Genomic DNA, 57,671 nt, shown 5'->3' with positions numbered 1-57,671 from the left:
TGGTTGTTTTTGTACATTGTTACTACATTTATAATTATGGAATTCTTTCTGATATAGAAACAGTTGATCTAACAATCTTGCGAATTATTAATCTAGATATACTAGGACGTTTTAGAATGCCTATGTTTATTTTTATTTCGGGATTTTTGTTCTCTTTTTTGCATTATGAAAAACATAAATATCCCAAATTTACAGATCTGTTATCAAACAAATTTAAGAGATTACTAATTCCCTACTGTGTTTTCTTTCCTGTAACTGCTTGGAGTCTGGGTTTATTTGAGCAAGATAGTCATATAAATATTTTGTATCCAATTGGTCATTTATGGTTTCTATTAATGCTATTTTGGTGTTTCATTTTTACTAAAATGATTGTAGCTTATAAAGTAGATAATACATATTCTATTGGAATAATAATTTTTTTAGCTTATATATTTGCTTTTATTTCTCATCTTTTTCCAGATATCTTAGGGCTAAATGACTTTGCCAATAAATATATTTACTTTTTTTGTCGGATTTATTTGTTACAAATATGATAATATATTAAAATTGAGGAATACTTCTAAGCTGAGAATATGTTTTTTGATGTTAGTTACTATTGTTTTTCAATTATGTTGTATAATCTTATATTCTTCATCACATACAACATGGATGCGATGAATTTCGCCTGCAACGAGTCTTTTGATTGTTTTGTCTTGTTATGCATTGGTAAATAGGTTGCTAAACAGTAGAATAATAGCAAATAAACCTATATTTGAGAAGATTAATAAGTGTAGCTATGGAATATATGTTTCGCATCCTTGGATTATTGATTGTAAGCAGTCAAAAATTGGCTCATAATTGAAATCTCTATCTTCGCTGCGAACAAAAATTTTAGAATTTATGTATAGCAGTGAAGATCTTGAAAGGTTTTACTTTCAGTACCAGACCGAGGCTTTGCCTCATGGAGAATCTCTCCAATCGTTTTGTGTTAAGAACAAAGTTCCTTATAACATCTTTCAGAAATGGTACAGGGATACCCGTAGAAAAGTAGTTGAAGTCCAGGTTGATGGTGCTCCTGCAATTGGTCATGAGGAAAAATCCAGTGACATTGATCAATCTCAACCGGTATCACCAGGCAGAAATGATCACCCGGTTCGTATTTGGGTTGAGATTCGTATCAGCAATGGCTTGCATTTGTCCCAAAAGAATTTAAGCTACCCGGATTTGGTTCGTATGGTAGAGAAACTGGAGGGGTTATGTTGAGTGTTACCGGTCTGAATCATTTTTATTATGTCCGTGACTTTACCGATATGCGTTGTAAGCACAGCCGTGTGCTGTCTGTCATTCGTGAACGGCTTCACCGTGAGCCCAATGATGGAGACGTCTTTATAGTCATGTCTCGCAATCGCAGGATAGTCCGTATGTTTTCATTTGATAATCGTTCATATAGTCTGTTCGAAAAGAAGTTTGTGGCAGGCTATCAGTTCATGAAGGTGGAGCGGAACGGGGCAGATATTGTTTATCGGATTGCCTGGAAGGACGTGGTTTTGATTCTTGAGAATCCTATAGTTAAAACATTAAAAATCAGATAATCAATCTATTTATCCACTTGCGGTTTTGTGATTATTTTATTACCTTTAATGCTGTAAATCAAAGGTTTAAGTATGATCGATCTGCAAGATATAATTACAACAAAACGAGAGTTGTTGAGTAGGGAAACCTACTCACGCAACCCTATAAATTATAGTGCAGGTATGGCAGAGGATCAGAAAGAGCGGTACATACAATACCTTGCCGAACAGAATCAGGATCTTCGGTTGACAAGTGATGCCATGAAGCTTGTTTTGGAGGATTTTATGGCTCAGATGAAGGATCTGAAGGCTCAGGTGTCCTCTATGGAATCGAAACATGCTGACCTTGAAAATCGGTTATCGGAAGAGCATAAACTTCGCAAATCGGCTGAGCGTAAGATAAAATCACTTCAAGAAAAACTTGATTATGCCCATCAGGAACGTTTTGGTGATAGACGTCAAAAGATACAATCTAAAGCTAAAACAAGTGATTCAGACCGCCGGAAGGAGAAAGATGATTATGATGGAACCGATGATACGCTTCGTACGGATTCGGTTGATCATGCTCCATCTCAAGAGGTAAAAGAGTCTTCCAGGAAAGAGCGTGATTTATCCAATCGCCCTGACGGTTATAAAAGGATGGGAGTAGTTGGAGAGGCGACAGAGCATCCTTCCGATTTGACAAAGGTTCCCGGTCGCATCATTGAAAGGAGAATGGTACGGGTGTTCAGTTTCCGTACTTTCCTTACGGAAGAATGTTTTGAGATGGTTCATTATGCAGAGCCTGGTAAAAAGCCCAGGTGGGGTTATTTCCCTTCTGAAGGCCATCCGGAGGTGGTGACCAGATTCGAGGGTACTAAAGCTACTCCTGAATTTCTGCAGGCTATCGCCTATGAAGTTTATGTGAAGAATGTGACTTTCGGTCTTCTTCACCAATGGCTGACAGATATGGGCATGACCGTTTCTAAAAACACATTGCGCAACTGGCTTAAGAAAGGTAAGACATACCTGGATGAATTGGTCTGTGTATTGAAGTCCATAGCTTTGGAAAAAGACTCGATAGTGAACTGCGATGAGACCTGGTGTAAGGTGCGTAAATACGATCACTATAAGAAGTGCTATATTTGGGTTCTGGTCAACAAGGCTCAGAAAACAGCCATTTTCTTCTATGAGAATGGCTCGCGCGGTCGTGATGTACTTACAGACTTTTTGGGCGATGCAGAGTTGAAGAGTATTATGTCCGACGGATACAATGCTTATGTATTTATCGGCAATGAGCTGAAATCAGCCCGGTTTAAAGATACTGTACACCAGGTTTGTATGTCACATGCCAAGAACAAGTTTGTCAAGGCTTCCAATCAGGGTGGTGAACCGACTGCAGAACGCTTTTCCGAAATTTTAAAGGAGTTCTTTATGAGGGAGCGTAAATACGATGATGCCGGATTAACTCCCAAGGAAAGGTTCCGAGAAAGGCAAAGCCTGGCAACGAAGGAACTTCTGATAGAGTTACGCAGCTTGTTGGACAGTGAACTGACAAAGGATTCAGAATTTAGAAGCCGGTATTATAAAGAAGCTCTCAATTATCTGAACCGGTTCTGGAAAGAGCTCTTTGCTTACTTGGATGATGGTGAATTACCGATAGACAACAACCTGGCTGAGCGAACCATTCGAAAGCTGACTACCCAACGCAATAATTCACTTCATTATGGTAGTGATGCCGGTGCAGAGATGGCAGCAACTTATCACAGTGTGATTGGAACGGTAAAGCTTCATGGCAGTTCTGTCTGGAACTTCATCGGAACTTTTTTCAAAAATATCTTTAACGGATGCAGGGATTATGTTAACATGGTTCCTGACAAAATCACTTTGGCTACCAGCCAATGTTAAATTCAAGACTAATTAATTAACAAAACTCGGTTTAGGGCACTGAAAAGTGCCCTTTCAAAGGGGGATGCCCTAAATTGAGTGCTTACTTATTGATTTTATAACATCAAAAAGTGAAATCATATTAGTTGCCAAAGTTTATACTATGATTTTTCCTTTACTGTTGTTTGCCGTAGTATTAGTGCTGTCAGTCACTTTTACAAGATTATTATTAACTTGCAAAGTTGGTCGTTTTTTAATAGGATAAATCTAGCATATGAAAAGGTTATTATTCTATTATCCAACTCCATTCGATACACTTAGAGGAGGTATCGAAAGAGTTACTAATAAGTTAGCAAAAGAACTTAATAAATATGGATACGATGTATTTTATTTGCATTTGAAAAATGAAACAACTTTGGGGTTAAAAGGTAAACTGGATTATTCTGTTCAGACCTTCTTCTTACCTGAATCTCAATTGGAGCATCCTGATAATATTAAATATTATCAGAGCCTTCTCCAAGAAAAGAAAATTGATGTAGTTATTAATCAACAAGGCTTATACGAAGGTACTTATTTCGTCAGCAAAGTCGGTTATTCTAATGTTAAAATAATTTCAGTACTTCATAGTGACCCTATTTGTGGATACAGATACTTATGGCATGATTTGAAAACCTTACGAGAAATTGGATATGTAGAATGGATAAAAAGGATATTAAGATGCTGTTTATATTTCAAAATAAAAAAGGAAAGATGGAGAGATATTCAAGTGCATTATAACTTTCTTTTATATAGCAAACAAGTAATATGCGTACTATCTGAAAGTTATCTGACAACATTACAAGAAATTAATCCGTTTTTACTAAATCGTGCAGTATCCATCTCTAATCCCAATACATATGATGATGTTATATCAATACCACGAAAAGAAAAAATAATATTATTTGTGGGAAGATTAGATAATCGCTCCAAAAAACTAAGAACATTGATAACGATTTGGAAAGAAATATACAAAGAATATAAGGATTGGAAGTTGATTATTATAGGGGATGGAGAAGATAAAAAAAATCTGACCAATTTGGCTAATGGAATAAAAAATATAGAATTCACAGGATTCTTAGAACCATATGAATATTATCAACGTGCTTCTATTTTTTGTATGACATCCATTTTTGAGGGATTTCCAATGTGTTTAACGGAAGCGATGCAATTTGGATGCGTTCCTATCGCCTTTGATAGTTTTCCTGCAATTCATGACATTATACTACCTCAACAAACAGGAGAACTTGTTTGCCCTTTTAGCAAAAGAGAGTACATACAAAAAATAACTTACTTAATGCAGAATGATTCATACAGAAATGAACTGTCAAGAAAGGCATTTAATCACGTGAAGAAATATGATATTAAGAAAATTGTAGAGTGCTGGATTAATCTGATTGAAAAATGAAAAATATTTTATTAGTTCTTAGGGAACCGTTTTTGGATAGAATCCCTAGTCTGAAAAGTCTTCTTTGGTTTTTAGCAAATAAAGGATACAAAATAACTATTATTACTTCTGAATCGAAAAATTTTACTCTTATGTCGTTCAATCACGATAAAATTCGTGTGTTGAAAGTCAAACAACGCAGGCATATGTTGGAATTACCAACATCGGTTAAAATTGTTTTAAGGTCAATTCTATATATTGCATTTAATCGAATAGATTTTATTATTGGAGGAGATATGATTGGGAACATAATTTCCACTAAAATAGCTAGCTTATTCAATTGTAAACATGTATTTTTTATGCTTGAATATCCGCAAATTCCTACAAATAAACATCCTCAATTAAATAGGCTACAGAAATATGAAAATGTGGTCATTTGCAAGGCTGACTGTATTATAACTCACGATAAATGGCACAAACAATTTCTAGTAGATAACTATAAACTACCCCACGATAAAATATTCTTATTGCCTAATGCTTCTTTTACTCCAGAGTTTACCTTTAAAAGTAATTTTTTGCAAGAACGTTTGAAATTATCAAATAAAATAATTGTATTGCATTCTGGAGGATTTGGCAGGTGGTTTAAATGTAAGGAATTAGCCGATTCTGCAATTAATTGGAGTGATCATGTGAAACTAATATTTCATATGAGTCATAGGCTTGATGGGGATTTGTATTTTGAAAATATTTATACCCATCATAGTGATAATGTATGTTTTTCTTTGGATCCGGTATTAACACACGAGTTGGATATGCTTGTTGCTTCGGCTGATATCGGGATTGCATTATATTCTGTTGATGAATTGGAATATAGAGCTACTTTAATAGGACTGGCTGCAGGAAAGATAGGTAATTATTTAAAGTGTGGAGTTCCTGTTATTGCTACTAGATTACAATCTCTTTCTTATATTGAGGAATATGGTTGTGGGATATTAGTGGATGATGAAAAAGATATTATAAATGCAATTGAGTGTATTATGTCAAATCGAGCATTATATTCTCAGAATGCTTATCAATGTTATCGTACATTATGGCATCCTGAAAAGTATTTAAATTCTATTTTGACGTTTTTTTCATGACTATTCTAATTGCAATGCCATGCCTTCTTACTGGAGGCACTGAAATACAAACATTGAGCCTTGTTCGGGCATTAGTACAAGACGGACATCAAGTTACGGTGGTGTGTTATTTTGAGTATGCACCAATAATGATAGAACATTATCAAAATGAAGGCAGTAAGGTAATTTGTTTAAATCCGGCAGGTACACGAATAAGCGGATGGAATGGTATACGCTTTCTATTTAAGGGAATAAGAAAGATATTAAAAGAAAAACGGCCCGACATTGTTCATGTACAATATATGGCTCCAGGAGCCATTCCAATTCTTCTTTTACGAATGTTGGGTATGAAAAATATTATTGTTACTGTACATACGGCAGCAGATATTTATTCTAGTCTTTATTTGATACATTTTATTCAGAAACATTGTGTACGTGTGTTCACCTGTATTACTATGCGTGCGGAAAAGTCTTTTTTCGGAAGTGCAGAACTCTATAACTCAAGCACAATATTGAAAAAACGAAATCATTTCACCATTTACAATGCCTTGCCACCTTATATTCATATTCGCGAGGAACAGAAACCTTTTTCTGACGGACAAATTACATTAGGAGTAGTTAGTCGTTTGGAACGAATTAAAGGGATGGATTTGGTTATTCCTGCATTTGCCAAATTGAAAAAACAATATACGGACATTCGGCTATTAGTGGTGGGGGACGGTTCGCAAAGGAGTATAATGCAAGAACAGGCGATAGAACTGGGAGTGAATAATAGTGTTGAATGGATGGGGCGGCAGGAACAATCTCACCTCCAATCGTTATATGATCGAATTGATATTCTATTAATGCCATCACGTAGTGAGGGATTCGGTCTGACAGCAATTGAAGGGATGGCTCGCGGTTGCGTGGTAGTGGCTTCAGATACCGGAGGATTGCCGGAAGTTGTAAAAGATGGAGAAACAGGACTTTTGCATCAGGTAGAAGATGTCGAAGATATGACTGCCAAAATACAACCCTTATTGGAGAGCAGGATGAGGATTATCCAGCTTTCCCGAAATTCAGTTTCGTATGTATCACAATTCAGTTTTGCAAAATATGCTGCGGCATTTTGTAACTTATACGAACGTATAAATTGATTTATCCGGATGAATCTATTGAATTATCTTTATTTCATTATTATCACAGGCTTTGGCATTAAGTTTCTGTTTCAGCGTGCAGGAAAAGTGTGCCACCCTTTGAATAAGGAACTGATGCTTAGTTTCGACGGTCCGGAGTTGTTTTGGACGTTAACTTTCTCTACCGGCTTGTTAGCGCTTTCTGCTCCGGGAGCACTCGACTTGATGGCTATCCGGCTTTTAGTACTTGAAAGCCTTTGTTTGATAGGCTTGTTTGTGGTGAAACGGAAACCGGTATGGAGTGCGGTGAGTATTTTCTATTTGCTTTATATTGCTTGGTTACTGATAGGACTTTCCTATTCTCCTGCTCCTGCCTATGGCTTCCGGGTTATTCTGAAATATTTGTATCCATTATGTATTATGCTGTTTGCTTCGGCTGTGGTACGTGACGGGGGAGTGTTTCTAAAAGCGGGATTGTGTGCTCGATGGGTAGCGGTAGTTTGCCTCATTTTTTCTTTTGTACCGGGAATAAGTATTCTTGTACCCGGAGTGTTCTGGTATGGTACTGCTCGTGCCATTCATTTCATTCCTATCTGCATATTTTCATTGGCACTTTATTTTTATGGAAGAAAGAATAAAAAAGACTTATTGTATGCTGTTATATTCGCTATGCCTTGTTTCCTATGGGTATTTCGTACTAGTATAATGGGAACTATATTAGCCGCAATGACATTTTTTTATTTTCGATACCGGATGAAATCTTTACCTATAATAATAGGAATCATGCTATTGTCGGTCATTGCAGTCTTCACTATTCCTAGCTTGAAAGAGAAAATGTTTAAGAATGGTGATGTGACAATAGAACAATTGCAAGAAGGGAAGATTAGTAAAGATAATATTAATAGTAATGCCCGATTTGCAATGTGGGAACATTTGCAAAATCGTTTTTATACAAATAAACAATTACAAGGGTCGGGTACGGGAAGTGTGCAGAATTATATGTACACTCATCGTATTTTTGGAGGCTTGAAAGTTCCACATAGTGATTATATACAAATGCTTTGTGACAATGGAATTATTGCTGTGGTCATTTATATATTAATCGGCATTACTCTGATAATTCATACATTATCGGTTTATAACCATACTTATTCATCTGTCGTTCGACTTTGTGCTATCACTGCGGGTAGTTCTATGGCAGGCTTATTACTAACATTATATTCAGATAATGTGGTGAATTATTCGATGGCAACCCTTTCTATGCCTTTTGGATTTTATGGAATGATGTTAGGACTAAACAAACAAGATAAATGATTTCAGTAGTAATACCTCTTTATAATAAAGCACATCAGATAGCCAATACATTATATTCTGTTTTGAAACAAACTTTCCGGAATTTTGAAATAGTAGTGGTAGATGATGGAAGCACAGATAACAGTGTACAGGAAGTAGAGAAAGTGAATGACATTCGTATTCGAATTATCCATCAAAAGAATGCGGGAGTATCTGCTGCACGCAACAAAGGTATTGAAGAAGCACGTTATAATTTAATAGCTTTCCTTGATGCAGATGATGAATGGAAACCTGAATATTTGGAAACCCAATACAATTTATTTTTGAAATATCCACAGTGTAATGTGTATGCTTGTGGATATGAATTTTGTAATTCTAATGGAACTGTATCTAATACAATTATTCGTAAACTTCCGTTTCATGAGGAAGACGGAGTGTTGACTAATTATTTTGAAGTGGCAAGTTGTTCGCACCCACCAATTTGCTCTATTTCAATAATGGTCAAAAAAGAAGCAATTCAAGCTATTGGTGGTTTCCCGGTGGGTATTAAATCTGGAGAAGATTTATTGACTTGGGCACGATTAGCTGTTCATAATGAAATAGCATATTCCAGAAAAATAATGGCTATATTCCACGTAGAGGGGTATAATGTTTCGGAAAAGCCAAAGCGGATACCGGCAGAACAAGATTTGGTGGGAAATGAGTTATCCGCCTTGTGGTACCTTTATCATCCGTCTTATATGAAACAATATATTTCTCATTGGCACAAAATGCGTAGTTCCATTTATATGCGGCTCAATATGAGAAGAAAGAGTATGAATGAGGCTCTGAAAGGATTGAAATACTCTCCCTTGAATTATAAACTTTATCTATATATATTGTTGGATTTATTGCCAACTAAAATTAGACCTTTTTAAAAATGCCTGCACCTATTGTAATTTTTGCCTTTAACCGTCCCGAAGCTTTATTAAAACTTAAAGAAACATTAGAAAGAAATACGCTTTATGAAGAATCGGAAAAGTATGTTTTTGTAGATGGAGCACGTAATGAAGGAGAATGTGCCAAAGTGGAGGAAGTTGTCTCTATAGCTCGGAAAATAACTTCAAATGTCACAGTGGCAGAAAAAAATAAAGGACTGGGAAGTTCTATTATCGAAGGAGTAACCACAGTAATTAATCAATATCATAAAGTGATTGTTCTTGAAGATGATCTGATATGTTCTGAAAATTTTCTGTCATATATGAATCAGGCACTTGATTTTTATCAGAATAATTCACGGATTTTCTCTATTTGCGGGTATGGGTTGAAGATAAAACGTCCAATGGGATATATTGGAGACGTTTATTTGTCCGGTCGCTCTTCTTCGTGGGGATGGGGCACTTGGAAAGACCGATGGGAACAAGTGGATTGGGAAATAAGGGACTGGAAAGAATTGAGCTCAAACAGGAAAATGCAGAAAGCATTCAATAAAAATGGCAGTGATATGTTTATCATGTTGAAAGGATATATGGAAGGAAGAAACCGTTCATGGGCAATACGTTTCTGTTATAGTCAATTTAAGTTGGGTAAATATTCTGTTCATCCTTTTCTTTCTAAAATAGACAATAAAGGTTTTGGAGAGGATGCAACAAATTGCAGACAGAATTATTCGCGATTTAAGGTAAATATAGATAAAGAACTTAGTAATAATTTTTCTTTTGATAAGAATATTGTACCGAATAGTGATATTGAGCGACAATGTCGTAAGTATCATTCCATATTGATAAGACTATATAGTAAAATACGGAGAATATTACATGTATAAATAAATGGAAACAAATAAATGTCAGTTGTCAATTGTGATTCCCGTCTTTAATGGAAGTAACGAGATAAATATTTGTCTTGACAGTATTTATTCGCAAGGAATGTCACCGGAACAATTTGAGGTAATATGCGTGGACGATTGTTCTACTGATTCCACTGTTGAAGTAATTGAAGACTATGCAAATCGGATGCAGCCTGGAAATCTGAAAATTATCCGTCATAATGTTAATAAACGTCAAAGGGGGGGGGAAATACAGGTATTGAAAAAGCAATTGGTACATATATCTTATTTCTTGATCATGATGATTACTTTAAAGTTGGTAGTTTGTTGCAATTAGTGAGAATAGCGGAAATAAATACGGGAGTCGATATTGTGATGTTTGATTTTGAAGCCTTCACTAATGGTATAATAAGTCAGAAAAGCCACTACCTGCACAATGATACAAAGGAGATGAAAGGACGGGAGTTTTTGCAATCTCAAGAAATTCCGTGGGTACCGTGGTGTTATTTGTATCGGAGGGATTTCCTAAACGAACATTGTTTACGTTTTGAAGAGAATATTCGTTTTGAAGATGCAGATTTTGTAATGAAGTGCACAATTCTTGCCCAACGTATGTTTTTTGTTCCTTTAATAGTAGTAGGGCATACTTATTCTGATAGTCAAACTACGGCAGTAGGAAACAACGTTGGGAAAATTATTGATTTATTCCGTTTGTCAGATAGGATAAAAAAGATTGCAATGGAAGAAATGCTAGTCGACAAAGAATGCTCTAATGCAATTTTGGCACATCATCTTTTTAGGCATAAATATGATATTATGAGATATTTATGGCGGATTCCGTTCTCTCAAATGGTTTATATTCTCCGTCATTACAGAGCGTATGTACCCAATAATAATAAATGGCTGACTTTTAGTGCCCGCTATCCGTTGATATTTGCTATTGTTCTGCAATTGTTGAAACCACTCTTTCCGTTAATGAGAAAAATATATCTATCGTCTAAATAAATAAAAACATGAATATAGCAATCGTAGGAACCGGTTATGTCGGTTTGGTTTCCGGCACGTGCTTTGCCGAGATGGGAGTGAATGTGACGTGCGTTGATGTTAATAATGAAAAAATAGAAAAGCTGAAGAAAGGGGAGATTCCCATCTATGAATCCGGATTGGAAGAAATGGTATTGCGTAACCATCGGGAAGGCAGGCTGAAGTTTACAACAGACATTACTACGTGTCTGGATGATGTAGAACTTGTATTTAGTGCCGTAGGAACTCCACCGGATGAGGATGGCAGTGCAGATTTGACGTATGTACTCGAAGTAGCCCGGACTGTGGGACGCAACATGAACAAATACCTGGTATTGGTAACAAAATCTACCGTTCCGGTAGGAACGGCACAGAAAGTAAGAGCGGCCATTCAAGAAGAACTGGATAAACGGGGAGTGCAGATTCCATTTGATGTGGCTTCCAACCCCGAGTTTCTGAAAGAGGGAGCAGCTATCAAAGATTTTATGAGTCCCGATCGTGTAGTGGTAGGGGTCGATTCTGAACGTTCGAAGGAGCTGATGACTAAATTGTACCGTCCATTCTTGTTGAATAATTTTCGGGTTATTTTTACGGATATTCCATCGGCGGAAATGATAAAGTATGCGGCTAATTCAATGCTTGCCACTCGTATCAGTTTTATGAATGATATTGCTAATCTTTGCGAATTGGTAGGTGCGGATGTCAACATGGTACGAAAGGGCATTGGAAGCGATAGCCGTATAGGAAGCAAGTTTCTTTATCCAGGTTGTGGCTATGGCGGTTCATGTTTCCCGAAAGATGTGAAAGCGTTGGTGAGAACAGCAGAAAAGAAAGGCTATGTAATGAAGGTGCTGAAAGCTGTGGAAGAAGTGAATGAGCACCAGAAAGAACTTCTTTTTTATAAGCTTGAGAAATATTATGGAGGTGCGTTGAAAGGAAAGACGATTGCTATCTGGGGATTAGCCTTTAAACCCGAAACGGATGATATGCGGGAAGCTACCTCTTTAGTAATTATCCGACTGTTGAAAGATGCAGGTTGCAAAATACGTGTGTATGATCCGGTAGCAATGGATGAATGTCATCGGCGTATAGGGAATGATGTGGAGTATGCTGTCGATATGTACGATGCGGTGTTGAATGCTGACGCTTTACTACTGTTGACGGAATGGAAACCTTTCCGTTTACCGAGCTGGGGAGTGTTACAAAAGTCCATGAACCGGTCTGTTATTATAGATGGACGAAACATTTATGATGGCAAAGAATTGAGGCAATTAGGCTTTGATTATTACTGTATTGGTCAATAGAGATGAAAATTCTTCTCGTCCACAACAACTACGGTAAATATAGTGGTGAAGAGGCTGTGGTTGATAAAATGGCTTCAATGTTCCGTGAGCATGGACACGAGGTGTGTTTCTATCGCTTAACCACAGAAAGGAGTCGTGAGAGCTTATCCGGAAAGATAAAAGGTTTCCTTTGTGGCATTTATTCCCCATCAGGGGTGAAGGGCTTGCGGGAGATATTGGAACGGGAAAAGCCGGATGTTGTGAATGTACACAATCTCTACCCTTTCATTAGCCCTGCCGCTTTATTTGAATGTAAGAAGACGAAAGTACCGGTAGTAATGACGGTTCACAATTTCCGTTTAATTTGTCCGACGGGGTTATTTATGCGTAATGGCAAGCCTTGTGAGGTTTGTCTACAAAAGAGAAATGAGTGGGGTTGTATCCAATATAATTGTGAGCATTCATATTTTAAATCTGTGGGATATACATTACGAAATGTATACGCTCGTTGGACAGGAGCATATAAGAACAATGTGAGAACATTTGCTTGTATTACGGAATTTCAAAGAAAGAAGCTGATAGAGGCTGGATTTGATAAAAATAAAATAGTTGTTATTCCCAATTCGATAGATATTCCATTGAAATATAAAACAACATTTGGAAGTTATGTAGCATATATTGGTAGACTAAGTTATGAAAAAGGGTATGATTTGTTGGTGGAAATAGCCCGTAAATATCCTGAAATTCAATTCTGTTTTGCAGGTGCCAAAAGAGAAGATACTAATATTGCTTTTCCTAAAAATGTGCAATTAATGGGGTATTTGAAGGGGAAGGAGTTAGAGTATTTTATAAAAAATGCTCGTCTGGTGGTGATACCAAGTAGATGTTATGAGGGCTTTCCTATGGCTATTTTGGAAGCTGCACAGTTTGGTAAACCTTGTGTTTGTCCTGATCATGGTGGATTTACTGAAATTATAGGCAAAGGAGAGAATACGATTGGACGATTGTTTGAACCGAATAATTTGAATGATTTGGAAAAACAAATTCTAGCTTTATGGAATCAGCCTGTATTAGTAGAGGAACTAGGGCAAAAAGCCTATGAAAAGCTACAAAAAGAATACTCATCGGAAGTCGTTTATAATAAATGGAATGAATTGTTTACTAAGATACTTTATGGATAATATGCCCTTAGATTTAGATATTAGTGAGCTTTTGCCAATGGATATACACGAATGGGATAATTTGTGTAATACTCCATTGCCTTATTGTTTTTCTGACGAAGAATTTGAAAAAGAAATTGAAGAATCAGAAAAGAGTGGATGGGCAGAAGACAATGATGTGAATACATTTATAATTAAGTGGAAGAATTTAAAATAAAATCACTGATAATCAATGAATAATGAAAATGAAAACACAAACCTCTGTAACTTTGAGGGGGGGGACAAAAAGCGTGCCAAACACGTATTCTTGGCCTTGATGTTATTAGAAGTCTAGCAATCTTATTTGTAATAGCGGGACACTTTTTTGTCTTACATACTCCGTTTGGTTCTACTAATTTTGAGGGTTTATCTTTGTTTCTACAAGCAGGAATCCTCCCTTTATTTTATACGGGAGTTCCATTATTTATCATGCTGACCGGATACTTGAATATAAATAAAGTATCAAGTAAAAAATACTATCGAGGAATATGGAAGGTACTAATTGCTTATATTTTCTTTTCAATATTAACCATTATCTTTAGAAAATATTATTTGCATGAGGAACTTTCATTATTCAAATTAGGACTCAAAATTTTTGATTTCTCAGCTATTCCCTACGCATGGTATATTGAGATGTGGATTGGCTTATTTCTTTTCACTCCATTTTTGAATCTTTTATATAAGGCTATTCCCACTCAACAACAGAAAATTGTGTGGATAGGGATATTATTTACAATGACAGCCATTCCTGATTTGTTTAATCGTTATGGTTTCCATCTGGTTCCCGGATTCTGGCAAATTTGTTTCCCTTTGATGTTTTTCTTTATAGGGAGTTATATAAAAGAGTACCAACCTAAAATCAGACTATTATATGGGTGGGGAATAATTATGATATGTTGTTTGATTAATCCTATCTTCAATATATTGTTTATACATAATCATTCGTTAATTCAAATAGCGGGAGGATCTTCCGGTGTGTTTGGGACCATAATAGCCGTTATCTTCTTTTTGTTAGTTTATCAACGAGATATTCATGTTCCGCTAATAAGGAAAGTATTTACTAAAGTTTCTTTGTTATCACTAGATATTTATTTGTGTTGTTATATATTTGATGCAATTTATTATCCGTGGTTTAAGGAACATTATTTTATTAATCAGTCTCAATTCGGCATATTCTTTTTTGTAATAATTCCTTTGGTATTTATCTCATCGTTGATATTAGCACAGGTAAAGGAATGGTTATTTAAAATATTCAAAGTGAATCATCTTTGGATCTAAATTTTTTATGGAACAATACTTCAACATCAACTACGAGTTCGATAAACAAAGTGTTTTCTCTTCCATCGACCGCCAACTACAAACTGCTCTTCCCGGTTATATCTGTGTGGCGGACGGGGTTATACTGAACACGGCCAACAGGAAGCCGGACTATCTGGAAGTGGTGAACGGCAGTATGTTCTCTATTTGCGACAGCAGTTATGTGCCGCTTTATCTGCGATGGCTCTATGGAATTGAGCGGAAACAGTATTGTGGAAGTGAAATCTTTATGGACATCATCCGACAGAAAAAGTACCGGATGTTTTTTATGGGGACTTCGCAAGGTATTTTGCAAGGACTTAGCCATCATCTTTCACAGATTGACGAGCGTATCAATGGGATGACTTTCTATGAGCTTCCGTTTTGTAATGTAGAAGACTTCGATTATCCCGGAATTGCACAGATGATCGATGAAGATGGTGCAGAGATCATTTGGGTAGCTTTAGGAGCCCCGAAGCAGGAAATATTTATGAGCCGTCTGAAACCTCATCTGAAAAGGGGAGTGATGATTGCCGTTGGAGCTGCTTTTAAGTTTTATAGCGGGACAGACGTGAAGCGTGCTCCCCATTGGATGGTTAAGATGCATCTTGAATTTGTCTATCGTATCTTTAGTGAACCTAAGAAACAGTTGAAACGTTGCGCTTGGATTGTGTATACGCTTCCCGGATTGTTGTATCGGGAATGGAGAAAAAAGTAAAATAAAAAGGCGGTTCATCCATCCGAACCGCCTTTATTATCCACATACCTCTTATTTTAAGAGGAACCACTATTCCTACAAATCCTCATACTCTTTCCTCGCATCGAAGCATGGGCACGCTTTATGAACATTCGCGCTCAACTGATAATGCCCTACAATCTTAGCTTCGGGATACAGTCCTTTCAACTCACCCAATACCCGGCGGAGCGTTTCTTTTTGCGAAGCGGTTCTGGTATCCGCCGGCTTACCCAATTCATCCAGTCCACCTTCATAGCAAATCGCTAAACTGTGCAGGTTGAATCCGAGCGCGTGTGCGCCAATCTCACTCATCGGGCGGGTGTGGTGCAGCACGCCATCCTTCGTCACATAAAAATGATACCCGATACATTTGAAGCCACGTTTCAGATGGCATTGGAGCAACTGCTCCTCCGTGAAGGGAATATTCGCACGGGTAGCACTGCAATGCACAACGATATACAAAATGCTGCGCGGCACATATTCCTCCTTCAACGAGAACTCTTTCAACTCTTTCATTCGATCCGGCCGTTTAGATATGTCCCATACAAGACGTTACACCCAGAGCAGATACGATTGAAGTAGCTACTGTAATAATGATCTGTAAAATTTGTTTCCAAATAGACTTTTTCATAATTCTTGAATTTTTAAATTAATACCACCAGACATCCTAGATTTTATTCTGCCGGATCCGGAGCTTCCCCATTATTGCCGTCATCCGGATTTCCACCGCCGCCGTTTCCATTATCCGGCTTCTCGTCCGGATCGGGAACAACCGCTTCATCGCTTTCCCCTTTCTTGACCAGCGTATACTTCATCGCCTTACACATATCCAGCAGCATATTGCCCGGACGGAAGCGGACACGCGAGGTCTTGATACAGGTGGCCGCCTTAAATTTCTCTGCCGTTTCCGTAGCATTGCCGGTGGCAATCGTTACACGGAAACTGCCCATATCGCCTAGAAGGACAATATTACCCAACGCCAACTGATTCTTCATCTCCAACAAAAACTCCGTGATGCAACCCTTCAGCTCACCGATAGAATAGGAGGAACGCTCCGACACACGGCTGATTACCTCGTCCGTATCCACTCTGCGGTTACTGCGTGCCATTGCATAAAACTTAGCTGCTTCTTGTGGTTTCAACGGATTCTTACGCTCTACCACTACATACTTTTGTGCCATAAATTTAATTTTTTAATTGATGATTTTAATTGTTCTGTAATCGATTACACTGCAAAGATACCACATCCGAAAGGGGGAGTGGACGACACCGAACGACACTGAACGATGGTTATTGTTTTTGACTAAACATTTGCTTCATTGCATAAAAAAGAGTACCTTTATAGCATTAACCAAAGAATAACTCAATAGAAAATGGAAGAAGAAAAATTTCGTGTGAGATGTTACGATAAGAATGAGTTGGCGAAGATGTATTTCCCCAAGCTGAGCGATCATGTGTCTGTGGCGAAACTCCGCCGCTGGATGCGCAACTGTACCCCTCTGATGGAGGAGCTCGCAACAGGAGATTTTCATCCCAAACTGAAAATGTTCAGCGCACGGGAAGTACGTCTGATCGCGCGCTATCTGGGAGAGCCGGATGGATATGTACCGGCACAGGAACATCCGGACATCAATTGACCGTATTTTCAGAATAAAACGACTGCTTCTTCCGGACAAGACAACGGTACTTCCCGGATGATACGACCGCTCTTTTCACTTGAAAGGAGCGGTCGATTTGTTAGATAAATACGGTTGATTTCATGCAGGCAACCGCTCGATCAGACACAAAGATACGGTCGTTTGCGCATAGTTGATTTCCCGGCTGGCTGATACCTAACGGGTGGTATTTTTCTTCATCCATTCCAAATCGGGCTCGTAATCCACCAGCTTCGTCATACTCTTGTCGTGGCGGAAGTATATCTCACCGGTAGGTCCGTTACGATGTTTGGCAATATCGATTACTCCCAATCCTTCGGTCGGGTAACCGCTTCTACGGTCTGTCTCACGACCGGACAGGCTGGGACGGGAAAGCATCAGTACGAGGTCGGCGTCCTGTTCGATAGCCCCGCTCTCACGAAGGTCGCTCAGAGCGGGACGACCGTCGGGATGTCCCTCCACGTTACGGTTCAACTGGCTGAGAAGTATCACGGGGATATGCAACTCCTTAGCTATCATTTTCGCTTTCCGGCTCGCTTGAGCCACCTCCTGTTCGCGGTTACGGTTGTGCTGGTCGCTCTTCATGTCGCAGAGTTGCAGATAGTCGATGAAAAGACAATCGCAATCCCCTTTACTTTGCAGCAGTTTGGCGGACGTGCGGACATAATCCATGCTCACCGACGGATTATCGTCGATGTAAATAGGGAGGCGCGACAGCTCCGTCGATGCCTCATGGACCTCCCGGAGTTCGGACGGAGTAAGCGCCCCGCTCAGCAAGTGGGCGGGAGAAACCTCCTTCGTTGCCGCCAGCAGCCAGCGGTCTCCCAAGCGTTCCCCTTGCATTTCGAGACTGTACACGGCAATGTGATAACCGGCGGAAGCGGCGGCACGTGCCAGATGCAGCGCAAAAGCCGTCTTTCCCACTGACGGACGGGCGGCGATGACCACCAGATCACCCGGTTGCCAGCCGCACGTCAGGCGGTTCAGCTCGTTGAATCCCGTCGGCAAGCCGGTAACTCCGTTCTTGTTCGAGGCGACACGTGTCTCTATCAGTTCCACAGTATCCTCCATCAATTGCAGCATGGAGCGGAGATGCTCGGACATCCCGCATTCCTTTTCCAATTGGTCGAGAAGGGTATGCGCATCCGCCAGCGTGTCGGCTATGTCCGTTGTCTCGTCGGCAGCCTGTGCCAGCAGTTTATGGAATCCCAAGATCGCTTCACGGCGGATATACTTCTGTTGCAGGATACGGGCGTGATACTCTAGATGCGCGCTGGACGCTACGCGTGTGGTAATGCTTACCAGTGCATAAGGACCTCCGATGAAGTCGAGTTTGCCCCTTCGTGTGAGTTCTTCCTTTACGGTCATGAGGTCTATGACCTGCCCGGCACGGTACATACTCTGCAGGGCGGCATAGATTTCACGGTTCTTTTCGATGTAGAACACTTCCGGGCGCAATATTCCGGCAACCAATGTGATCGCCTTGCTCTCTATAAGGCAGGCGCCGAGTACGATTTCCTCGAGCTCGGCGTCCTGCGGGTTTACAATGTCATCCATGAATCGTTTCAATAATCATATTCATCCAGAAACGCTTTGTCCGACAGATAAGTGCTTGCCTGCACACAGTATTTCGTATCCGTCAGATGATCGTAATACTCGTCGATTTGCCGTATGCTCATACTGCGTTCGCGGGGAGAAAGTTTCTTCCATTCCCGTCTGGCACGGCCGATATTGACCCTTTGCTTCTGGGTTACCTCGTGATATTTCTCCCAGAAAACCTCGAAGGTGACACCACCTGTTTCTTCACGTGCCGCCTCACGGCATCTCTGTCCGATCAGCAAGTCATAGTCGGGGATACGGATGTGCGTGATGTACGGATTGACCACTCTTTCAATAATCCCTTCTTCGTACATCCTATCGAAGAAACGGCGTGTGCGGCTGAGTTTCCATCCGAACACTTTCGCCCAGTGGGTGAGGGAGATCACCGATTCTCCCCTCCGGCATTCGAAGGTCTGACCGTTGACGCGACACGTCACAGTGCTGTAATTGACATGGGTTAATACCAAGATGAACGCTTCGAAACTGCCCGTTGCGTTTTTAGTCATCTTCATTTGTTCCTCGAATAAGACTTTAGGGAAGAGGATGTAGCCCTTTTTCAGCATTTCTGCTATTGATTTGTTCATAACTGAATATTATTAATTCGGCTCAAAGGTATACCGGTTATTTGAACCGGGCAATTTTGCGGTTCATTCCGGTTCAAAGTGATGTTTTCAGCTCACGCCCGGAGGGGCTTTAATGCCATACGCGGGAGGGGTTTTCGGGGCCATATTTAGCGGCACCCCTCGCGGCACCCCTTGAAAATCTCTCAAACGCCTTGTAGGAAGGGGAATCCGGACGCACGTTTTTTGCGTTCCGGCACCCCATCCGGCAACTAATATATATAATAAATAAAGAATGTATTAAAATACATTATATCTTTTTCCTCATTTTGGGGATGGCAAGATAGGGATTTTCTTTAATCATTTCATATACCAGCGCAGGCGTTCCCCAACATCTCACGATGGCGGCAATCTGTTGGGGAGTAAGTGTCTGGGTGTGCGGGGTAAATCCCGCTTCCGTCAGTTGTTGCGGCAATGCCGGGTGTTCTGTTATCGTCCGGCGAAAAGCTCGCACCGCTGAACTGTTGTACTGAAAGTTCGGAAAATAAGCGATTGCCACTTCGGACAACGCATGGCAGCCGCAAAGCAGCCAGTCATAGGATTTAATTTTCATGTTCCTTTATTCATTTGGTTATGGCGCAAAAGTATGCTTTCTCCGAATGATGGGATAAACTGTTATTTTTATTGTCGGTAATTTCAATATGAAATTAGTTGGAAAATATTTAAATAAAAATCTAATTATTTAAACAATCTTCTCTATATTTGCACTCGGTATTAGATTTCATATGGCATTTCTGTTCTCTTACAGACAGTAGTGCCCGGTTTAAATAGAAATAAAGGTATTAGGATGTCGAAAATAATAAAAGAAGCACAAAAACATTTACAACAGAAAAGGGAAAAATATCGTCGTCAGGAAGAGAAGATGGAGGAAATGAAATGTACAATGCAACATACGGAAACGGAGATCAAGCAATTGGAATATGCGCTGGAAGTAATGGAAAGCGCGGAAAAGGCAGGCCGCAAGCGGAGAGTGATCGCTCATGATAAGATAAAGGAGTACTTTGCTTCTTTCAGCCGTTTCTTCGACTTTTTGCAGCACCGCTTGAATCTGTTTGTGCATTATGAGCTGGCGTGCGAGATTATCTTTGCGCGCTACCGGTTCCGAAGCAGGTCGCGCACTCCCGGAAGGGAATATCTCAGTTTCGCTACCGTACTGACTTATTTTAAAAATGAAAGGGGTATGGTGAGCTGATAGTACGAATAAAATAGAAATCTAAAGATAAAAGCATGGAAAATAAATGTTTTAGGAACAGAAACGACTAAATTGATATTTTTTCCTTATTTTTGTATGTCTATTATTGAATGATATGATACAGATAATACAATTAAAAGGAAAAGACAAACGTTTATATCGGCTGCTGGCACCTCTGGTTATGGATCCTGACGTGATACGTGCCAACAACAATTACCCGTTCAAGACGAGTGAAGACTACGTCTGGTATATTGCGGTCGATGGAAAAGAAGTGAAGGGATTTATCCCGGTGGAACAGAAGAGCAAGAAAAAGGCTGTAATAAACAATTATTATATAGGAGCTGAAAAGACGGAGCGGGAAGAGATCTTATCCGACCTGTTGCCTGCCGTAATAAAAGATTTCGGTCCTGAGAGCTGGCTGCTTCATTCCATCACACTTGTACAAGACAAAGAAATATTCGAAAAATTCGATTTTACATCCATGGATAAGAAATGGACACGTTACGTTAAAATGTATAGATAGGAGGCTTATGGGGAAAAAAGTTGCAGGCACTAAAAATGTATATGAGCTGGCACAAGAACGATTGAAAGTAATATTTAGCGAGTTTGATAATATATATGTATCATTTTCCGGAGGTAAGGATAGTGGGGTACTGCTGAATATGTGTATTGATTATATCCGGAAGAATAATTTGAAAATACGTCTGGGAGTCTTCCACATGGATTACGAGATCCAGTATAAGATGACCATCGACTATGTAGACCGGATATTGGAGGCCAATAAGGATATTCTGGATGTTTACCGAGTGTGCATTCCTTTCCGGGTGTCGACCTGCACATCTATGTATCAGTCTTTCTGGCGTCCGTGGGAGGACAGCAAGAAGAATATATGGGTACGCTCCATGCCCAAGAAAGCGATGACAAAGGAGGATTTCCCTTTTTATAATACGTCAATGTGGGATTACGAGTTCCAGATGCGTTTTGCGCAATGGTTGCATAACAAGAAGGACGCGGTGCGCACCTGCTGCCTGATCGGAATCCGTACCCAAGAGAGTTTCAACCGCTGGAGATGCATCTACATGAGCCGCAAATTCCAGATGTATCATAAGTATAAATGGACTTCAAAGGTGGGCAACGATATTTACAACGCGTACCCTATTTATGACTGGAAGACGACGGACGTATGGACGGCCAACGGTAAGTTCCAATGGGATTATAACACGCTGTATGATCTGTATTATCGGGCGGGTGTCAATCTGGAACGCCAGCGCGTGGCGAGTCCTTTCATCAATGAGGCACAGGAGAGCCTGCAACTCTACCGGGTGCTCGATCCCAACACTTGGGGCAAGATGATCGGGCGGGTGAACGGAGTCAACTTCACCGGTATGTATGGCGGTACCCACGCTATGGGATGGCAGTCGGTGAAACTTCCCGAAGGATACACATGGCGGGAGTTTATGTATTTTCTTCTGTCCACGTTGCCGGAGCGGGCACGGAAGAATTATCTCCGGAAACTGTCGGTAAGTGTGAATTTCTGGCGGACGAAAGGCGGCTGCCTGAGCGACTCGACCATCCAGAAACTGATTGACGCCAAAGTGCCGATTGTCGTGATGGACAACAGCAACTATAAAACGTTGAAGAAACCCGTGCGCATGGAATATCAGGATGACATCGACATCCCGGAATTCAAGGAGATACCTACTTACAAGCGGATGTGCATCTGCATCCTGAAGAACGACCATGCCTGCAAATACATGGGATTCTCGCCTACAAAGGAGGAAATGAGCAAAAGAAGTCAAATAATGGAACAATATAGAATCATAGTATCATGAGTGTAGATAAAAGCCCTGTTTATGAGGTAAAGGCGGTGCCTGTGGAAAAAGTGTATGCCAACGATTATAACCCGAATGTGGTGGCTCCGCCTGAAATGAAGTTGCTCGAACTGTCTATCTGGGAGGATGGATTTACGATGCCCTGCGTGTGTTATTATGATAAGGAGGCCGACCGCTATATCCTGGTGGACGGTTACCACCGCTATACGGTACTGAAGACATCGAAACGGATTTACAAACGCGAGAACGGGCTGCTCCCGATTGTCGTGATAGACAAGGACCTGTCCAACCGTATGAGCTCGACCATCCGCCACAACCGTGCGAGAGGTATGCACAACATCGAATTGATGTGCAACATTGTTGCCGAACTTGACAAGGCGGGGATGTCGGATCAGTGGATTATGAAGAATATCGGTATGGACCGAGACGAATTGTTGCGTTTGAAACAAATTTCCGGGCTTGCCGACCTGTTTGCCAATCATGAGTTCAGTATTCCGGACGAAGTTGCCCCGACGGAAACGGAGCGTAAAGTGTTGTAATCAGGCAATTAGATATGTATACTATTGTTAATTTTTCTTTTTTGGAAAATAACCTTTCTGAAAATTGTATATATTAATCAAATCGGTTACATTTGTAACCATAAACAAAACGGAGACAGCGTCTCTTTAGTAAACAATAGAATACATAAAATGAAAAGAATACTGGTAAGTGGAGGGGCCGGCTTTATTGGTTCTCATCTTTGTACACGGCTGATAAACGATGGTCACGAAGTGATATGCCTGGATAATTTTTTTACGGGGTCGAAAGACAACATCGCTCATCTGATGGGCAATCACCATTTTGAAGTAGTGCGGCATGATGTCACTTACCCATATTCTGCAGAGGTGGATGAAATATACAATTTGGCTTGTCCCGCGTCTCCCATTCATTATCAGCATGACCCTATACAAACGGCCAAGACGTCGGTGATGGGGGCTATCAATATGCTGGGATTGGCGATGAGACTGGATGCAAAGGTGTTGCAGGCTTCTACGAGCGAGGTGTATGGTGACCCGATTGTGCATCCGCAGCCGGAGTATTATTGGGGGAACGTAAATCCTGTGGGGTACCGTTCCTGCTACGATGAGGGGAAACGCTGTGCGGAGACATTGTTTATGGATTATCATCGACAGAATGATGTGCGTGTGAAGATTATCCGCATATTCAATACGTATGGTCCGCGTATGCTGCCGAACGACGGGAGGGTAGTCTCAAACTTCGTTCTGCAGGCATTGAACAATGAAGACATCACGATATATGGTGACGGAAAGCAGACGCGCAGTTTCCAATATATCGACGATCTGATAGAGGGAATGATAAGGATGATGGAGACGGAGGACGATTTTACCGGTCCTGTGAATCTCGGCAATCCGAATGAGTTCTCGATACAGGAGTTGGCGGAAAAGATAATCGCCATGACGGGTTCTTCTTCGAAGATAGTGTTCAAGTCATTGCCGAACGATGATCCCAAGCAACGACAGCCGGATATAACGCTGGCAAGGAAAAAACTCGGTTGGGAGCCTACCATCGAACTGGAAGATGGGCTGAGCCGCATGATTGAGTATTTTAAGGGATCTAAAACGAATAAATAAGGAGATAATTATGAATGTGGAAATTAATCCTTCCGAATATAAAGTCCTCATTGTGGACGATGTCATTTCAAATGTACTTTTATTGAAGGTGCTATTGAACAATGAGAAATTTCAGATTGTAACTGCCAGCAACGGTACGGAGGCTTTGGCACAGGTGAAGAAAGAGAAACCGGATCTTGTGCTGTTGGATGTCATGATGCCGGACATCAGTGGGTTTGACGTGGCGAAGCAGATGAAAGCTGATCCCGAAATGTCTGATATTCCTATCATTTTCCTGACTGCGCTGAATAGCACGGCGGATATAGTGAAGGGATTTCAGGTGGGAGGTAATGACTTTATCTCCAAACCGTTCAATAAGGAGGAACTGATCATCCGTGTGACGCACCAGATTTCGCTGGTTGCCGCCAAACGGATCATCGTGGCGCAGACGGAGGAATTGCGTAAGACGATCATGGGACGTGACAAGCTGTATTCTGTGATTGCGCACGACTTGCGTTCGCCGATGGGTTCTATCAAGATGGTGCTGAATATGCTGATTCTGAATCTGCCCAGCGAGACAATCGGTGAGGAGATGTATGAGTTGCTGACAATGGCGAACCAGACCACTGAGGATGTGTTCTCACTGCTCGATAATTTGCTGAAATGGACGAAGAGCCAGATCGGTAAGTTGAAGGTGGTTTATCAGGAGTTCAATATGGTGGAAGTCGTAGAGAGTGTAAGTGAGATCTTTACGATGGTGGCCGGTCTGAAGAACATTAAAATTGTACAGGATATGCCTGTGGTCCCCGTGGTTGTCCGTGCGGATATAGATATGCTTAAGACGGTGATCCGCAACTTGATAAGTAATGCAATCAAGTTTAGTAATGAGGGCTCGGAAGTGCTGGTGTCACTGACTGAGGAGGACGGTATGGCTATCGTCAGCGTGAAGGATAGTGGCTGCGGTATCGATGAGGAGAACCAAAAGAAACTGCTGCATACGGATACGCATTTCAGTACCTTCGGCACTAACAACGAGGAAGGTTCGGGACTGGGATTGCTGCTGTGCCAGGATTTCATCGTCAAGAATGGAGGCAAACTCTGGTTTACTTCGAAGAAGGGAGAGGGATCTACATTCAGTTTCTCGGTGCCGCTGCTGTAGAGTGCACCACAGATTACACGGATTAACACAGATTAAAAAGGAAAAAGAGGATTAACACAAATTAAAAAAGAGGATTAGCACAGATTAAAAAAGGAAAAACGCAAATTGCGTAATCTGCGTTTTTATCCTCCTCTTCAATTCACGTTTAATCTCTTCTTAATCTGTGTTAATCCGTGTAATCTGTGGTGAAACTATCTCTTGCACATTGCCTTGAAATCGCAGTATGCACATTTCTTTATGTCCTCTGTTTGCGTGAAAGGTTCTTTCTCATCAAATATTTCCTCCAACAAGGCTTGCAGGCGTTCACGGAACTCGTCTTCAAAGAAAGCGAAGTTGTTTACCGGTATTTTCGGTTTGCGGGGTTCTCCCATTTCGATAACAGGTGAATAGCTTTCTGAGGCGGCACGATGAATATAAAGCAAGGCGGGAGCTACCATTAAAGGTTGTTTCCGGCTCATGATGGCAGCATACAGGAACGTCTGGAAGATATAATTGGGACGCGTTTCCGAAGGAGTGAACAGTTGCTCGATATTGGCAGGAATCTTCGGGCTTCCTCCTGTTTTATAGTCTACGATACGTAATGTACCTTCTTTGGCGTCCATACGGTCGATTGTTCCACCGAGACGGAGCGTTAAAGGTCCTAAGGCAGTCTGTATGGTTATCTTCTCCGATACCTTTTTCTCCATAGCGACCATCTCGAAAGGAGTGTATTGCAGGTCGTTACGAAGCAACTGTTTCAAGTAAGAAACGATTACTTTGGAATTGATGAGCTGCACACCGTTGTATTCGGGCTTCTCTTCCGGTGCGACTTTGAACAGTTCCTGCTTGAAGGCTTGGTCTACATAACCTTGCAGCTTTATTTCGTCACGCAGCAGACGTTCCAAGTCCTCTCTCTGAATCATTTTTCCGTTGGCTGTCAGGTCAGTATAAGCCAGTTGGGCGGAGAGGTGGAAGATTGTTCCGAACAGGGCGGAATCGATTTCCGCACTTACTTCATCCGGTGTTTTCAGTCCGGCAACGTATCGGTAATAGAACCTCAGCCGACAATCAAGATAAGTGTTGAGGGCAGAAGGAGAAAGGATGACGGATTCGGGCTGGGCAGTGTCGTAGGCACGGTAAAGCCGTCTCAGTATTTCCGGAGTTTTTTCTATTTGTATCTCCAGCGTGTTTTGCGGAGATTGTCCGGCTTCCAGATACTCGCGGGTGATCTCGTGCGGACCTTCCACCAGCAGTTGCAGCATGAAACGGGACTCTTCGCCACGATTCAGTCCGTCCGAAGAGGTGTTGTAGAGCAGCGTGATATTCTCTGCCCGTTGAATCAGACGGTAGAAGTAGTAAGCGTATACTGCGTTTTTATGTTCGATGGTCGTCATGCCGAAGGCTTTGCGGAGGTTGTAGGGGATGAAAGAGGACTCTCCACCGGCTTTCGGAAGTTGCCCCTCGTTGAGCGACAACATGATAAGATTACGGAAATCGAGGTTACGTGTCTCCAACACTCCCATGATTTGCAGTCCGATAGCCGGTTCTCCGTGAAAGGGGATATTGGAAGCGGTCAGCACTTTGGTGATAAGACGTTTCAGGGTATCGGTACGCACGCTTAATTCTCCGCTTTCTATCAGACTGTATAATCTGTTTATTTTCAGGTGACTCTGGAAGATGGATTCCCGATATAGCTGGTTGAATATATCGTCATATTCCCCTTCTTTGCGATAGAGGATGGATATGCTTTTGATTAATCGGAGCAGGTAGTCGCATAACTCCCTGATATTGCTTTGCGGAGTGAAAAGAATAGTCAGGAAATCATCTTTTTTCAGTTCCGACGGGAGCGGATAGAAACGGTTGGTCTTTGTAAGCTCGCGTTCCAGGCGGGTGGCATGATCCGATAGTTGCCGGGTGTAGGGGTGTTTTAATATTTTTGATACGGCTTCGTAGGTGAAACGTCCGGTATCTGGTCGATAGCCGTTGGTCTGTAATTCCATAGCTGCGTTGATGAAGCTGTACACCGGAGTTTGCGCCAATGGGAATCCCATAGTGATATTTACGTTTTGCACATCCTGTGGGATGGAGTGAAGCACGGGGAGGAGCAGGGCTTCGTTGCAAAGCACGATGGCATTTTCCTTTTCGCTGCCCATCTGGGCTGTCTGGGAGAACAGGAAGCGGGCTTGTGCATTTTCGGTGGAAGCGGAGATATAACGTATCTTTTTCGGCTTCCGGAAGATGTCGAAATAACTTTCCGGTAGTTCGTTGGGGAAGTCGATGAGGTTGCGTTTGATAAATTCTCCGGCTTCGTGCTTGGAGATTCGTTGGGTATAGAAGAGATCGTAATCCCAATAAAACATGGCTTTCCCGGCTTTTTGCAGCTTTTGGAAGAATTCTTTCTCTACTTTGTTCAATACGTTGAAACCGACGAATACGTATTTATCGTATTTGAGCCGGTCGGTATCGAGTTGTTCGATGACGTTCCGGTAGAGCATACCTTCGTAGGCAATGCCCAGTTCGGCAAGGTTCTCCCGATAACGATGATAGATAATACCCAGTTTGTCCCAGAGGGATATGAATTTTTCCTTGAGTTCGGTACGCCGTTCGATGGAGAAGTTCTGAAAGAATTGCCGGATGGCTTCTTCCTGTTCTTCATCGAGGAATTCGTAGTCGTCCATCAGGTTCTTCAGGTCTTGCAGATTGCTGAACAGTTTGTCTGCATCCACCATATTTTTGTCTACGTCGTCGAAATCGCTAATCAGCAGTTCACCCCAGAAGTAGAAATCGTCCAGCGTCTCCCGACTTCCGGTCTCTTCTTTGAATACTTTATAAAGCTCGCAAACCAAACGGATCGGATCCCCTGCCTTTTGTACGGATAGTTTCTGCAACAGGTCACTGATACTCATGGCGGCAGGCGACCAGATAGGTTGGTCGGATTCTTCTGCCAGGTATTCGTTAAAAAACAGGTTAGCGCGTTTGTTGGGGAAAACGAGCACGGTGCGCGACAGGTCGTTTCCTATTTTCGTATATAAGTCATGGGCGACTAGTTGGAGAAATGGTTGCATATCGGATAATCATTTTTAGTCTGTGACAAAGATACGATATAGAAGTGAAAGAATAAGCGGAATATAGGAAATTAGCTTCTTTAAGATATCTCGATCTGCAGAAAGTTGCTTAATTGATCAACTTTTACTATCTTTGCCGTATGAATAGAAAAGTAATAGCATACGAAAACTACTATAAAGATTTTTTTGACACCTTAGATAAAGGTACACAAGAAAAAGTCTTGTATGGCTTACTCTTATTAAAGACTCAAGATAAACTGCCTGCAAAGTATGTGAAATTTCTCAAAGATGGTTTATATGAGTTAAGAATAGAATGGCAAGGTAATATTTATCGGATTTTCTTTTGTTATGATGAAGGACGCATTGTTATATTATTCAATGGTTTTCAAAAGAAAACGCAGAAAACTCCCGATAGAGAGATTAATAAAGCATTAAAACTAAAGAAAGAATATTATGAGCGAAAAAGAACTGAAGATGTTTGATGTCGATGCACAGTTGGACGCTGTGTTTGGCAAAGAAGGAACTCCGGAGCGTAAGGCTGCCGAAGATAGAGCCAATGCTTTCTTTACCGGGCAGATAATTGAAGAGGCTAGGAAGAAAGCTAAAATGACACAAGAGGAACTTGCTAAAAAGATTGGGACAAACAAATCTTATATTTCCCGTGTTGAAACAGGAAAAACAGAGCCTAAAGTCTCTACTTTTTATCGTATTGCTTCAGCCTTAGGTATGACGGTTGAATTGACCCCTGCTATGTGAAAGCTAAGATAAAATAATATGAATTTTCCTAATGTCTTTACTAATGAGGGGATGTCACAACGAATAATAAACGCAGATTAACGCAAATTATCGCAGAAGTTTTTATAAGTCGTAACTGAAATAATCTGCGATAATTTCAGTTAATCCTGCGTTTTGCCCCCTTCTATACTTTTTCTATCCTCTCCTCATCCACATACCACAGATAACCGGTAATATTCTCGTACCCCATCTTAGAAAGTAACTGCATATATCCCTTCACCTGCTTGTTATATTTAGGATTCTCCTTGCCAAACTTAAAGTCTACTACAACCACCTGATTCTCTTTCATCATCACACGGTCCGGACGGCGGGTTTGCAGCACACCTTTCTCCTTGTAGATGATGGCACATTCGCTGAATAACGTCCATTCTCCTGAGTACCAATCCTGTATTTCGGGGGAAGAGAAAGCCTTTTGCACCACTTCGCGCACCATTCCCTCTTTTTCATCATCCCGGATAACCCCTTCAAAGACAAGGCGGTCGATGGCAGAATCGATGTCTTCTTCCGTCTCAATGGCGGAGAATAAGGTATGCAACAAACGGCCGCGATTGATAAAACGATCGTCGGAATCTTCCTCCTCAATGCCCTGAATAAAGTCCGCAGAACGGTTGGATTGGCGGAACTCGATGTCGTGCCGCATGGATTCCATACGGATAGGACGTTTCTCCGGTTTTTGAGTAAGTTTGTTGGTCGAAGTCTTGGCCTTTTCTTCTTCCGAAGAACAAAGTTCACCCTGCTCGTAACACTCTTCGTCCCATTCTATATCCTCTTTCAGCGCCACAACAGGAAGAACATTCGCCAATAATTCCGACATTGTACCCTTTTGTCCTTTCTTGCTCCAGATGATGAGATTCTTTCCTGCACGGGTGAAGGCAACATAGAGCAGATTTAGGTTATCCACCCAAAGTTGCAGGCGTTCGTTCAAGTAATCATCCCCGTAGATAGATTCCGCCATTTGTGTGGAATAATTAATGGGAAGGATATCCAGCCCATCGAACGGGGCCACCTGCGGTGTACACCACACAAGCTGACTGTTCGTCTCGTTCTCCAACTTCCAGTCGCAGAAAGGAAGAAGTACCGTATGGAACTCCAGTCCTTTGGATTTGTGTATGGAGAAGATGCGGATGCCCTCCACCTCGCCGCTTGGAATCGTCTTGCCGCACAACGTTTCGTCCCAATAACGGATGAATCCGTCGAGCTCGGAAGAGTTACTTTGCAGATAATCCGTCACTGCATCGAAAAAGGCGAACAGGTAAGCGTCCTGATCGCTGATGCGGTTCATCTCGAAGATACTGAAAAGTTCCTCCAAAAGTTCGTAGAGAGGCATTAACCGTAGTTCTTCCAGCTTCTCAAGGAATGCGGCAGGAAGATAATTCTCTACGGGAAGGAGTAAGAGCGTGTTCCAGTCCAGTCCTTTCCGCAGTACTTCGTTCTGATAAGCCACAGCAAGTTGGGCACGCGCTATCTTGTTGTTCCCGTCGGAGAGATAACGCAAGGCGTCCAACATCATGCAGATAGCGAGCGAGGCGTCAAGGCGGAAAGCTTCGTCCGACACGATCTTATAATGCAGCTCCTTGTCAAAGTAATCGGCAATGCGGGGAATGTTCTTATTCTTCCGCACGAGAATCGCTATATCATTCAGCCGTACACCGGAAGCGAGAAGACGGTTCACCTCTTCACCTAAGCTGATCAATGTCTGTTCGGTATAGTCATGTTCCTCATCGGGTTCGAGGAACGAAACCTTCACGTAACCCTTTTCCGTTTCCTTGGAAGATTCCTGCACAACATCAGCGTAGGCTTTCTGCAAATCTTTGCAGTCTTCGCCCAACTGACTGCGGTATATCCCGTTCAGATAATCGGCAGCGGCAGTAAAAACACGGTTGTTGAAACGGATGATATTGGTTTCGCTCCGCCGGTTGGTAGCCAATGTCCTTACATGGATGGGGAAATGCTCAATGCGGTCGTTCAGACTATTCAGAATCCCCCAGTCACCATTCCGCCAACGGTAAATGGACTGTTTGACATCTCCCACAATCAAGCTGTCCGCTCCTTGCGAAAGCCCTTCGAGCAAAAGCAGTTTGAAATTCCCCCATTGCATTCGGCTGGTATCCTGAAACTCGTCTATCATCACGTTGCGGATATTGGTTCCTATCTTTTCGAATACAAAAGAGGAATCACCGTCTTTTACCAATTGATGAAGCAGGGCATTGGTGTCCGACAATAAGAAACGGTTGTTATCGTGGTTCAGTTGGCGCACTTCCTCGTCGATATTGGCGAGAAGCTGCACTTTATTGAGATGTTGCAGGGACAGTCGGCAACTGTTCAGCAACAGGTTATTTTTTGAACGGAGCTTTTCCGCATCCTCCAGGATATGTATCAGACTGGAATCTGCCAAAGCGATGATGTCCGCGTAGCGGGAAGAACTTTTTGCCGCCCAGTTCTTTGCATCTTCCAGACACTTCTCCACAGTCGCATTGCGGATATCGTTTCCTAAGATACCATTATTCAGTTTACGGAAATAACTGCCGATTCCGCGTGAACCGTTTTTCAGATCGTCGGCGGTTAACGCATGGCCTTCCAATTCCTCCTCAAAATGATCATAGAAACCTTTCATTTCTTCCAGCACTTCGGTTTCCAGCTCTTTCAGTTGCTTGCGGTATTCCTTGATGGTGTCCGGATTGCGCAACCGCTTCCGAAGTCCTTCCCCTTTTTCAATATAGCCCTCGTCAAAGATATTGCGGCCGAAACTTTTGACCTCGTCCGATACATTCCAACGCTTGTCATCGGCAATCCGTTCGTTGATATAGTCCAGCAGCCACGCGAGGACAGGGGAGGTGGGACCGAGTTTCTCAATCATGCTGTCTACCGCATCGCTGAGTACTTCGGTATTGTTCAGCTCGATATTCAGATTCGGGCTGAGTTCCAGTTCCCGCGCCAGGTTACGCATGACGGATTGGAAGAACGAGTCGATGGTTTCCACCCGAAAACGGCTGTAATCGTGCAACATATAGCCGAGAGCGACTCCCGCCGCTTCCCGTATTTCCAGCTCCGTCCTTCCGGTTTCTTTTTTTATCCGGTCGAGATAGGCTTGGGAATCTTTGTCACCTATCTGAATGCCATATAGCTGGCTGAGAATACGCTCTTTCATTTCGGCCGTCGCCTTATTGGTAAAGGTAACGGCCAGAATCTGACGGTAGGCACGCGGATTGAGGATTAATAATTTAATGTATTCCACTGCAAGGGTAAACGTTTTACCCGAACCGGCGGAAGCCTTATATACTAAAAGTTCACTCATGCTTATTGTAAATCTGTTAATAGAATTTTTTCATAAAGTCCGGTCCGAAACAGAGCAGGAATAGAGGGAGATAGTCTTTTAAAGCCACTCGGAGTAACTTTAAGGCTTGTCCGATCCTGTAATTTACAGTCTGCGGGGAGACATTCAGTTTCTCTGCTATCTCTTTATGGGTGAGATGTTGGCTACGATTCATCTCGTATGCTTCACGACACTCTTTGGGAAGTTGCCTCAATGCTTCTTCGTAGAGTCGGAAAAGCTCGTTGCCCAGATAGAAATCAGGGTTATTGAATTCGCCTTCGTATTTCTCTATGATTTCCTGATGTACTCTTCGTTTGATCTCAAAATGGGAAAGACGATTGAGAGCCTTGTTCTTTACGATGGTGAAAAGTAAGGTTTTCAATGTCAGTTCCGGCAAAAGGCTGCTGCGATTTTCCCACAGCCACATCATTGTTTCTTGTACGATTTCCTCAATCTCCTCCTGTTCATAGACATATTGGGAACAAAAAGCACACAGCCTCCGGAAATAGTAGCGGTAGACTGCGTCAAAAACATTTTCGTCTCCTGCTCTGAGGGCGGTGATGATGGACTTATTGTTGTTAATATCGAAAGATATCGGAGGTTGCGGCATTATCATTTTTTTAATGTAAGACAAAAATAGTCAAAGAAGTAGAGATAAAGAAATAAAAACACGAGAAAAAATTTTTTTCTTTCTTAGTTTAGTATATTTGCATCGCCAACTGTATAACTACAAAGGTATTATTTTTATATTGTAAAAAGATTGAATAGAACATGGATGAAATGATCTTGTTGGCCTACTTGCGAGGTGAATGTAGTGACGAGGAAACAGAACGGGTGGAAGCATGGTGCGAGGAAGCACCGGAAAACCGGAAAGTTCTAGAGCAACTTTACTATACTCTTTTTGTAGGCGACCGTGTAGCGGTGATGAATACTGTGGATACAGAGGCATCATTAAAGAATTTGAAATCGGCAATCAGGGAGAAGGAGGAAAAGAATCAACGGAAAGGGATGCCTGTCCGTTGGGGGCGTTATGCCACTGTGGCTGCCGCTTTCTTCACCGGGCTTGTTGTTGCGGGTGGAATCACTTGGGGGTTGCTGTCCAACAAACTTTCGGATTACGAGGTGCTGACCATTGCAGGCCAGCGGGCACAAACGGTATTACCGGATGGCAGTAAAGTGTGGCTGAATGCATCTTCCAGATTGGTTTATCACAATTCTTTCTGGAGTTCGGAGCGTGAGGTGGACTTGTCGGGTGAAGCCTATTTTGAGGTGACTCATGACAAGTATGCACCTTTTATTGTAAACAGCAAGCAAATCAGAACCCGTGTGCTGGGCACAAAATTTAATGTGCGTGCCCGCGAGGAAGAGAATAGGGTAGTGACTACCTTGCTTCAAGGTAAGGTTCAAGTGGATTCTCCGCGCACGGAGAATAACGGATATGTGCTGAAACCGGGACAGACCTTGAATATCGATACAGATACTTATCAGGCGGAGCTGATCGAATATAACCAACCGACAGATGTTCTTTTATGGATTAAAGGGAAGTTGATGTTCAAGCAGAATTACTTATTGGAAATCACCAATATCATGGAAAAGCTGTATGATATTAAATTTATCTATGAAGATGAAACGTTGAAGACCGAACGCTTCACCGGTGAGTTTTCTACGGACAGCACTTCTGATGAGATCCTGAATGTGCTGATGCATACACATCATTTCAGCTATAAGAAAGAAGGAAGGACTATCCGGTTGAGAAAGAGATAGCTTTTTGAGTATTCTTGTTGTTGATAAACAGATATAAATATGAGAACCTCATCTTACACGCAGGAAACAATGGTGATAGAAAATCCTTCTAAATCACTTGTTATGCTTATGAATAAACTAAGAGATAGAAAAATGGCTCAATTAAAAGATTTGAAAGAAAAGAAAGATTTTTATTTTCCTAAGAACAAGCAATGAAAGTCACTCACCCTATAAAAACAAGTGAAGGAGACGAATATCTTGTTTTAATTGAAAGTATGGCTATGGATACTTATATATCACTTAATATCTCGAAAGCAATATCAAGGATATGTAGATTGTATCAAAAGTAGAATTTGTTCAATGTCTAAATAAAAAAAGCGGAGATAAGTCTCCGCTTTTTTTATTTAGATGTATTATTCAGGCCATTCTATCAGATTGAATTCTGAGATACCAATATCATATTCTCCATAAGAACCTGGATTCCATGAATCAGGGAAGTACAGTTTGAGATATTGTGTTGTTATAGGGGTATAAAATTTTACTATATTATTTTTGATCCTGTCGGGTTGGGGGAATAATTTACTTCCTACTAGTTTCCAATCATTGCCATTTTCGCTTGTATATATATCAACATTCTTTACATTCGATTTATAAGAAAATGCGGTAGTGACTCCCATTGATATTCCGTTGAATGTAACTTCCTTTTTAAAATTAAAAACTAAAGTAACATCTTTATCGTATCCGGTTACAAACCACTTATCATATTTAGCCTCATTAGCATCTTTTCCATCAATAAGATACATGATAGTGCTGCTATAAGGTGTAGAATTAATATACCAATTACGATCAGCTATAAACTGTCCGTTTCCCAATTCAGATTCTCCCGGATCTACGTTGATACAGTTATTGATGAGTACACAATACATCTTATTCATATTGGTACTCAATGCTACGTGTTCATCCGATACTTCTTTCAATTTTATCGGGAATAGATATTTGCCGGACAAATCCATCGCTGTAAAATTAGTAAGCGTGAGACAAGCGGAGTCTTTCGAAACATAATCTCCGGCTTTTATGGTAGCTGTATTTTGGGTAAATTCATAAGTACCTTCTACCGGAAGCGCATACTTTGTACCATGTGTAGCGTTATAAGTAGTCACTGCTTCCAGATCTCCTATCTCCAACGTAACGGTAACATCTGTGGATAAAGGAGAGGTGATTCTTACCGGTATTTTATATTCCACTTTTTCAGGAAGTGCGGCAGGATTGAACTGTACAGTCAGATCCATAAAGTCCATAGGTGTCATTCCATTACTCAGATATACTTTCTGAGTGGTATCGTCTCCTACGATTTTTTCTTCATATTCGTCCTCATCGCAAGCACTGAAAAGGCAGAGGCTTATCAGGCTAATTGCAATCAGACTGTATTTTCTATAATTTATGTGATTCATAATCTATATTTTAAGTTATTCTACATTTTCAACATCCTTGTCAGGCTTGTTATCAGCTATAATATTTTTTATCCAACTAGTGGTACCTGATGAGGTACAAACATTTCCATGTCCGGTATAATCACGGAATTCATTTCCTTCGCCTTCATCCAATCTCCAATATGCTTCCAGACCATCTGACCCCGGATTCACATTAAACATATTATTTAGAATCTGGGTAGGAGTAATTGCTTTTGTCCAGAATCGTAATTCACTCACCTTTACGTTTGCCACTAAATATTGTCTTTCATCAGGATTACCAAATGTGAATTTATTCTTACCCAAATTAGTGACGATACCTTTCATGGTCTTTTCCGAGTCTTTCACGCCATTTACATAAATTGTAAGTTTAGCACCATCGTTTACAAAAGCTAAATGATACCATGTGTCTGTGTTAAATAACATATTAGAATTCATTTGACTGTCCTGGTTCTTTGCTTGAAGCCGATTCCCTTCTGTAAACGCATCACCGAATCTTGTATAGATTTCTCCTGTTTTCCCGGCAGGAGCGAATGCGGCAAATAAAGCCTGATTGTTCCATTTTCCTATTTCTTTGCCTAGCTTGTCAATACTGATTCTAAATTCTACCGACCATTCTTTTAATTCATAATCTTGGCGCATTTGCATCTCTAGAATGTTATACCTGTTGATGACGGGAACAGATATGGTTTTCAACGGATCCATGATGTATACCATCATATCAGCTCCTTTCAGCGTTTTGATACTTCCTTCGGTTGCAATACTGACAGGCAATGCATAATTCTTGCCTGATTTCTTCATCTCCTCAGTCATCGGCTTGAAAGTTACTTTTACTCCCTGTGCATCTTGTTCACCTTGTTTAATCGTTACAGTATTGTTTTCAACATCGTATCCTTCTTGCGGAAGCAGTACATAGTCCGTACCGTTTCTCTGGTTGTATGCTTCCAGAACCGCTTCATTGACGGCAACCTGAACCTTTACATCTTCCGGAACTGCCTGTCCGGCACACGGAGTGAAATATACAGGCAAATCTGCGCTTCGGATAGGAACCTTCTGCGCAATATAGGCTTGCGTTTTCGATTCTTTGATATAAACCATGCTGTCAACCGTATCATATTTAGCATCATTACATCCCATGAGGGATATGACAATACCAGTCAATATAATTGAATATTTGTTTCGTTTCATAATTATCGATATTTAGTTTATTTTACAGGAGGGTTCATAATTCGAGTGGCATTACGCAAAAACGGATAGGTACCTTCGTAGCCGGGTACATAAAACTCATATTCCATGTGATAAGTACCAACTCCGCCTTTCCGTATCTTTTTACCGTTTACAACCGGATTCCAACGGGCCATGCCTTCCAATGATTTCATTTTTGTTCCATCGGGAGCTGTAAAATCATATCCTCCCATTTGTGCATACTTCTCAAAATCTTCCGTCACTATGAGCTTTCTTGCCAATTCTTCAGCAGGAACCTCTGATGAATACTTGTCTATAAGACCATTTAAACGGCTGTTAAGTGTATATTCACCGGTACAAGTATAAGCCTGCGTAATGAAATAATCAAAATAGCTGGCATATTTAGCTGGCAAATTTGAAATCTCACCATCTACTACAAGATATCTTCCTGTACCGGATTTAGGACCTACACGTTTGGACATGGTATCCAAAAATACGTCAATACGTCCCGGTCTTCCCATTTCATAATTTGTTTCAAAAGGCTGTGGAGTAGTTATTTCCCAGTCCATATCAAAGCCGTCATAGTTATATTTGTCGATGGTATCGCAAATGGCATTCGCGAATTTCACTATTGAGGCTTTAACGGCTTCTTCGTCACCATCTACCCATCCCCAGAATTTATGCCGGTCTGCACGGGTCGCATTATATTCTTCCGGAGTAATTTGGTCTCCCATCTCCAATACAAGGAATACGACTAATGCCTTAGTCCCTTTTTTCTCCTGTACATATTTCAGGTCTTTCAACATTTCGGGTGTCGGGCTTTTCCAGCCGCCCCACATAGAAATAAAATCCACACTGTCCGGAAGTCCGACCAGGCAATTCTCCAGACTGGCTCCTTTGCCTGTCCAGTTTCCATACCAACCAAATGTGACGGAGTGATCAGATTTCTTATATGCGCGTAAATTCGCATAATAATCTTCTGACATATTGCTTCCGCTCATAGATTGCGAATGCAACGTTTCTATTTCCGTCCAGTCGTCACAAGCGGTATTGACCACTATGGGCCCGAATAATAGCATTATAAAATAGAATATTTTTTTCATTTCAGTTCTCGTTAAGTTATACTTCATGTAAGATTATTTATCTTTTCTTTGCCACCAAACTTTGGTTTCGTAATTGTCTGCACCCAATTTCTGTACAGCTTCATTCACATTGACTGTATTGCGAATGTATTCCGATGGAGGGAATGGTATGCGATTGGCTACGGGAAGATTTGAACCATTTCCATTCATCAAAGGGAAGAAATGAGGATATCCGGTACGCCGGTATTCGCTCCACGCTTCTTGCCCCAATGGCCACAAGGCAATCCATTTTTGAGTAATAAGTCTTTCCAGGCTTCTTTCGTCATCCCCATCCTCCCACTTAATGGTAATTGTACTTACGGCAGCCACATTTCCTTGATTGAAAGGGTCCGCATAATTGGATTGAGCGGATGTATCGTCATTCAAGTACGCTTCGGCACCTTCTGCTCCCCATTGTTCGAAAGAAAGTTTGATGGCAGCATTGTACAGGTCTTTGGCGCTCTCTTTTCCGATATTCCAATGAAGCATGGCGGCTTCGGCCATATTGAAAGTGGTTTCGGCAGCACTCATCCATAATGTGCGGTCCATCGTACCCACTTTGATTGTTGAAAATTTAGGTCCTGTACTTTCATTTCCATAAGATAATCCGGCACGCATCCCCAGATAATTATCATATCCTGCACCAATGGTATGTTTCTGAAAATACTTTTCCATACGGGGATCCTTGTATCCTTTCATATAAGATACGATATCAGCAGCCACACGATGGTCGGGCCATTGGCACAGTACTGTGTACAATTGGTTTTTGCTTCCCAATGAAGTTGCATTATCTTCGTTGGAACGGATAACCCCGATAGGATGAGTAATAGCTTCCACTGCCATTGCTTCAGCTAAATCCGGAGCAGCGAAACGTACCCTGATTGCCATACGCAATTTCAATGAATTGGCGAATTTTACCCATTTCCTGAAGTCACCGTCATATACTTTGTCATATTTCGCCATACTTTTATTGGTGGGATACTCATTTACATAGTTCGTCATTACATCAATGGCGTTGGTCAAGTCTGTAAACATAGCCCGGTATGCTTCCTCCATTGTGTCATAAGGAGTAGAGAGCTTATCACTTGAGATTTGAGAATAGGGGAGAGCTCCATACATATCGACCATGCGTTGCATTGTCGCTACTCTTAGAATCTGAGCCCACGCAAAGTTGACACCTGTCCCCTGAGTCAGATTCTTGATTTTGTTCCATGCTCCGTACACCATGACCATTACATTGTCATCCCCAAATTGATAGTTCAGCCAAGCTTCCGGTGCATTGTAGGTCGCAAAATTGGAATTCTTGAATTTATCGGTTGCCATAACCTGATAACGTCCGTAGCAGTCGCCTATCAAAGATTCATTGGTGTTATAGATATTCTCGGTAGCTATAGGATACGCATAATCGCAAAGCGTCAGGAAAAAAGCATTGGCTGCAAAACCATCCCTGCCGATCTCTTCTTCCGAAACCTTTCCGGTGGGATCATTCAAGCTGTCTTCCATACATCCCTGAAATATAGAAACACCGAAAAGCATACAGCTTGCAATGGAAATCCGTGTTAAGTATTTATATATTTTCATTTCTTTATTTTTAATCATTAGAACTGTATTTTTACATTAAATCCCCAACTCTTCAGACTGGGTTGCATAAAGTAGTCGATACCCTGATAATAAGTACCGGTAGAAGCGGTTGATTCCGGGTCGAACGGAGCTTTATTGTAAATCATCCACAGATTGTGCCCGGTCAATGTCAGACTAAGATTGCATTTGTTGTTAAACCATTTAGCCGGGAATGCATATCCGACAGACACTTCCTGCAAACGTACATTGGTGGCGCTGTATATATAATTGGACATCAGACCGCTTACTCCCGCTGTCTCCGTATAGAAAGTCTGAGTATCTACCAAACCGTTATTGATTGCGATACCTTCACTTTCACGTGCCAGTTCCGTGGTCTTGGATACTCCGAACTGATCCATCACGGCTTGAGTCGGTGACATGACGATACCGCCAAAACGAGCGGAAAGCATGAATCCTAAATTGATACCTTTATATGAGAAGTCATTACGGAATCCCATATTACCTTTCGGCAAAACGGAGCCTACATGAATAAATTCGTCAGAATTCTTTATGTCTTCCTTTTTCACGTTCTGAGTGGCTTTGTCTATGTAGATGTTGCCTTCCTGGTCACGTTTCAAACGGTTGGTTACATACATATCTCCCATATCTCCACCTTTGCGTAGGATTATCTTAGCAGATCCAATGCCGCCTTTATCGATTTCTTTCAAAGTGTAATGGTTGCCTTCGTCATCTACTGCATCATCCAGCAGTTCAACAATCTTATTCTTATTGAAGCTGTATGTCAAGCTAGAGCTCCAGCCAAAATCACCCCATTTCTTATTGTATCCCAAAGTGAACTCCATACCTTGATTTTCGATATTACCGGACTGCGCATACATAGCAGCATAGACAGCCGTTCCCGATAATGGAACTAAGAAAGTCTGCTTGCGGGTATTCGCTTTGTACCAAGTGACATCTAAGGTCAATGAGTTGCGGAAGAATTTTGCATTCAGACCGGCTTCCCAAGAGTTGGTGCGTTCCGGATATAATTTAGGTAACGGACGATAAGTCTGTAATTTCCATTGGCTTGTAGATGGTTCCCATTTGTATGTCTTTTTAGAAGACAGATTGCGGGGAATGGCAGTACCTACGGATGCGAATGAACCGCGCACTTTCAAGTAAGAAATGAATGTAGGTAGTTTCACCATCTCGGAAATAACACCGGAAAGTCCGACCGACGGATAGAAGAATGATGACTGCTCGGTATTTATTAACGCGGAGTCCCAGTCATTACGTCCTGTCAGTGTTAAATATAACATACTCTTCCAGCCAAGTTCCGCACTTGCAAAAACAGAGTTGGTCCGTTGTTTGTAACCGTCTTCCACCGGATAGGTGTCTTTATCCAACACTGTATTCATGTTATATAGACTGAATACATTGGACATATCCTTCAAACCTCCCTGAAATCCCTTTTCATCATAATAGGTCTGCGTGAAACTACCGCCAATATTAGCACTCAAAGAAAAGTCTTTGAAACGTTTGTCTATATTGACCATGATATCCGCATAAACCTGCCGGTCGTCCGCTTTGTAATATTTATAAAAACCATAGTCGGAACCATCGGTAAAGTAAGTGTCTGTAGTAGCACTTCTCTTGTCTGTAAAATCATTGGTGGCATTGTCTATACGCACACGACCTGCGACATTCAACCAATCAAGAATCTCATACTTCAGATTGACATTGGCCATATAACGCTGCTTCTTTATACCGTGATTCATTTCATTGATTACCCAATACGGATTGTTCTTCATACTGTAACCGGGATCTCCCCAACTCCAGTTTTGAACGTCTATCTTCCGGGTCTCATCATAGGTCTTATACATTCTGACTGATTCGAAATTCTCTCCACGCGGAAATAAATATACTGCCGGAAGCGGGTTGAAATATTCGCCTTGTGCCATTAGGTTTCTATCCTCCTGAACAATATAGCTGAAACCTACATCCAGAGTCATCTTATCTTTCAAAAAACTTGTCGTATTTCTTACTGTGAAGTTGTAACGGTCATATTTACTGTTTTGAATGATACCTGTTGCGTTTGTTGTCCCGACGGACAGGTATGTTTGGTTCTTGTCACTACCTACTGATAATGAAATGTTGTTCTGAATGTTTGTGCCTGTGTTAAAAAAGTCTTTCGGGTCGTAACTGCCGAACATGGAAGGTGCTTTGTCTCCCCAAGATGCGAAAGATCCGGCACGGTTGATATACGAAGTCTGGAATTCCGGCATGATAAAAGGAGACGAGAAAGTCGAATTGTTTGAAATTGTGACTTTGGCCGTGCCTTCTTTTCCTTTCTTGGTGGTGATCAGAATCACACCGGATGCAGCATTGGAACCATATAATGCGGCTGCTGCAGGACCACTCAGGACGGACATACTTTCTATGTCTTCCGGGTTGATGTCGGATATTCCCTCTCCTCTCGGCTGAACTGAATATTGTCCGCTTATATCACCTTTGTTGATGTTGAAAATGGGTACACCGTCGATTACGTACAATGCGTTGTTGTCTGAAGATATGGATTTGGTACCGCGCATCACTACACGAGTTGCGCCGCCCACACCGGAAGAAGAAGCATTGATGTTCACACCGGCTACTTTGCCTGCCAGTGAGTTCATGAAGTTAGCGTCTTTCACCGTAGTAAGTTCGTCACCTTTTACTTCTTGCACATTGTAACTCAATGCTTTTGTGGCACGCTTGATACCCAAAGCTGTGACAACAACCTCATCGAGTGCCTGTGCGTCTTCTCCCATTGTGATTTTCAGGGGTTGTGCATTGGCCAGTGTGATTGTCTGGGTGGCATAGCCTACGTAAGAAATTTCCAGCACATCACCTTTGGATGCCTGTATCTTGAAGTTTCCGTCTATATCGGTAATGGTACCGTTGGAAGTTCCTTTTATCAGAACACTTACACCAATTAGAGGTTCACCTTGTGTATCTGTTATGGTACCGCTTGCCGTAACAGGGACTTTTTTCTGCTGTTCTTCCTTCTTATTATTTGCAGAAAGTACGATATGATTATTGACTATTGAAAAACTGACATTGGTCCCCTTGAATAATATGCTCATGACATTAGAGAGGGACTCTTTTTTTACTTTGATAGATACGATGCGGTTAATATTGATATCACTTGAGTTATAAACTATCGACATTGAAGTCTGTTTTTCAACTTCTTTCAATGCAGTATTCAGAGGTACTTTCGACAGATTAAGAGTGATTGTCCGTTCTTGCCCATAAGCGGAAGCAAAAGACGAAACCAACAAAAGGAAGAATAACAAGTATGAAAACTTGTGTTTTATAATTTCTTTCATCTTATTCTTTTTAGTTAGAAATAATTTTTGGGTTTTGTTATTAGAAGTCAGTAAATTGAATTACTACTTTCGTACAAAGGTCTTATGTATCAATGTTTCTCATAATTTATAAATTTAAAGGTTACACTTAAAAACAAATTCAATAAGCGCTTATTCAGTAGTAGTACATTTTAAGTTATAACCTTACTAAACGAAGGTATAACTTTTTTTTAGTAAAACGGATATTTATGACGGAAATGATAATAAATGAAAAAAAAGAGGGGGGAAACGTTAGTAGTTTCCTCCCTTTAGTTGTATTATATATAGATGGGTCAGAAAAAATGAGTTTATTCATCTATATACTATGATTTATGCAACAGAATAAAACTGCTTCTCAACGAAAGACTATTAACCCGGCTTGCTGGGTTCCTACCGCTTACTTTGCAATGGGACTTCCCTTTATTGCCATTAATCTGGTTTCCGTATTTATGTTTAAGGATCTGGGAGTGTCGGATACACAAATCGCATTCTGGACTTCCCTTATTATGATGCCTTGGACACTGAAATTCTTGTGGAGCCCTTTTCTTGAGATGTTCCGGACAAAGAAATTCTTCGTACTGGTGACCGAATTGTTGAGCGGAGTGTTGTTTGGAGTGGTGGCTTTTTCTTTATTCTTCGACTATTTCTTCGCTATCAGTATTTCAACGATGGCGGTGATTGCTTTTAGCGGCGCGACACATGATATTGCCTGCGACGGTGTATATATGGCGGAACTGAACAAAGAGGATCAGGCGAAATATATCGGTGTGCAAGGTGCTTTCTATAATGTAGCCAAACTGGTGGCTAACGGTGGACTGGTCGCTATGGCGGGTGCATTGGCGGAACATTTCGGAGCGATAGAGGGAGCTTCAATCGATGCCAATAAAGGTGCGTATTCGTCTGCATGGATGATTATTTTCGCAGTAATCGCAGTGATAATGGTATTGATAGGTATCTATCATATAAAGGTGCTGCCTTCTACACAGATTCCCTCAACAACGAAAAAAACGACTTCGGAAGTGGGACGGGAATTGGTAGGTGTGATTGCTAACTTCTTTACTAAAAAGCATATTCTTTATTATATCTGTTTCATCATCCTCTACCGTTTGGCGGAAGGATTCATAATGAAGATTGCTCCGCTGTTTCTACGTGCGTCGAGAGAAGCGGGCGGGTTGGGACTGTCTTTGAAGGAGATTGGTACATTGAACGGAATTTTTGGTTCTGCCGCTTTCGTGTTAGGTTCACTGTTGGCAGGTATTTACGTATCTAAGTTCGGATTGAAGAAGACTTTGTTCACTCTCTGCTGCATCTTCAATCTTCCGTTTGTGGCTTATACTTTCCTTGCGGTGGTGCAGCCTACCGATGTGTATCTGATAGGAACGTGCATTACGATGGAGTATTTTGGCTATGGCTTCGGGTTTGTCGGATTGACATTGTTTATGATGCAACAGATTGCTCCGGGAAAACACCAGATGTCGCATTATGCTTTTGCATCAGGAATCATGAATCTGGGAGTCATGCTCCCGGGAATGGTCAGCGGTTATCTGAGTGACTTGCTGGGTTACCGGAACTTCTTTATTTATGTTCTGATAGCGACTATACCGGCTTTTTTGATTACTTATTTCATCCCGTTTACGTATGACGATTCAAAAAAATAATCATATAAATAATCGAATATCATGAATAAAATTCAAATTCCTTGGGAAGATCGTCCTGCAGGATGTGCGGACGTAATGTGGCGTTACTCACAAAATCCGGTTATCGGACGCTATCATATCCCTTCATCCAATAGTATTTTCAATAGTGCCGTCGTTCCATTCGGAGATGGTTTCGCAGGTGTGTTCCGTTGTGACAACAAGGCCGTGCAGATGAACATATTTACCGGATTCAGTAAGGATGGCATCAATTGGGAGATCAGCCACGAACCGATTCAGTTTAAAGCCGGCAACACGGAGATGATCGAATCGGAATATAAATATGACCCCCGTGTGACGTGGATTGAAGACCGTTATTGGGTGACTTGGTGCAACGGTTATCATGGTCCTACCATTGGCATTGCTTATACTTTCGACTTTAAGGAGTTCTTCCAATGTGAGAATGCTTTCCTGCCTTTCAACCGTAACGGTGTGCTTTTCCCGCAGAAGATAGACGGTAAATATGCCATGTTGAGTCGTCCCAGTGATAACGGGCATACTCCGTTCGGTGATATATATATCAGTTATAGCCCGGATATGAAGTACTGGGGAGAACATCGTTGCGTGATGAAAGTGACTCCTTTCCCGGAAAGCGCCTGGCAGTGTACGAAGATCGGAGCCGGTTCCGTACCTTTCCTTACGGATGAAGGCTGGTTGCTGTTCTATCACGGTGTGATTACTACCTGCAACGGTTTCCGCTATGCAATGGGGGCTGCCATACTCGATAAGGATCATCCGGAAAAAGTGCTGTATCGTACCCGCGAATATTTGTTAGGTCCGGCTGCTCCATACGAACTGCAGGGAGATGTGCCGAATGTAGTATTCCCTTGTGCCGCATTGCAGGATGGCGAACGTGTAGCTGTTTATTATGGCGCCGCCGACACTGTTGTGGGCATGGCCTTCGGATATATTAAAGAGATTATCGACTTTACTAAACGGACAAGTATCATTTAATAAAGCCATGAAACGTATTCTATTAACTTACACACTTGCTTTCGCTCTTCTTCCCGTATATGCGGGAGAAGGGGGAAGCCCCCCCGCTGATAAGAGTCTTCCGGTTGATTATGTAGATCCTTTTATCGGAACGACCAATTTCGGCACGACCAATCCCGGAGCGGTGTGTCCGAACGGAATGATGTCCGTAGTTCCTTTTAATGTGATGGGTTCTTCGGAAAACACGTATGATAAAGATGCACGATGGTGGTCTACTCCATACGAATATACCAATTGTTTCTTTACAGGATATGCTCATGTCAATCTGAGCGGAGTTGGTTGTCCGGAATTGGGGTCTTTACTTTTAATGCCCACTACCGGAGAGCTGAATGTGGATTATAAAGAATACGGAAGTAAATATAAGGATGAGCAGGCTTCACCGGGTTATTATTCCAATTATCTGACGAAATATAACGTTAAGACAGAGGTTTCCGCTACTCCCCGTACAAGTATCGCCCGTTTTACTTTTCCAAAAGGCAAAAGCCATATATTGCTGAATTTAGGAGAGGGACTGACGAACGAAAGTGGCGCTATGCTCCGCCGTGTCAGTGATTGCGAGGTGGAAGGCATGAAACTGCTTGGTACGTTCTGTTATAATCCTCAAGCTGTTTTCCCTATTTACTTTGTGATGCGGGTTAAAAAGGTTCCTTCCGCAACCGGCTACTGGAAGAAGCAACGTCCGATGACGGGTGTGGAAGCCGAATGGGATGCGGATCAGGGGAAGTATAAACTCTATACCCGCTATGGAAAAGAAATAGCTGGTGATGATATCGGGACTTATTTTTCTTTTGAAACGGAAGAGGGAGAACAGGTGGAAGTGCAGATGGGAGTTTCCTTTGTGAGCATTGAAAATGCCCGGTTGAACTTGGGCCGTGAACAGGAAGGAAAGAATTTTGAGCAGATTCTTGCCGAAGCGCGTACTAAATGGAATGACGACTTGTCACGTATCACTGTAGAGGGCGGAACGGATGCGCAGAAGACTGTATTTTATACGGCACTCTATCATCTGCTGATTCATCCTAATATCTTGCAGGATGTCAACGGAGAATATCCGGCAATGGAAAGCGATAAGATTATGACGACAAAGGGAGACCGCTATACGGTATTTTCTCTTTGGGATACGTATCGCAATGTTCACCAATTGTTGACATTGGTTTATCCGGAACGCCAGATGGAGATGGTACGCACCATGTTGGATATGTATCGTGAACATGGGTGGTTGCCGAAATGGGAATTGTATGGGAGAGAGACATTGACAATGGAAGGCGACCCAAGTATTCCGGTGATTGTAGATACATGGATGAAGGGTTTGCGCGACTTTGATGTGGATTTGGCTTATGAAGCGATGTACAAATCGGCCACACTGCCGGGAGCGGACAATCTGATGCGTCCCGACAATGACGATTATCTGTCGAAAGGATATGTGCCCCTCCGCGAACAGTATGACAATTCCGTATCTCACGCTTTGGAGTATTATATTGCAGATTTTGCACTTTCCCGTTTTGCAGAGGCTTTGGGTAAGAAAAAGGATGCGGAACTGTTCTATAAGCGGTCTTTAGGGTATAAACATTATTATAGCAAGGAGTTCGGAACGTTCCGTCCGATATTGCCTGACGGTACTTTTTATAGTCCGTTTAATCCGAGACAGGGAGAGAACTTCGAGCCGAATCCCGGTTTTCATGAAGGCAACTCCTGGAATTATACATTCTATGTGCCGCATGATGTATATGGACTGGCAAAGTTGATGGGGGGCAAGAAACCTTTTATTGACAAGTTGCAGATGGTGTTTGATGAAGGGCTTTATGATCCTGCCAACGAACCGGATATTGCATATCCTTATTTGTTCTCTTATTTTAAAGGAGAGGAATGGCGCACGCAGAAAGAAACGCAACGGTTGTTGGATAAGTATTTTACAACGAAGCCGGATGGTATCCCCGGAAATGATGATACGGGAACGATGTCTTCATGGGCTATTTTCAATATGATAGGTTTCTATCCGGATTGTCCGGGATTGCCGGAATATACATTGACGACTCCGGTATTCGACAAGGTGACTATTCGCCTGGATCCGAAATGGTATAAAGAAAAGGAATTAGTGATTGAAAGTAATCGTGCCCAACCGGGAACTCTTTATATCAATAAAGTGTTACTGAATGGAAAGAAGTTCAATAAATATCGTATCACACATGATGAACTTGTTCATGGTCAACACATATATTTTGATTTGAAATGACACACAGTGTTTCATAGGTATCGTTTTTGGGTTGACAGGGCTGTCGGACATTTCAGGGTCCGGCAGCCCATTTTTCTTCTCATTCTTTTCTCTTCTTCTCTTTTTCCTTCTTTTATTTTCTTCTTTGTGTTATAAGCGATTACAAAATTCTCTTTCATTCGTCTAGTACATAAATCGTGTATAAAATAGAATGATAATGAAAAGGAATTTGTTGAAGTGTATCCTTTGGGCATTACTGCTTGCCGGATGTTTCCCTCTATTGGCCGTTGCCGGAGCGCAACAAAAAGGACAGCGTTATAAGATTGCCGTATGCGACTGGATGATTCTGAAACGTCAGAAGATCGGCTCTTTTCAATTGGTGCATGAATTGAAAGGGGATGGTGTGGAACTGGATATGGGCGGCCTTGGCAAAAGAGAAAGATTTGATAATAAACTCCGTGAACCTCATTTCCAACAACTGTTTCGGGAAACTGCACAGAAGTACCAAGTAGAAGTTTCATCTATTGCCATGTCCGGATTTTACGGGCAGTCTTTTTTAGAACGGACTAATTACAAAGAATTGATCCGGGAATGTTTGGACGCCATGCAAGTGATGGGGGCTAAGGTAGCATTTCTTCCATTAGGAGGTATTAAGGCCGGATGGGAGAATGAACCGGAACTTAGAATGGCAGTAGTAAAACGTTTGAAAGAGGTAGGAGATATGGCAGCTTCCGAAGGTTTGGTCATCGGTATAGAAACTCAGCTTGATGCAAAAGGGGAGGTGAAACTGCTGAAAGAGATAAATTCTCCCGGTATCAAGATCTATTTCAAATTTCAGAATGCATTGGAAAATGGACGGGATTTGTGCAAAGAGCTTAAGATTCTGGGGAAAAAGAGAATCTGTCAGATTCATTGCACAGATACAGACGGAGTTACCCTGCCTTTCAACAAGCGGCTGGACATGAATAAGGTAAAAAAGACGCTCGATAAGATGGGATGGAGCGGATGGCTGGTCGTGGAACGCTCGCGAGATAAGGAGGATGTAAGGAATGTGAGGAAGAATTATGGAACGAATATCGAGTACTTAAAGAAGGTGTTTCAAGAGTGATAGGCTTGGGGAGAAGTGTAATCCTTAGTTTGAATGAAAAGATTTTTTCATTTTACTCTTTTTAAGTGATTACAACTTTCTTAGTTATACGTCTTAATTTTGAATATCACTAGAATTAGAAGATATAATATATTATTTTTGTTTAAATTAAAATTTAATCTATGAAGAGTAAGATGAAGATTAAAATTAAATTAGTAGAGAGCCTATGGCTTCTGGCTATGGCTCTTTTCATTGTCTCTTGTGCGAAAGGTGTCGATGACAGTGAGACATTTTCTGGAGGTGTGACAAACGCACAGTTAGAATCACCGGAGGAAATAAACTTCGCAACGACAACGAATGCTGATGGTTCGGAAAATCTGAAGTTAAGTTGGTCGGTTGTTATGGGAGCTGGCGGTTATAAAGTGAATGTTCATAATATGAATGATCCTGTAAATCCGGTTGCAGTCGTGACGGATAGTATTATAGATGGTTCTTCTATGTCATTTGCGAAGTTGGAGGATACGAATTACCATATAAGTGTGCTGACTCTTGGTAATGAAAAGTTAAATAATACAGATGCACAGATGGCTACGGAAAAAGATTACAAAGCTTTTGAGGCAGTAGCAACGATTCATGAAGGTGAAAGCCTTGCAGAATATGTCAATAATGATATGCCGGATTTTGCCCAAAATCTGGAACAATGTATTGTGCTGGAACCTGGTGTTACATACCAACTGGATGCTATTGCCGATTTTGGAATGAATGCTGTGACATTGCGCGGAGATGTGGAAAATCGTCCGACAATTGTTATCGGAACGGATGGAGGATTGGTTACACAAGGGGGCTTGAAAATTAAGAATGTGAATTTCGATTGTACTGCAATGACTAACCAAATTGGAGTAGTTACATTAAGTGACGAACCGGATGCTTCGATATCAGCTGGTGCTCTAGGCTATGTAGATAGTAATGGAAATTCTTTAGGTACAGCAGCATATATCATCAATAACCCAATTATTTTTCAGGGATGTCATTTTACAGAAATAAAGAATAGTCTTATTTATGCTGGAACTAAACCATGGGCTATCAGTGATTTTCGTATAATGAATTGTATTGTTGAACTAAACAGTAAGGGAGAACAGCCCTTTATAAACTTTTATGGTGGTGGTAGAGCTATCAGAGATTTATCGATACAGAATAGTACTTTTTATAATTTGTTGGCTACTAACTCTGGTACTGCATATTTCATACGTTTAAGTAATGCTAGTAATGCACAACCTCAAAAGAATTGGGGTGTTTCAGGAGATTTTGGGAGTGTAACCATTAAGAACAATACATTTTATCAGACTTTTTCAGGTAAAGATTTTGCAAATAACATACCTAGTAGAAATACAATAAAAACGACTGTAGTATACAATGTTTTTTATAATACTTACCGTGTGAATAAAGTCTTTGGTAGTAGTAATGTGAAGACATATAACAATAATTATATGTATGCTGTAGCCAGTGGTGATGGTAAAATACAGGATTTAGATAATACCGATAAAACGACTTATGGAATAGTAGAGAACCCGCAATTTATCGGTCCTGTGGATAACGAACCTACATTAGTTAATTTTGCTCCAGCTAATACTACTCAAATTTATGAAAATAAAGCCGGTGACCCGCGTTGGTATGAATAATGAAAATATAATACTTATAAAGATGAAACATAAGAATATGCTCAAATTATGTCTAAGTATGTTTCTGGCTTTTATGATGGCTTTGCCAACTTTGGCTCAGAATATAACATACAAAGGAGTTGTTGTAGATGAGAGCGGAGAGCCTATCATCGGTGCTTCCGTAAAAGTAGCCGGCACAACAACAGGAACTATTACAGACTTGGATGGAAAGTTTCAAGTAGTTGTACCCTCTGGAAAACAAGTTGAGGTATCCTATATCGGATATATCACGCAAGTCTTGACAGACTTCAAACAAACAAAAATAGTCTTGAAAGAAGATTCAAAACAATTGGATGAGGTTGTGGTAGTAGGTTATGGTACACAAAAGAAAGCGCATTTGACCGCTGCTATCGCTACAGTACCGGTAGATGAAATCCAAGATATTTCCAGTGGTAGTCTTGCCAACACGTTAAGTGGTCTCGTAAATGGTGTCAGCGTCAGTGGAGGTAATTCTCGTCCAGGAGAGAACGCTCGGATTAGTATCCGTCAGAATGATGTTTTAACTTCCATGAAGGCAACCAATGTAGAACCTTTGTACGTAATCGATGGCTATATTTATCCGACAGAGGTAAAGGTCGGAAGTACTACTGAAAATCTGGGAGCAACAGCTTTCAACAATTTGGATCCTTCTGTGATAGAGAGTATTTCAGTATTGAAAGATGCGGCAGCTGCTGTGTATGGAGCCCGTGCTGCAAATGGTGTTATATTGGTTACTACCAAAAAAGGGAAACTGGGAGCACCTAAAGTCTCATATAGTGGAACATTCGGTATTGCCAATGAAGTGTCACGTGCAAAGATGTTGAACGCATATCAGTATGGCCAACTTTGGAATGCAGTGCGTGCAGCCGACCCGACTGATTCTTCTATCAATTTACAGACAGATTTGTTTCAGGCTGATGAATTGTCTGCCATGAAAGGATTGAACTATGATTTGTTGGATAAATATTGGAAAACAGCATTGACTCAACAGCATAGTATAAATATAACCGGTGCAACGGAAAGAGCCAGCTACTTTGCAGGTATTTCTTATTACGATCAAGATGGTAACTTGGGTAATCTGGATTATAATCGTTGGAATTATCGTGCAGGCGTTGATGTTAAGATCAGCAAGTGGTTGAAAGCTAATTTGCAGGTTTCCGGAGATTACGGAAAGAAAAATACTCCTAATCTGAAAGTCGGAGGTTCTAATAGTGAAATGGATTATAATCTTTTATTGACTCATCCCCGTTATATACCAGAAGAGGTGAATGGAAATCCTATTGCCAGCTATGGTATCAGCAATACTCAGATTAGTGATTCGCAAAACTATTCATTTTCCACCCTACAAAACTTAGGTGATTATAATAAGACTATGACATCCAATATGAATATCAATGCCGGAATTGAATATGATTTTGGTTGGAATAAATGGCTTAAAGGGTTGAAACTGAAATTCTCTTACTCAAAAAGTATTAATAGCTCAAAGAATAACCAATATGGTTCTTCATATAAATTGTATTATTTAGCTAAGCGCTCAGGTAGTGGAGAACACTTATATACTCCTATTGCCGGTGCAGAAGATGCGTACGAAGCACTGATGAATGATAATAATTTTCTGTTGGCCAACAATGGAGCTGCTATCTATAACGGTGACACATCTTATTTGTCTCGCGATATGAACCGTACAGACAACTATCAGATGAACTTTATGGCAACTTACAACAGAAGTTTTGGAGATCATAATGTAGGTGCTTTGTTCTCTATTGAGCGCTCTGAAGCAGAAAGTGAATATCTGAATGGTAGTGTAACCGATCCTTATGAGTTTACTACCGGTCAATCTAATTCCGTAGGCGCTAACAGTACAGCCGGTACAGTATTCACACGTGCAGAATCCGGAACATTATCTTATATTGGCCGTATAAATTACGCCTATGCGGACAAATATCTGTTGGAGTTCTTACTTCGTTCGGATGCTTCCACAAAATTTGCGCCTGACAATTATTGGGGATTCTTCCCGTCAGTTTCAGCCGGTTGGGTTATCTCGCAAGAGGATTGGTTTAAAAAGAATGTGAAATGGGTTGATTACTTGAAAGTACGTGCTTCTTTCGGCTTGACAGGACGTGATAATACGGTGGCATGGCAATGGATGCAAAACTATGCGACAGATAAGGATAAAGGTCCTATCTTTGGCACCGGAACTACAGTCAATGCGGGTAGTCACATTACACTCAACAAGAATAATTCGGCAGTTAATCCGAATGCACATTGGGATAAATCTTACAAAGCAAACTTCGGACTTGATTTCAATGTTTTGAATAATCGTCTGACATTTAATCTTGACGGATATTATGAATGGAATCGTGAAATGTTGTTGCCGTATATAGCTTCTATTCCAGGAACCGTTGGTACGCAGTCAGCTTATATGAATTACGGTGAACTGGACACTTATGGAGTTGAATTATCTATGACATGGAGAGATAAGATCGGAAAAGATTTTAAATATAAGATATCGGTAAATACCGGATATTCGGATAATAAAGTGTTAGTGAAAGACTGGGATAATCCTATGACTTTCAAGAGTATACGTGAAGGAGACCGATTAGATATCGGTACATGGGGTATGCAGTGTATAGGTATGTTCCGTAGTTATCAGGACATTGATGAATATTTCACGAAGAATAATATTACTTCCTATATGGGATTGAATAAAGACAATGTCAAGCCTGGTATGTTGATTTATAAAGATGTACGTGGAGCCTTGCAGACCGATGGTACGTATGCCGGACCTGACGGAATCGTAGATAAGGAAAATGACCAGGTAAGATTGTCTAACCGTAACAATCCTTATGGATTAACTACCAATTTAAGTGCAGAGTGGAAAGGAATCTCATTATCTGCCCAGATTAGTGCTAGTTGGGGTGGTTATAGTTTTGTACCGACTTCTGCTTTGAAGATTGGTAATATGGTGGGCTCCGGTTCGGGTTCATATACAGACTTGGAATATACCAGTATGCCTTCTTTCTGGAATACAGAGAATATGTTTGTATACAATGATGTGCTTGATGCATCGGGGAATGTTGTTGTAAAGGCTAACCGGAACGCTAAATATCCTAACTTAAGATGGAGCAGTGTTAATAGCGTTACGTCTACTTTCTGGAGAGTAAGCGGTACACGTGTTAGATTGAACCGTTTGACGATCGCTTATCGTATTCCGTCAAAATATACCAAAATGGTCGGTATTGAAAGCTGTCGTTTTAATATTACAGGTCAGAACTTGTTGAGCTTCTATAATCCTTATCCGGATAATTTCATCGATCCAATGACTTCTTATGGTAGCTATCCTACTTTGCGTAAGTTTACTATCGGTGTTAACGTAACATTCTAAATGAAAATGAAGATGAAAAGAAAAAATATAAAAACTTTAGGTATTGCCTTCATGGCAGCTGTTGCCTTTACGTCTTGCAGTGATCAGTTCTTGCAGGATAAAAAGAACTATGATAGTGCTAGTGCCGATTCATATAACTATTATAGTGGGGCATTAGCACGTGTGGCAGACATATATATGTGGTGCTTGCCCGACGCTACGGCAGAACCTAGTTGGAAATATAATAGTACAGGACTGGCAGATCTTCAATCTAAATCAACTGAAGAATATAGTGGTTTTGGAGCATTCGTGGATCCTGATGCGGAAATGACTTATCAATCCGGTAATAATCCGGTTCCTGATTATTTTCAGGGGCAGACGGGGAATATCCAACAAATGGTATGGGGACGTATTCGCAACTGTAATGATGTGATTGCCGGAATAGAAGGCAGTACGCTCTCGCAGGAAGAAAAAAATGAATTGTTGGGACAAGTCTACTTCTTCCGTGCATGGTGTTATTATAATTTAGTGAAATGGTATGGTGGTGTGCCTATCATTAAAGAAGTTCAGGATATTGTTGCAGAGTCAGTTGTTCCTCGTTCTTCGACAAAGGATTGTATTGAATTTATTTGCGACGATCTGAATACATCTGCAACGTTACTTGCTCCTTTTACCGAGAACGGAGGATGGCCTGCTACGGAATTTGGACGAGTAACATCAGGTACTGCACTGGCTTTGTTGGGACGTGTTCGTCTGCTTTATGCCAGTCCGTTGTTTAATCGTAAAAATGACATTGAACGTTGGAAAAAGGCTTATGAAGATATAGGAAACTCTATCAGCCGATTGAATGCTTGTGGCTATGGCTTGCTCTATGAAAATAATCCGGGCGTAAATGCATCGGGATGGGCTAGTATGTTTTCTCAGGTTCAAGATAATACAGAGGCTGTATTCGTAACACTGTATAACACTAATACTTCAAGTAGCCAAGCGGATTTTAGCAAGAATAATACTTGGGAACACGGTATTCGTCCGTCTACTGCATTAGGTGGTGGAGGAAAAACTCCTTCTGCAATGTTAGTCGATATGTTCCCTATGGCGGATGGTAAAAGACCTAAAAGCTGTACAACGTATACTATGATTGAAGAATCAACACATTCCGGAGAAAAAGACTATCCGTTTATGAATCGTGACCCGCGTTTTTACAGGACATTCGCTTTCCCAGGTGTACGCTGGGCATTCAGCGGAGATCCACGAAGTGAGAAAAGTAGAAATCCATACAATGGAACAGAATATGAACTGTGGAACTATGTTTGGTATACTTCAGCTGCTGATAGAGATAATTCGGAAAGTGGTAATACGTATGGAGCCGATAATTTGTTGTCAAATGCCAAAGGTTTTTATATTCGTAAGCGTTCGGACGATTTGGATGTAAATGGAAGTCCCAGATATGTGTTTGATGCATCTAACGGTTTCAGATATAGTGCTAGTCCTTATATGGAAATTCGATATGCAGAAGTTTTGTTAAACTACGCAGAAGCAGCATGCGGAGCTGGTCATATGGATGTAGCAGTAAAACAGTTGCAAAAAATACGTGCCAGAGTGGGGTATACTTCAACTAATAATTATGGTTTGCAGTCAAATTTAACATCAGATCAACAAGCTTGTATGGCTGCTATCCTATATGAACGACAGATTGAACTGGCTTATGAGGGAAAACGATTTGATGATTTGCGCCGTTGGATGCTTTTTGATGGTGGAACAGAACGGGTAGATGGAGCGCCTGACTCATGGACATTAACAGGATGGAATGGAAATACTTGTAATTATCTAGGATTCACTCCTCTTAATGGTCAACGTCGTGATAATCTTGAATTCCGTGTACAGAATACTTATAATAATGGATTGGGTGGTAAAAGTTGGGCGATAGATGATGACAACGACCCGGATCCATTGAAAGATTATAAGCAAATGCGACCAGATGCAATGGATTTAAAAATAGATCTTTCAGAACAGCAAAATGAATTGAAGACTTTTTATGAGACCTATTTAGTTCGCAAAGAGAAAAAAGGAGATGCTTATAATACTGACCTATCAGTAAAATATATGCATTTCTATCCTAAGTATTATTTGCTCGGATTGTATCAAGGTGCACAGAGTGCCAATCCTGCATTGTTACAAACCATTGGTTGGGGAGATTACATGAATGGTGGTGCTAACGGTACATTCGACCCATTAGCTGAATAAAATATTTTGTTTCTCTTTTTGAAATGGTATAAAATGAAGTCGCCATTTCCTAAGTTTTTCTTATGAAAGATGATAGGGAATGGCGATTTTCTGTTATTTGCAGCTTGGAATGCTTTTTTACCAGTATAAGGTGGCTATTAAGTCGTGCATTAAGTTGCTTATACTGTATTAAAAGTGCCCTTTTGATATAGCCTGCTTTTACGTTAATTCCCGCATAGAAATATAGGCATCGAAAATCGCTTTATTAGGAAGAAAATAGTTTCTGTCCCCCACACCTAATAAAAATCACCATTACTGATTACAAATCTTTTTCTTTTTCGTCTTATTATTGTATTTTTGAATTAACAACTTCACAAAACCCAATAAAAAATGAAGAAGAAACATGTACTTTTAGCAGCTTTTGCTGCGGCAATGTTGACTCCGAGCGTTGTATGGGCACAATACCCACAGATAACAGACGAAGCCAAAGAAAATTATAAAAAGATGATGACTGAAGAACGGAAGCGTTCTGATGAAGCATGGGCAAAAGCGTTGCCAATCGTTCTGAAAGAAGCCAAAGAAGGTCGTCCGTATATACCTTGGGCCGGTCGTCCGTATGATTTGCCCCAAGCCGATATTCCTGCATTTCCTGGTGCAGAAGGTGGTGGAATGTATAGCTTCGGTGGTCGTGGAGGTAAAGTGATTACCGTTACCAATCTGAATGACCGTGGTCCCGGTTCTTTCCGTGAGGCTTGTGAAACAGGAGGTGCACGCATTATCGTATTTAATGTTGCAGGTATCATTCGTTTGGAATCTCCGATCATTGTACGCGCTCCTTATGTAACTATCGCCGGACAGACAGCTCCGGGAGATGGTGTCTGCATTGCCGGAGAATCATTCTGGGTAGATACGCATGATGTGGTTGTACGCCATATGCGTTTCCGTCGCGGTGAGACAAAGGTCTGGCATCGTGATGACTCTTTCGGAGGAAATCCGGTAGGAAATATTATGATTGACCACTGTTCATGTACTTGGGGGTTGGATGAAAATATATCTTTCTATCGTCATATGTATGATCCGAGCGAAGGACAGTATGAAAGCAAAGATTTGAAACTCCCTACTGTAAATGTAACTATTCAGAATACTATTTCCGCAAAAGCATTGGATACTTATAACCATGCATTTGGAAGTACGTTGGGAGGAGAAAACTGTGCATTTGCCCGTAATCTGTGGGCTAGTAACTCAGGCCGTAACCCTTCTATCGGTTGGAACGGTATATTCAATTTCGTTAATAATATAGTGTTCAACTGGGTACACCGTTCTTCCGATGGAGGTGATTATACAGCGATGTTCAATATGATTAATAACTACTACAAGCCGGGACCTGCCACACCTAAAGATTCCAATGTAGGACA

Annotated in this window: 50 protein-coding genes (2 of these 50 cut by a window edge); 36 read left to right on the top strand and 14 right to left on the bottom strand. The window is 41.2% G+C overall.

The genetic code is table 11. The annotated features are described in order from the left end of the window. The 17 genes from ACNOGP_RS16300 to ACNOGP_RS16220 form a co-directional block, all read left to right on the top strand. Window positions 1–533, top strand: partial view of an acyltransferase family protein gene (locus tag ACNOGP_RS16300; protein WP_272720834.1) — the 3' portion only. 58 nt of this gene lie to the left of the window's left edge; only the last 533 of its 591 coding nucleotides appear in the window; its start codon lies beyond the left edge, outside the window; the stop codon is at window positions 531–533. A gap of 346 nt (window positions 534–879) precedes the next feature. Beyond that, a complete protein-coding gene (locus ACNOGP_RS16295) occupies window positions 880–1,242 on the top strand; it encodes a hypothetical protein (protein ID WP_418213023.1) in 363 nt (120 codons plus the stop codon). Further along, window positions 1,236–1,571, top strand: a complete 336-nt coding sequence (gene tnpB / locus ACNOGP_RS16290) for an IS66 family insertion sequence element accessory protein TnpB (protein ID WP_349073185.1) — start codon at window positions 1,236–1,238, stop codon at window positions 1,569–1,571. Before ACNOGP_RS16295 ends, tnpB begins: the two co-directional genes overlap by 7 nt. A 72-nt stretch (window positions 1,572–1,643) precedes the next feature. Next, window positions 1,644–3,437, top strand: coding sequence for an IS66 family transposase (gene tnpC, locus ACNOGP_RS16285; RefSeq protein ID WP_418213024.1), 1,794 nt, complete (start codon window positions 1,644–1,646; stop codon window positions 3,435–3,437). A 253-nt stretch (window positions 3,438–3,690) separates the two neighbouring features. Continuing rightward, on the top strand, window positions 3,691–4,860 hold the full coding sequence (locus tag ACNOGP_RS16280; protein WP_272720833.1) for a glycosyltransferase: 1,170 nt from the start codon (window positions 3,691–3,693) through the stop codon (window positions 4,858–4,860). Further along, the gene (locus tag ACNOGP_RS16275) at window positions 4,857–5,978 is read left to right on the top strand and encodes a hypothetical protein (RefSeq protein WP_272720832.1); all 1,122 of its coding nucleotides are present in this window, start codon (window positions 4,857–4,859) and stop codon (window positions 5,976–5,978) included. The genes ACNOGP_RS16280 and ACNOGP_RS16275 overlap by 4 nt, the downstream gene beginning before the upstream one ends. Beyond that, complete coding sequence (locus tag ACNOGP_RS16270; protein WP_418213220.1) at window positions 5,975–7,093, top strand: glycosyltransferase family 4 protein; 1,119 nt, start codon at window positions 5,975–5,977, stop codon at window positions 7,091–7,093. The genes ACNOGP_RS16275 and ACNOGP_RS16270 overlap by 4 nt, the downstream gene beginning before the upstream one ends. A 9-nt stretch (window positions 7,094–7,102) precedes the next feature. Next, on the top strand, window positions 7,103–8,386 hold the full coding sequence (locus ACNOGP_RS16265; RefSeq protein ID WP_418213219.1) for an O-antigen ligase family protein: 1,284 nt from the start codon (window positions 7,103–7,105) through the stop codon (window positions 8,384–8,386). After that, window positions 8,383–9,282 (top strand): glycosyltransferase family 2 protein, encoded by a 900-nt coding sequence (locus tag ACNOGP_RS16260; protein ID WP_418213218.1) that lies wholly within the window; start codon window positions 8,383–8,385, stop codon window positions 9,280–9,282. The genes ACNOGP_RS16265 and ACNOGP_RS16260 overlap by 4 nt, the downstream gene beginning before the upstream one ends. 2 nt (window positions 9,283–9,284) lie before the next feature. Continuing rightward, window positions 9,285–10,169 carry a glycosyl transferase gene (locus tag ACNOGP_RS16255; RefSeq protein ID WP_418213217.1) on the top strand — a complete coding sequence of 295 codons (885 nt, stop codon included), beginning with the start codon at window positions 9,285–9,287 and terminating at the stop codon, window positions 10,167–10,169. A 4-nt stretch (window positions 10,170–10,173) separates the two neighbouring features. Next, window positions 10,174–10,506, top strand: a complete 333-nt coding sequence (locus ACNOGP_RS16250; RefSeq protein WP_418213216.1) for a glycosyltransferase family 2 protein — start codon at window positions 10,174–10,176, stop codon at window positions 10,504–10,506. Further along, a complete protein-coding gene (locus ACNOGP_RS16245; RefSeq protein ID WP_418214771.1) occupies window positions 10,428–11,174 on the top strand; it encodes a hypothetical protein in 747 nt (248 codons plus the stop codon). Before ACNOGP_RS16250 ends, ACNOGP_RS16245 begins: the two co-directional genes overlap by 79 nt. Window positions 11,175–11,182: 8 nt before the next feature. Then, complete coding sequence (locus tag ACNOGP_RS16240; protein WP_418213215.1) at window positions 11,183–12,496, top strand: UDP-glucose dehydrogenase family protein; 1,314 nt, start codon at window positions 11,183–11,185, stop codon at window positions 12,494–12,496. A 2-nt stretch (window positions 12,497–12,498) separates the two neighbouring features. After that, a complete protein-coding gene (locus tag ACNOGP_RS16235) occupies window positions 12,499–13,656 on the top strand; it encodes a glycosyltransferase family 4 protein (protein WP_418213214.1) in 1,158 nt (385 codons plus the stop codon). Further along, window positions 13,649–13,852, top strand: coding sequence for a hypothetical protein (locus tag ACNOGP_RS16230; RefSeq protein ID WP_272720824.1), 204 nt, complete (start codon window positions 13,649–13,651; stop codon window positions 13,850–13,852). The genes ACNOGP_RS16235 and ACNOGP_RS16230 overlap by 8 nt, the downstream gene beginning before the upstream one ends. Before the next feature lie 86 nt (window positions 13,853–13,938). Then, window positions 13,939–14,952, top strand: coding sequence for an acyltransferase (locus ACNOGP_RS16225; protein ID WP_418214770.1), 1,014 nt, complete (start codon window positions 13,939–13,941; stop codon window positions 14,950–14,952). 7 nt (window positions 14,953–14,959) lie between these two features. Continuing rightward, the gene (locus ACNOGP_RS16220; RefSeq protein WP_418213213.1) at window positions 14,960–15,688 is read left to right on the top strand and encodes a WecB/TagA/CpsF family glycosyltransferase; all 729 of its coding nucleotides are present in this window, start codon (window positions 14,960–14,962) and stop codon (window positions 15,686–15,688) included. A 75-nt stretch (window positions 15,689–15,763) separates the two neighbouring features. Here the strand turns inward: ACNOGP_RS16220 and ACNOGP_RS16215 are convergent, their stop codons facing one another. Genes ACNOGP_RS16215 through ACNOGP_RS16205 form a run of 3 tightly spaced genes read right to left on the bottom strand, consistent with a single transcriptional unit; the run spans window position 15,764 to window position 16,887 of the window. Next, window positions 15,764–16,222: an N-acetylmuramoyl-L-alanine amidase gene (locus tag ACNOGP_RS16215; RefSeq protein ID WP_007760011.1), complete on the bottom strand. Its 459-nt coding sequence runs from the start codon at window positions 16,220–16,222 to the stop codon at window positions 15,764–15,766. Window positions 16,223–16,235: 13 nt separating this feature from the next. After that, the gene (locus ACNOGP_RS16210; protein ID WP_007760013.1) at window positions 16,236–16,337 is read right to left on the bottom strand and encodes a smalltalk protein; all 102 of its coding nucleotides are present in this window, start codon (window positions 16,335–16,337) and stop codon (window positions 16,236–16,238) included. A gap of 43 nt (window positions 16,338–16,380) precedes the next feature. Further along, window positions 16,381–16,887, bottom strand: a complete 507-nt coding sequence (locus ACNOGP_RS16205; RefSeq protein WP_143869278.1) for an HU family DNA-binding protein — start codon at window positions 16,885–16,887, stop codon at window positions 16,381–16,383. A gap of 192 nt (window positions 16,888–17,079) precedes the next feature. Between ACNOGP_RS16205 and ACNOGP_RS16200 the strand changes: the two genes are divergently transcribed. Beyond that, window positions 17,080–17,343 carry a DUF4248 domain-containing protein gene (locus ACNOGP_RS16200; protein WP_007760017.1) on the top strand — a complete coding sequence of 88 codons (264 nt, stop codon included), beginning with the start codon at window positions 17,080–17,082 and terminating at the stop codon, window positions 17,341–17,343. A gap of 195 nt (window positions 17,344–17,538) precedes the next feature. Here ACNOGP_RS16200 and dnaB read toward each other — a convergent pair whose 3' ends face one another. The 3 genes from dnaB to ACNOGP_RS16185 all read right to left on the bottom strand — a co-directional run bounded on the left by dnaB (window position 17,539) and on the right by ACNOGP_RS16185 (window position 20,133). Further along, the gene (dnaB, locus tag ACNOGP_RS16195) at window positions 17,539–18,918 is read right to left on the bottom strand and encodes a replicative DNA helicase (RefSeq protein ID WP_143869280.1); all 1,380 of its coding nucleotides are present in this window, start codon (window positions 18,916–18,918) and stop codon (window positions 17,539–17,541) included. A gap of 8 nt (window positions 18,919–18,926) precedes the next feature. After that, window positions 18,927–19,544 carry a hypothetical protein gene (locus ACNOGP_RS16190; RefSeq protein ID WP_418213212.1) on the bottom strand — a complete coding sequence of 206 codons (618 nt, stop codon included), beginning with the start codon at window positions 19,542–19,544 and terminating at the stop codon, window positions 18,927–18,929. A 286-nt stretch (window positions 19,545–19,830) separates the two neighbouring features. After that, a complete protein-coding gene (locus tag ACNOGP_RS16185) occupies window positions 19,831–20,133 on the bottom strand; it encodes a DUF4248 domain-containing protein (protein WP_007753036.1) in 303 nt (100 codons plus the stop codon). 234 nt (window positions 20,134–20,367) lie between these two features. On the opposite strand from ACNOGP_RS16185, the gene ACNOGP_RS16180 reads away from it, so the two are divergent. The 6 genes from ACNOGP_RS16180 (at window position 20,368) to ACNOGP_RS16155 (ending at window position 25,373) form a co-directional block, all read left to right on the top strand. Continuing rightward, window positions 20,368–20,772, top strand: a complete 405-nt coding sequence (locus tag ACNOGP_RS16180) for a hypothetical protein (protein WP_195532814.1) — start codon at window positions 20,368–20,370, stop codon at window positions 20,770–20,772. 115 nt (window positions 20,773–20,887) lie between these two features. Beyond that, a complete protein-coding gene (locus tag ACNOGP_RS16175; protein ID WP_195532815.1) occupies window positions 20,888–21,295 on the top strand; it encodes a hypothetical protein in 408 nt (135 codons plus the stop codon). A gap of 7 nt (window positions 21,296–21,302) precedes the next feature. Further along, a complete protein-coding gene (locus ACNOGP_RS16170) occupies window positions 21,303–22,604 on the top strand; it encodes a DUF3440 domain-containing protein (RefSeq protein WP_418213211.1) in 1,302 nt (433 codons plus the stop codon). After that, the gene (locus tag ACNOGP_RS16165) at window positions 22,601–23,143 is read left to right on the top strand and encodes an IbrB-like domain-containing protein (RefSeq protein WP_007753026.1); all 543 of its coding nucleotides are present in this window, start codon (window positions 22,601–22,603) and stop codon (window positions 23,141–23,143) included. The genes ACNOGP_RS16170 and ACNOGP_RS16165 overlap by 4 nt, the downstream gene beginning before the upstream one ends. 150 nt (window positions 23,144–23,293) lie before the next feature. After that, window positions 23,294–24,235, top strand: coding sequence for a UDP-glucuronic acid decarboxylase family protein (locus ACNOGP_RS16160; RefSeq protein WP_186967561.1), 942 nt, complete (start codon window positions 23,294–23,296; stop codon window positions 24,233–24,235). 10 nt (window positions 24,236–24,245) lie between these two features. Continuing rightward, on the top strand, window positions 24,246–25,373 hold the full coding sequence (locus tag ACNOGP_RS16155) for a hybrid sensor histidine kinase/response regulator (RefSeq protein ID WP_195476431.1): 1,128 nt from the start codon (window positions 24,246–24,248) through the stop codon (window positions 25,371–25,373). Window positions 25,374–25,564: 191 nt separating this feature from the next. Here ACNOGP_RS16155 and ACNOGP_RS16150 read toward each other — a convergent pair whose 3' ends face one another. Next, window positions 25,565–28,417 (bottom strand): PD-(D/E)XK nuclease family protein, encoded by a 2,853-nt coding sequence (locus tag ACNOGP_RS16150; protein ID WP_418213210.1) that lies wholly within the window; start codon window positions 28,415–28,417, stop codon window positions 25,565–25,567. A 140-nt stretch (window positions 28,418–28,557) separates the two neighbouring features. Between ACNOGP_RS16150 and ACNOGP_RS16145 the strand changes: the two genes are divergently transcribed. Further along, complete coding sequence (locus ACNOGP_RS16145) at window positions 28,558–28,899, top strand: type II toxin-antitoxin system RelE/ParE family toxin (protein WP_186967564.1); 342 nt, start codon at window positions 28,558–28,560, stop codon at window positions 28,897–28,899. Continuing rightward, window positions 28,871–29,173 (top strand): helix-turn-helix domain-containing protein, encoded by a 303-nt coding sequence (locus ACNOGP_RS16140; RefSeq protein WP_007760060.1) that lies wholly within the window; start codon window positions 28,871–28,873, stop codon window positions 29,171–29,173. The genes ACNOGP_RS16145 and ACNOGP_RS16140 overlap by 29 nt, the downstream gene beginning before the upstream one ends. Window positions 29,174–29,336: 163 nt before the next feature. Here the strand turns inward: ACNOGP_RS16140 and ACNOGP_RS16135 are convergent, their stop codons facing one another. Next, window positions 29,337–32,507 carry a UvrD-helicase domain-containing protein gene (locus tag ACNOGP_RS16135; protein ID WP_418213209.1) on the bottom strand — a complete coding sequence of 1,057 codons (3,171 nt, stop codon included), beginning with the start codon at window positions 32,505–32,507 and terminating at the stop codon, window positions 29,337–29,339. Window positions 32,508–32,523: 16 nt separating this feature from the next. Beyond that, window positions 32,524–33,135, bottom strand: coding sequence for an RNA polymerase sigma-70 factor (locus ACNOGP_RS16130; RefSeq protein ID WP_270539602.1), 612 nt, complete (start codon window positions 33,133–33,135; stop codon window positions 32,524–32,526). Window positions 33,136–33,296: 161 nt separating this feature from the next. Between ACNOGP_RS16130 and ACNOGP_RS16125 the strand changes: the two genes are divergently transcribed. Together ACNOGP_RS16125 and ACNOGP_RS16120 are read left to right on the top strand one after the other, a co-directional pair. After that, window positions 33,297–34,289 (top strand): FecR family protein, encoded by a 993-nt coding sequence (locus ACNOGP_RS16125; protein WP_418213208.1) that lies wholly within the window; start codon window positions 33,297–33,299, stop codon window positions 34,287–34,289. A 39-nt stretch (window positions 34,290–34,328) separates the two neighbouring features. Further along, the gene (locus ACNOGP_RS16120) at window positions 34,329–34,484 is read left to right on the top strand and encodes a hypothetical protein (RefSeq protein WP_418213207.1); all 156 of its coding nucleotides are present in this window, start codon (window positions 34,329–34,331) and stop codon (window positions 34,482–34,484) included. A gap of 197 nt (window positions 34,485–34,681) precedes the next feature. On the opposite strand, the gene ACNOGP_RS16115 is transcribed toward ACNOGP_RS16120, so the two are convergent. The 5 genes from ACNOGP_RS16115 to ACNOGP_RS16095 are packed head-to-tail and all read right to left on the bottom strand — an operon-like array spanning window position 34,682 to window position 42,968. Then, a complete protein-coding gene (locus tag ACNOGP_RS16115; protein WP_418213206.1) occupies window positions 34,682–35,719 on the bottom strand; it encodes a BT_3987 domain-containing protein in 1,038 nt (345 codons plus the stop codon). A gap of 15 nt (window positions 35,720–35,734) precedes the next feature. Further along, on the bottom strand, window positions 35,735–36,925 hold the full coding sequence (locus ACNOGP_RS16110; protein WP_418213205.1) for a DUF1735 and LamG domain-containing protein: 1,191 nt from the start codon (window positions 36,923–36,925) through the stop codon (window positions 35,735–35,737). Window positions 36,926–36,942: 17 nt separating this feature from the next. Further along, window positions 36,943–38,025 carry a glycoside hydrolase family 18 gene (locus tag ACNOGP_RS16105; RefSeq protein WP_418213204.1) on the bottom strand — a complete coding sequence of 361 codons (1,083 nt, stop codon included), beginning with the start codon at window positions 38,023–38,025 and terminating at the stop codon, window positions 36,943–36,945. Between the two features lie 33 nt (window positions 38,026–38,058). Further along, on the bottom strand, window positions 38,059–39,624 hold the full coding sequence (locus ACNOGP_RS16100) for a SusD/RagB family nutrient-binding outer membrane lipoprotein (protein WP_418213203.1): 1,566 nt from the start codon (window positions 39,622–39,624) through the stop codon (window positions 38,059–38,061). Between the two features lie 17 nt (window positions 39,625–39,641). Continuing rightward, entirely contained in the window at window positions 39,642–42,968 is a 3,327-nt protein-coding gene (locus ACNOGP_RS16095; RefSeq protein WP_418213202.1) for a TonB-dependent receptor, read from the bottom strand. A 350-nt stretch (window positions 42,969–43,318) separates the two neighbouring features. Between ACNOGP_RS16095 and ACNOGP_RS16090 the strand changes: the two genes are divergently transcribed. From ACNOGP_RS16090 to ACNOGP_RS16055, 8 genes are all read left to right on the top strand, one after another. Next, window positions 43,319–44,644, top strand: a complete 1,326-nt coding sequence (locus ACNOGP_RS16090; protein WP_007760096.1) for an MFS transporter — start codon at window positions 43,319–43,321, stop codon at window positions 44,642–44,644. A gap of 21 nt (window positions 44,645–44,665) precedes the next feature. Next, window positions 44,666–45,634, top strand: a complete 969-nt coding sequence (locus tag ACNOGP_RS16085; protein WP_143865933.1) for a 1,4-beta-mannosyl-N-acetylglucosamine phosphorylase — start codon at window positions 44,666–44,668, stop codon at window positions 45,632–45,634. 7 nt (window positions 45,635–45,641) lie between these two features. Further along, a complete protein-coding gene (locus tag ACNOGP_RS16080) occupies window positions 45,642–47,906 on the top strand; it encodes a GH92 family glycosyl hydrolase (protein WP_418213201.1) in 2,265 nt (754 codons plus the stop codon). A gap of 196 nt (window positions 47,907–48,102) precedes the next feature. Next, window positions 48,103–48,993 (top strand): sugar phosphate isomerase/epimerase family protein, encoded by an 891-nt coding sequence (locus ACNOGP_RS16075; protein WP_418213200.1) that lies wholly within the window; start codon window positions 48,103–48,105, stop codon window positions 48,991–48,993. Between the two features lie 161 nt (window positions 48,994–49,154). Continuing rightward, a complete protein-coding gene (locus ACNOGP_RS16070; protein ID WP_418213199.1) occupies window positions 49,155–50,651 on the top strand; it encodes a DUF4992 family lipoprotein in 1,497 nt (498 codons plus the stop codon). A gap of 22 nt (window positions 50,652–50,673) precedes the next feature. After that, complete coding sequence (locus ACNOGP_RS16065) at window positions 50,674–54,054, top strand: SusC/RagA family TonB-linked outer membrane protein (protein ID WP_418213198.1); 3,381 nt, start codon at window positions 50,674–50,676, stop codon at window positions 54,052–54,054. A gap of 12 nt (window positions 54,055–54,066) precedes the next feature. After that, complete coding sequence (locus ACNOGP_RS16060; protein ID WP_418213197.1) at window positions 54,067–56,277, top strand: RagB/SusD family nutrient uptake outer membrane protein; 2,211 nt, start codon at window positions 54,067–54,069, stop codon at window positions 56,275–56,277. A gap of 369 nt (window positions 56,278–56,646) precedes the next feature. Continuing rightward, window positions 56,647–57,671 carry the 5' portion of a polysaccharide lyase gene (locus tag ACNOGP_RS16055; protein ID WP_186967580.1) on the top strand. The gene runs 715 nt beyond the window's last position, so 1,025 of the gene's 1,740 nt are visible here — the first part of the coding sequence; the start codon lies at window positions 56,647–56,649; its stop codon lies beyond the right edge, outside the window.

Source organism: Bacteroides difficilis, assembly GCF_048319815.1.
Taxonomy (GTDB): domain Bacteria; phylum Bacteroidota; class Bacteroidia; order Bacteroidales; family Bacteroidaceae; genus Bacteroides; species Bacteroides zhangwenhongii.
The sequence above is the reverse complement of the archived record's forward strand: the minus strand, read 5'-3'. Positions and strand labels throughout refer to the sequence as shown.

Excerpts from the sequence above, each read along its gene's own strand:
- ACNOGP_RS16295 (WP_418213023.1), top strand. The coding sequence starts at position 880 with ATGTATAGCAGTGAAGATCTTGAAAGGTTTTACTTTCAGTACCAGACC.
- tnpB (WP_349073185.1), top strand. The coding sequence starts at position 1,236 with ATGTTGAGTGTTACCGGTCTGAATCATTTTTATTATGTCCGTGACTTT.
- tnpC (WP_418213024.1), top strand. The coding sequence starts at position 1,644 with ATGATCGATCTGCAAGATATAATTACAACAAAACGAGAGTTGTTGAGT.
- ACNOGP_RS16280 (WP_272720833.1), top strand. The coding sequence starts at position 3,691 with ATGAAAAGGTTATTATTCTATTATCCAACTCCATTCGATACACTTAGA.
- ACNOGP_RS16275 (WP_272720832.1), top strand. The coding sequence starts at position 4,857 with ATGAAAAATATTTTATTAGTTCTTAGGGAACCGTTTTTGGATAGAATC.
- ACNOGP_RS16270 (WP_418213220.1), top strand. The coding sequence starts at position 5,975 with ATGACTATTCTAATTGCAATGCCATGCCTTCTTACTGGAGGCACTGAA.
- ACNOGP_RS16265 (WP_418213219.1), top strand. The coding sequence starts at position 7,103 with ATGAATCTATTGAATTATCTTTATTTCATTATTATCACAGGCTTTGGC.
- ACNOGP_RS16260 (WP_418213218.1), top strand. The coding sequence starts at position 8,383 with ATGATTTCAGTAGTAATACCTCTTTATAATAAAGCACATCAGATAGCC.
- ACNOGP_RS16255 (WP_418213217.1), top strand. The coding sequence starts at position 9,285 with ATGCCTGCACCTATTGTAATTTTTGCCTTTAACCGTCCCGAAGCTTTA.
- ACNOGP_RS16250 (WP_418213216.1), top strand. The coding sequence starts at position 10,174 with ATGGAAACAAATAAATGTCAGTTGTCAATTGTGATTCCCGTCTTTAAT.
- ACNOGP_RS16240 (WP_418213215.1), top strand. The coding sequence starts at position 11,183 with ATGAATATAGCAATCGTAGGAACCGGTTATGTCGGTTTGGTTTCCGGC.
- ACNOGP_RS16235 (WP_418213214.1), top strand. The coding sequence starts at position 12,499 with ATGAAAATTCTTCTCGTCCACAACAACTACGGTAAATATAGTGGTGAA.
- ACNOGP_RS16230 (WP_272720824.1), top strand. The coding sequence starts at position 13,649 with ATGGATAATATGCCCTTAGATTTAGATATTAGTGAGCTTTTGCCAATG.
- ACNOGP_RS16220 (WP_418213213.1), top strand. The coding sequence starts at position 14,960 with ATGGAACAATACTTCAACATCAACTACGAGTTCGATAAACAAAGTGTT.
- ACNOGP_RS16215 (WP_007760011.1), bottom strand. The coding sequence starts at position 16,222 with ATGAAAGAGTTGAAAGAGTTCTCGTTGAAGGAGGAATATGTGCCGCGC.
- ACNOGP_RS16210 (WP_007760013.1), bottom strand. The coding sequence starts at position 16,337 with ATGAAAAAGTCTATTTGGAAACAAATTTTACAGATCATTATTACAGTA.
- ACNOGP_RS16205 (WP_143869278.1), bottom strand. The coding sequence starts at position 16,887 with ATGGCACAAAAGTATGTAGTGGTAGAGCGTAAGAATCCGTTGAAACCA.
- ACNOGP_RS16200 (WP_007760017.1), top strand. The coding sequence starts at position 17,080 with ATGGAAGAAGAAAAATTTCGTGTGAGATGTTACGATAAGAATGAGTTG.
- dnaB (WP_143869280.1), bottom strand. The coding sequence starts at position 18,918 with ATGGATGACATTGTAAACCCGCAGGACGCCGAGCTCGAGGAAATCGTA.
- ACNOGP_RS16190 (WP_418213212.1), bottom strand. The coding sequence starts at position 19,544 with ATGAACAAATCAATAGCAGAAATGCTGAAAAAGGGCTACATCCTCTTC.
- ACNOGP_RS16185 (WP_007753036.1), bottom strand. The coding sequence starts at position 20,133 with ATGAAAATTAAATCCTATGACTGGCTGCTTTGCGGCTGCCATGCGTTG.
- ACNOGP_RS16180 (WP_195532814.1), top strand. The coding sequence starts at position 20,368 with ATGTCGAAAATAATAAAAGAAGCACAAAAACATTTACAACAGAAAAGG.
- ACNOGP_RS16175 (WP_195532815.1), top strand. The coding sequence starts at position 20,888 with ATGATACAGATAATACAATTAAAAGGAAAAGACAAACGTTTATATCGG.
- ACNOGP_RS16170 (WP_418213211.1), top strand. The coding sequence starts at position 21,303 with ATGGGGAAAAAAGTTGCAGGCACTAAAAATGTATATGAGCTGGCACAA.
- ACNOGP_RS16165 (WP_007753026.1), top strand. The coding sequence starts at position 22,601 with ATGAGTGTAGATAAAAGCCCTGTTTATGAGGTAAAGGCGGTGCCTGTG.
- ACNOGP_RS16160 (WP_186967561.1), top strand. The coding sequence starts at position 23,294 with ATGAAAAGAATACTGGTAAGTGGAGGGGCCGGCTTTATTGGTTCTCAT.
- ACNOGP_RS16155 (WP_195476431.1), top strand. The coding sequence starts at position 24,246 with ATGAATGTGGAAATTAATCCTTCCGAATATAAAGTCCTCATTGTGGAC.
- ACNOGP_RS16150 (WP_418213210.1), bottom strand. The coding sequence starts at position 28,417 with ATGCAACCATTTCTCCAACTAGTCGCCCATGACTTATATACGAAAATA.
- ACNOGP_RS16145 (WP_186967564.1), top strand. The coding sequence starts at position 28,558 with ATGAATAGAAAAGTAATAGCATACGAAAACTACTATAAAGATTTTTTT.
- ACNOGP_RS16140 (WP_007760060.1), top strand. The coding sequence starts at position 28,871 with ATGAGCGAAAAAGAACTGAAGATGTTTGATGTCGATGCACAGTTGGAC.
- ACNOGP_RS16135 (WP_418213209.1), bottom strand. The coding sequence starts at position 32,507 with ATGAGTGAACTTTTAGTATATAAGGCTTCCGCCGGTTCGGGTAAAACG.
- ACNOGP_RS16130 (WP_270539602.1), bottom strand. The coding sequence starts at position 33,135 with ATGCCGCAACCTCCGATATCTTTCGATATTAACAACAATAAGTCCATC.
- ACNOGP_RS16125 (WP_418213208.1), top strand. The coding sequence starts at position 33,297 with ATGGATGAAATGATCTTGTTGGCCTACTTGCGAGGTGAATGTAGTGAC.
- ACNOGP_RS16120 (WP_418213207.1), top strand. The coding sequence starts at position 34,329 with ATGAGAACCTCATCTTACACGCAGGAAACAATGGTGATAGAAAATCCT.
- ACNOGP_RS16115 (WP_418213206.1), bottom strand. The coding sequence starts at position 35,719 with ATGAATCACATAAATTATAGAAAATACAGTCTGATTGCAATTAGCCTG.
- ACNOGP_RS16110 (WP_418213205.1), bottom strand. The coding sequence starts at position 36,925 with ATGAAACGAAACAAATATTCAATTATATTGACTGGTATTGTCATATCC.
- ACNOGP_RS16105 (WP_418213204.1), bottom strand. The coding sequence starts at position 38,025 with ATGAAAAAAATATTCTATTTTATAATGCTATTATTCGGGCCCATAGTG.
- ACNOGP_RS16100 (WP_418213203.1), bottom strand. The coding sequence starts at position 39,624 with ATGAAAATATATAAATACTTAACACGGATTTCCATTGCAAGCTGTATG.
- ACNOGP_RS16095 (WP_418213202.1), bottom strand. The coding sequence starts at position 42,968 with ATGAAAGAAATTATAAAACACAAGTTTTCATACTTGTTATTCTTCCTT.
- ACNOGP_RS16090 (WP_007760096.1), top strand. The coding sequence starts at position 43,319 with ATGCAACAGAATAAAACTGCTTCTCAACGAAAGACTATTAACCCGGCT.
- ACNOGP_RS16085 (WP_143865933.1), top strand. The coding sequence starts at position 44,666 with ATGAATAAAATTCAAATTCCTTGGGAAGATCGTCCTGCAGGATGTGCG.
- ACNOGP_RS16080 (WP_418213201.1), top strand. The coding sequence starts at position 45,642 with ATGAAACGTATTCTATTAACTTACACACTTGCTTTCGCTCTTCTTCCC.
- ACNOGP_RS16075 (WP_418213200.1), top strand. The coding sequence starts at position 48,103 with ATGAAAAGGAATTTGTTGAAGTGTATCCTTTGGGCATTACTGCTTGCC.
- ACNOGP_RS16070 (WP_418213199.1), top strand. The coding sequence starts at position 49,155 with ATGAAGAGTAAGATGAAGATTAAAATTAAATTAGTAGAGAGCCTATGG.
- ACNOGP_RS16065 (WP_418213198.1), top strand. The coding sequence starts at position 50,674 with ATGAAACATAAGAATATGCTCAAATTATGTCTAAGTATGTTTCTGGCT.
- ACNOGP_RS16060 (WP_418213197.1), top strand. The coding sequence starts at position 54,067 with ATGAAAAGAAAAAATATAAAAACTTTAGGTATTGCCTTCATGGCAGCT.